Genomic DNA, 57,671 nt, shown 5'->3' on the forward strand with positions numbered 1-57,671 from the left:
AACCGGTAGCGTTTTGGTCAAGGGGGTATGCAGCATCCAGGTGATGTTGAATTCACCGATTGATAAGGTGATTACCATCAGCGCGCCCGCCAGAATGCCGCTCATGCAGTTGGGGATAACGACCCCGAAAAAGCGTTGCCGTAAGCTGGCGCCCAGGCTGGCGGCGGCTTCCTCTAGCTGGGGAAGCTTGGCGGTCTGCATCACGGAGAGCACTGCGCGCACCATAAAGGGCAACGTAAACAGCACATGGCCGACAAGAATAAACAGCCAACTGCCGCGAAATTCCCGATAGCTACCGTAGGCGAGCAGTAGGGCAAGAGCGGTGGCCAGCCCAGGCACGGCAACCGGTAGCAACAGCAGCTCTTCAATGGCATTGGCCCAGCGGCGGCGGCTGCGCAGTAGACCGTAGGCGGCGGGGACGCCGATCAGAACAGTGATCAGTAAGCAGGCGAGCGCCAGTTTAATGGAGAGCCAGATGGTATCGGCGTAGAGCTGCCACACCTCATTGACCCAGCGCAAGGTCAGCCCACTCTCAAGGCCGACAAAGTAGTTCTCGGTCAGACCCGCCATCACCGACATGGCCACGGGCACGATCATAAATAAGCACACCAGCAGGGTGAAAACCAATTGAAGCGTGAAGCGTAGACGCGATTTCATACGGAGGCTCCCAGATTGCCGCCTGCCAACCGACGAGCAAGGCTTAACGCCATCCAGGTGATCACACCCAGTACCACCGAAAGCGCAGCCGCCATGGCGAAGTTGGCGTAGTTGGTGAATTCGCCGTAGATATTGAGCGGCAGGATGCTTAGCCGTGTGCCCAGGGTAAACGCCGTTCCAAAGGCGCCCATACTGGTAGCAAAGCAGATGGCACCGGTTGACAGCAGTGCGGGCGCAATGCCGGGCACGATAACGTCTTTAGTGACTTGCCAGGTATTTGCTCCTAACGAGCGGGCCGCCTCTTCAAGGCTTTGATCTAGGTTGTCGCAGGCAGCCATTACCGTGGTGATAACGCGAGGAATGGAGAAGTAGAGGTAGCCAATAAATAACCCGGCCAGCGAGTAGGCGAACATCCAGCGCTCGCCAAACAGCCATAGGCTGGTTTGCGCCAGTGCACCCTGGCGCCCGCCCAGCATAATGACCAGAAAGCCCACCACTACGCCTGGAAAGGCCAGCGGAAAGGTCAGGATAGCCACTAATATGGACTTGCCAAAAAAATGCTGCCGGGCGAGAAAAAAACCGGCAACACCGGCAATGGCTACCGCTACCAGAGACACTACCAGCGAGAGACCAACGGTGGTCGCTAGGCTAATCAAGTACTGCCGATGGGTGAGAATCGTCATATAAGCACTGATACCACTACTTGGGTCTGCCTCGGCCCCCATCATGATCAGACGTGAAAAAGGCAGTAACCAAAAGGCGCAGAAGATCACCAGTGCAGGCAGTAAGGCGACCATAGCGATAAAGCTTTTCTGTCGCGCGGGGCCCACCATGATTGGACGACTATTGACGTAAGAAGCAGCCCCGGAGGGCTGCTTGGATGCCGCTGTCATGATTAACGCACCTCCGACAGATATCGCTCGGAGAAGCTTCGCTGGGCAGCCGCCATTGCGGTGTAGTCGAGTGCCTCGGCGCGGTCATACTCGCTATCGGGGAGGAATACGTCGCGTGCCTCTGCGGAGATAGCGCTTGCGCGCACGGGGCGCAGGTAGGCGTCTGCCCATACCGCTTGGCCTTGGTCAGAGAGTACAAAATCGAGTACCTGCTGGCCGTTCTCGGGGTTAGGGCCATCTTTCACCAGGCTCATAACATAAGGCACTACCACGGTACCCTCTTCGGGAATCACGAACTCCACGTTGGCACCATCGCTGTGGCGAGCCCGGTAAGCGTTGAAGTCGTAATCAAGTAAAATCGGGATCTCGCCGGAAAGCACCCGCGCATAGCTGGTTTGCTTGGGCACAATCGGATCGTTGTCGGCAAGCTGATTGAAGTAGTCGATTGCCGGGGTAAAGTCGTTAAGATCGCCCCCCATGGCCTGGTTGACCGCCGCGGCACCGACGTAGCCGACAAAGGCACTGGCCGGATCAAGGTAGCCCACCATGCCGCGATACTCGGGCTTGAGCAGGTCTTCCCATGAGGTCGGCACCGGCGCGCCATCCAGGGCATCGATGTTAACCATAAAACCGAGCGTGCCGGAATGAATGGCAAACCAGTTGCCTTCGGGATCTTTCAGTCCTTCGGGGATCTCCTCCCAGTGCGCAGGTTGGTAGGGCGTTACCACATCCTCTTCCATGGCCTGAATGCCGAAGGTCACCCCGTAGTAGACGACATCCGCCACCGGGCTAACTGCTTCAGCCACCAGCTGGGCTAATGACTGGCCGGAGTTTTTGTTGTCTTGAGGCACGCGAATGCCGATTTCCTGCTCAATCAAACGCAGCTGCGTGCCCCAGTCTGCCCATTCTGGCGGGCAGTTGTAGCAGATCGCGTTGTCGCTTGATTGCGCCAAAACGCTTCCCGATGTGCTGATCACTGCCGTGGCCAATAATGCTTGGTAAAGACGATTAAGGTTCATACTGTGCTCCTCTCTAAAGTACCGAACGTGGACTAACGGGGTGTCGGGGTTGCGACACTTTCGCCCTTACGCAGTGCGTGGGGCAGGGGAGCGGGCGCGCAGCGCTCTCCCCGAATCATGGCGAGCAGTGTGTGGACAGCACTGCGCCCGATCTCGGCGCGAGGCTGCTCAATGGTGCACAGCGACGGGTAGAGGTGCTTGCCCAAGGCAATACCATCAAAGCCCATGACGGAAAGGTCATCAGGCACCCTAAATCCGGCGCGCTGAAGTTCGCCCATCAGGCTGATGGCGAGCAGGTCGTTGGTGCAGATCACCCCCGTGAGAGCATCAGCGCCATGTAACGCCGACGTGAGGCAGGTTAGTTCTGCTTGGGTATGGTTGGCCATCTCTACCAGCGGGCGGGCGACAAGGCCTGCTCCGTCCATCGCGTGGCAGTAACCCGCAAAGCGTTGTTGGGCGCGGTCTGACTGCAGCAGCGGGCCAGCGACCATGCCAATTCGCTTATGGCCCAGGGCGATCAAGTGGCGGGTGGCATCAACGCTGGCGGCACGGTTATCGACACCGACCGAGGGGAAGCCGCTGCTGCCAGGCGGGTTGTAGACCAGCAAGCAGGGGGTAGTTTCCAAGCGCAGCTTGTCCAGCACGGCGCTGTTATCCGCTTCCGCTACGGTAAGCACCAAGCCGTCGACGCGCTGGCGCAGCATCTCTTCGACGATGTCACCCTCTCTGCTGGGTGAGTATTCGCTGGTGGTCACGATCAGTGAGTAACCCGCCGCACGGGCAGCTACTTCCATGGCTTGTAGCTGCTCGGCAAACACCGGGTTGTCGAGGCTCGGCACCATCACGCCAATCATCTGCGTGGCCTGCGAACGTAGCTGTTGAGCGACTTTATTGGGCCTGAACGCCAGTTGCCGGGCGGCGGTAAAAACGCGTTCTCGGGTGGCTGGGCGTACCAAATCGGGACTTGAAAAAGCCCGCGCCGCGGTTGCCCGAGAGACGCCTGCGAGTTTGGCCACAGTGAGTAAATCTGCCATGCGAATACCTGTTTTCAATGCAATGAGATCGATCTCATTTATGAGGTATCAGCCTAGAGTGGGTATGTGACGGCCAAATGGCGGGAATATGTATTTTTAGAGTGATTATGATGACAAGGCGATTAATAACCATGCAGTTCGAGGGCAATTGAAAAGGAGGACTGTTTTGCTTGATCACATTGCGCTGATTTCCAGGGGCCGCTAAAGTCTCGCTCTTGTTCACCTGGGCGAGACCTTCCTATGGCCACACTGATGATTCAGGGCACTACCTCGGATGCGGGCAAAAGTACCGTGGTGGCCGCGCTCTGCCGTGCGTTGGCAAGGCGTGGCATATCAGTGGCGCCATTTAAACCCCAGAATATGGCGCTAAATAGCGCCGTCACCGAGGATGGCGGTGAAATTGGCCGCTCTACGGCCTTGCAGGCCCAGGCCTGCTATTTGGGCCCCCACAGCGATATGAATCCGGTATTGCTCAAGCCGGAAACCGACCGCGGCGCCCAGGTGATTTTGCGCGGTAAAGTGCATGGGCATATGGACGCCCTGGATTACCACGCCTTCAAGCGGACGGCCAAAGAGAGCGTAATGGCCGCATGGCAGGCATTAGAGAGCCGTTTTGATGTGATTATTGCCGAAGGTGCAGGTAGCCCCGCGGAAATAAACCTACGTGAGGGCGATATCGCTAATATGGGCTTTGCCGAAGCGGCTGACTGCCCGGTATTACTCGTCGGTGATATTGATCGTGGTGGGGTATTCGCCCAGTTGGTGGGGACGTTGGCGCTATTGAGCGAGAGTGAGCAGGCGCGCACCAAGGGTTTTATTATTAACCGCTTTCGGGGCGATATGGCGCTGCTCAACCCTGGGCTTGAATGGCTGGAGGAGCGCACTGGAAAACCCGTACTGGGCACGCTGCCTTATCTTCAAGGGCTGGTGCTCGATGCCGAAGATAGCGTTGGTTTAACCCACGCCGAAAAAGCTGGTCAGACGCTCAACGTGATTGTGCCAGCGTTGCCGCGTATCAGTAATCACACCGATTTTGACCCGCTGCGTCTGCACCCGCAGGTATCGCTGACCTTTGTGGGGCCTGACCAACCGATACCCGCTGCCGATGTGATCATTCTGCCTGGTAGTAAAAGTACCGCCAGTGACTTGGCGTGGCTAAAACGCCAGGGCTGGGATAATGCCATTCAGCGCCACCTGCGTTATGGCGGCAAGGTATTGGGTATTTGCGGTGGATTTCAAATGTTGGGCGAGTGGGTGGATGATCCTGAAGGCTTGGAGGGCAAGCCTGGCAAAGTAGCCGGATTGGGTTTATTGAATCTCACCACGCGCATGGTCGCTGGCAAGCAGTTGCGCAACGTTCGCGGCGTGACAATAGCGGAAGGGGCAGCCGTTACCGGGTATGAAATTCATAACGGCGTAAGCGAAGGGCAGGCCCTTGAATCCCCGCTGTTTGAAGTCGACGGGCGCAATGAAGGCGCCGTTAGCGACGACGGGCAAATAATGGGGACTTATCTGCATGGCTTATTTGATCATACGCAAGCGTGCAGAGCCCTGCTTAGCCGTCTCGGGCTTCAGAATGCAGTGCATCTCGATTATCAAGCCCACCGTGAGCGTGAGCTTGATCGGCTAGCCGATATGCTAGAAGCGAATATTGATATTGAAGCGGTTATTGCTCTGATTGAAGCTGGCGCTTAGCCATTACGGTAATTTCAATACTGCTTCCCCCGCAGATATGGGGAGATTCGGTGCAGGTGCGGGCAGGGTAGCGGCCAGGCTCAAAATGCTCCGCGTAAACACTATCCATATCTTGGATGGCGTGTAGATCAGTGAGGTGGATGTCCACGCGCAGGATATCCGCGAGGCTGCCACCCTCCATCTCAAGCATGCGCGATAGCGCGCGCATTACAAGGCGCGTCTCTTCTTTAACGTCACCCCGTGCGGCGTGGCCGTTAGAAAGGTCAGAAACGGTCAGCCCCGAAATAAACACATAATGGTCGTCCAATACCATGTGACTGCCGGGGAAGCTCGGTGTGGGCATGGTAGGGTCATTCATAAAAGTGGGCATGTTAGCTCCTTCTAAGTCACTGTTCACGTTTACAGTCACTTTTGACAGGTTGTGAGCCATCGTGTTCAGTATCAGTAAAAATGAATGGACGTAGCACTGGGTATAATCCGCTGTCAAAACGGCGATAATTACTCTAGGCTTGCGGCTTTTTAGTCGGTGAGGATGATTCAAATGAAGGTCGTACACGTTAACGCAGAGGCCCAGCGCAATGCCTGTCTGGCGCGATTATGCGCTGAGGTTTACGGGCAACAGGCTGGTCTTACGCCGCTGGTCGTGTTCACCGGCACCTGTAGTGTGTTTTTTCCGCAAGAAGCCGCGCGTCTGTTTGCCGCTGTTGACGGCCAGGGTAAACCTCAAGCACTGGCGCTGCTAGTGCTGGACGAAGAGGGCGAGGGCATGACGGTGACCCACGCCTGCGCGCTTGACCAAGCAAATGCCCAGCAGCGTTTGATCAGCGAGCTTACCTTGAAGGCGCCGCTGCGCGTTGACGTTGATACCGCCGAACAAGAGGCGTTCTATCAACAAAGTGGCATTAAACGTTGGTTTGGCGGAGTGGGTGGAAAGCGCATCGGCTTAGGCGCACGCCACCCTGCCAAAAGCGTCAGTGAACTGACGCCTACTCTGGGCTTAGACGAAGCGTTGATCCTGCGTCGTTTCAAACACGACCCGAAAGCATTTGAAGAGGCTAAACAGGCCTTTTTGCAAGGCTTAAACGATTTTCCGCAGACGCTTTAAACGGCTGCTTTTGTCATGCCTACTTCTTCGCTAGCTCGCGCATGGCGGTTTCCAGGCCTTCCATGGTCATGGGGTACATGCGGTCTTCAATAATTTCGCGAATCAGCGTTGTCGAGTAGGTGTACTCCCATGCTCGTGGCGGCATGGGATTAAGCCATGCCAAGCGGGGGAACGTTTCGCATAAGCGCTTAAGCCAAAGGCCTCCAGGTTCGTCGTTAAAGTGCTCTACGCTGCCGCCTGGGTGGGTCACTTCATAAGGGGACATAGCTGCATCACCAACAATCACGACTTGGTAATCCGCGCCGTAGGTATGCAAAACATCCATGGTCGGGATACGCTCACTGCCGCGGCGCATGTTGTTACGCCAAACGCCTTCGTACAGGCAGTTGTGAAAGTAGTAGTGCTCCAGGTGCTTAAACTCTGAACGGGCCGCCGAAAACAGCTCTTCGCAGACACGAATATGGTCATCCATCGAGCCGCCTACATCCAAAAATAGCAGCACCTTCACCGCATTATGTCGCTCTGGGCGCATCTGCACGTTGAGTAGTCCGGCGTCCTTGGCGGTTTCACGGATGGTGCTATCCACGTCAAACTCATCTAACGCCCCTTGGCGGGCAAACTTGCGCAGGCGACGCAGCGCCATTTTGATATTGCGCGTGCCTAACTCTAGAGAATCATCGTAATCACGGAAGCGCCGCTCGTCCCAGGCCTTGGTGGCACGGCGGTGGCGCGAGCCCTCCTGGCCAATGCGAATGCCTTCGGGGTTGTAGCCGTAGGCGCCAAAGGGGCTGGTGCCTCCGGTACCGATCCATTTGTTGCCGCCCGCGTGGCGCTCTTTTTGCTCCTCCAGGCGTTTTTTAAACGTCTCGATGAGCTCTTCAAGGCCACCCAGAGATTCGATTTTGGCTTTCTCTTCCTCCGTTAGCTGCTTCTCGAACTCACGGCGTAGCCAGTCGTCAGGGATTAGCGACTCAATGGCGGCGTCCATGTCCTCAAGGCCTTTAAACCATGCGGCGAAGGCACGGTCAAAGCGGTCGAAGTGGCGCTCATCTTTGACCATCACCGTGCGGGCCACTTGATAGAAAGCTTCCATATCGGCGAACACCACGCCGCGCTCCACCACAGCATGAAGATCCAGCAGCTCCCGCAGCGAGACCGGCACGCCCGCGCGTTTTAATGTCTCAAACAGGCCGATAAACATGACTTAGCGGCCTGTGCCTTTCTGGCGGCGGATCATAAACGCCAGGCGTTCCAGCAACTGGGTATCCTGCTCGTTTTTAACCAGTGCACCCGCCATTGGTGGCAATGCTTTGGCCGGGTCGCGGTTGTAGAGCGCTTCTTGAGCAATATCGTCAGCCATCAGTAGCTTGAGCCAATCGACCAGTTCAGACGTTGATGGTTTTTTCTTAAGGCCCGGCGCTTTACGCAGCTCGAAAAATACCTCTAAGGCTTCGCTGACAAGCCGGGGAGCGATATCCGGAAAGTGCACATCGACAATCGCCTGCATGGTCTCCCGGTCGGGGAATTCGATGTAGTGGAAAAAGCAGCGGCGCAAAAATGCATCCGGCAGCTCTTTTTCGTTGTTTGAGGTGATGATGATAATCGGGCGCTGCTCGGCGCGGATGGTTTCGCCAGTCTCATAAACATGAAACTCCATACGATCCAGCTCTTGGAGCAGGTCGTTGGGGAATTCGATATCGGCCTTGTCGATCTCATCAATCAGCAGCACTACCCGCTGATTGGCGGTGAAGGCTTCCCACAGTTTGCCGGGCTTGATGTAGTTGGCGACGTTCTCCACGCCTTCCACACCCAGCTGCGAGTCACGCAGGCGGCTGACAGCATCGTACTCGTAAAGCCCCTGGGCCGCTTTGGTGCTGGATTTGATATGCCAAGTAATTAACTGGGTATCGAGTGATTCAGCCAACTCTTCGGCCAATAGGGTTTTGCCGGTACCCGGCTCGCCTTTGATTAATAGCGGCCGCTCGAGCACCACGGCAGCATTCACCGCCTGCTTAAGCGCATCAGTTGCGATATAGGAAGAAGTGGAATCAAACGCCATGGGAGAGCCTCGGCTTGTCGAAAGCGGGGTTATAAAAGGATTCAAACAAGTGTACGTGAGGGTCGCCTTCAAGGCCAACAGCCTTCTCTATCGTCATCCCTGCCAATTTGGCGGCACGATGCCTTGGCGCTGCATTTGCCGGTAGACTGTGGGCCGCGAAACCCCCAGCGCACGAGCCACGGCGCTTATGTTCCAGTAGTGCTCCTTAAGCATTTCCAGCAGTGTGTGATCGGTGTCGCTACCAGTGCCTGCAGGCAGGGAAGGCGCCTGCTGGGTAATGCGTTGGCTTAGGCACTGTTCGGGTAGATCATGAACGGTGATTTCGTCGCTTTCCGAGGTTGCTAGGGCAAAGGCCAACGCATTTTTTAGCTGCCGGATATTGCCGGGCCAGGCGTAGGCGAGCAGGGCGCTAATGGCATCCGCCCTTAGCCTGGGTGAGGGGCTGCCGCCGCGTTCGCTGACTACGTCGTTAAACACCTGACGAATCACGTAGAGCTTATCGGCCCGTTCGCGCAGCGCGGGCAGGCGGAGTTGGGCTCCGTTAAGGCGGTAGTAGAGATCTTCGCGAAATTCGCCCTGATCGATCATCGCATCGATATTGCGGTGTGTGGCGGTAATCACCCGTATATCGACTTTCACGGGCGTATTGGCACCCAGCGGCATGACTTCCCTCTCTGCCAGCACTCGCAGCAGCCGGGTTTGTAGGGCCAAGGGCATATCGCCGATTTCATCTAAAAACAGTGTGCCGCCGTGGGCTTGGGGGATTAGCCCCCGCATACCTTTGGCTCGACCCCCGGTAAACGCGCCAGACTCGTAACCAAACAGCTCGCTTTCGATCAGCGCTTCAGGGATGGCAGCGCAGTTAACCGCGATAAAGGGGCCTTTTGATCGGTTGCCGCTGTCATGCAGCGCGCGGGCAACGACCTCTTTGCCGGTGCCGGTTTCTCCGCTAATCAGTACATTAACGCTGGCTTCGTTGCGCAGCCGTTCGGCCAGCTTCTGGACTTTGCGCATAGCGGGGTCGTCAGCGCCCAATCGTGCCAGTGCCCCTGGCAGGCTGGAAGGCAGCGATTGTGCTTGCTGAGCAGGCCGGGGGCGACGCGGTTCCAGCAGGCTTATAAAGTAAATGGTGTTGTCGACTCTGGCACGAAAAGCGCGCAGTTGATCGTCAGTGGCGCTGTTGATGCTAAGGACATCGGCGATCTCGCACTCGAATAGCTCCCCTAACATATGGGTGTGATGGGGTGACCAGGGTGGCCAACGACGCTGATGGCTGGCGATCAGCTCACGGCCCACGGCGTTGGCGGCAATCACCTGCCCGTTTTCTTCAATGGCGATTAAACCACGCCCGTTCACATGGACAAACTCACGTGAAGTGTCCAGGCGCACCATCAGGCAGTCGCGGTAGCGCTGCAGAAAGTAGGCATCCTCAATCATGCGGGCGTAGAGCGTTACCAGCGAGAGGCTGAAGTTTTGGCTCTCATGCTGAGTAGGCGATTGCAGCGCAGAGATATCCAGCACGGCCATCACATTGCCCTGTGGGTCGGCGATGGGCGCGGCGGTGCAGGTGAGCGAAATATGCGAGGCGTCGAAGTGCTCCTGGCGGTGACAGATAATCGCCTGGCGGTCATGCAGGCAGGTGCCCACCGCACAGGTGCCCGCAAAACGCTCGTCCCAGTCGGCACCCAGATAGAGGCCCGCTTTTCGCAGCTGCTGGTCTTGGTTGGGGTCGCCGCGAAACTCAACGGTTATACCTCGGTGGTCGGTAAGCAGCAGCACATAGCCTAGCTGGGCGATTTGTTGATAGAGCTGGTCAACCCCAGCGCGTGCCACGTGCAAAAGTTCATCGACAGATTCCCGATGCTCAATCAGGGTCTGCTGGGGTACAACGCGGGCAGGGCGGGGTCGAGTCGGGTCGAGCTGGTACTCGTTTAGACAGCGCAGCCAGGAGCGTCGGATGGTCGCTTGAGCCGGTAGCTGCGGTACGTCCAAGCCTTCGCCGAGCTGGAAAACATGCTCGATATGCTGGCGCTGCACCGATTGCAGCCGTGCAGGCAGGGGCAATTGAGAGGGCATGGCGTGATTCACTCTGGAGATTGTTATTGTCCTTCCAGCCTATGCGCTCTGGCGTGGCTGTCAACGCAGCGCTATTACGCCGTTAGTCGCGGGTTACACCTGTAACGGCTGACTGTAAACCATGTGACAGGTGTACGCGCTGCATAACGCCCAGTTGGTAACGGTTTTTTAGTTTTTATTTTAATTTTTCAATAGCTTGTAGTTTGTTTTGAGTGATTGGCATAGCGGGTGCTTAGGGTTGAGTGTCACAAGACAGTCAACAATAACAAACCTGCATGGAGTACCCGCTATGTCAGAGACACATACTCAAGCACAAACCCAGCAAACCGCCACGGCCACTGTTCAAGGCTGGTTGAGTAATTTTGATCAGGCGCTGCAAGCCCAGGACATTCAGGGTGTGCTCGCGCTGTTTAATGAAGAGTGCTACTGGCGCGACTTCCTTACCTTCACTTGGAATTTAAAGACCTGCGAGGGCAAGGATGCTATTCAAGCCATGCTCAATGCCACTTTGGAGAACGCGCGCCCTTCAAACTGGCAGCTAGAAGGCGAAGCGACTCAAAATGGCGATATTACTGAGTCGTGGTTCACCTTTGAGACTGCGGTTGCCAGCGGCAAAGGCTACCTGCGGCTGAAAGAGGGTAAGTGCTGGACGCTGCTAACCACGATGCAGTCCCTACACGACTTCCCTGAACCGCGTAATCACCACCGCCCCAAAGGCGCTGAGCACGGTGCCAATAAGCAGCGTGAAACCTGGCTTGAAGCGCGAGAGCGTGAAGAGGCAGAGCTTGGCTACACGCAGCAGCCCTACTGCGTAGTGATTGGTGGCGGCCAGGGCGGTATTGGCTTGGGGGCACGGCTGAAGCAGATGGGCGTGCCGACCATTATTATCGAGCGTAACGAGCGTGCGGGGGATTCCTGGCGCAAGCGTTATAAGTCGCTCTGTCTGCACGATCCGGTCTGGTACGACCACCTACCCTATATTCCTTTCCCTGAAAACTGGCCGGTGTTTGCGCCCAAAGACAAGGTAGGTGATTGGCTGGAGATGTACACAAAAGTGATGGAGCTCAATTATTGGAGTTCCACCGAGTGTCAGAATGCACACTTCGACGAAGCCGCAGGCGAGTGGGTGGTGAACGTCAAGCGTAACGGCGAAGCGATCACTTTGCGACCCAAGCAACTGGTGATGGCCACCGGGATGTCGGGAATGGCTAATGTGCCGACATTCCCTGGCGCGGAAAGCTTTGCAGGGGAGCAGCAGCACTCCAGCCAGCACCCCGGGCCGGATGCCTACAAAGGTAAGAAGTGCGTCATTGTGGGCTCCAATAACTCCGCCCACGATATTGCCGCCGCGCTATGGGAGCACGATGCTGATGTGACCATGTTACAGCGTTCATCTACCCATATCGTTAAGTCGGATTCGCTGATGGAGGAAGTGCTCGGGCCGCTATATTCGGAAGAAGCCGTTGCCGGTGGGGTGACCACTGAAAAAGCCGATCTGATTTTTGCTTCGATTCCTTACAAGGTGTTGCCAGACGTTCAACGCCCGGCATTTGAGGCGATCAAACAGCGCGACGCCGAGTTCTATCAAAAGCTCGAAGACGCGGGTTTTCTGCTCGACTTCGGGGACGATGATTCTGGACTGTTTTTGAAGTATCTACGCCGGGGCTCGGGTTACTACATCGATGTGGGCGCCTGTGATCTGGTCGCCAATGGCGATATCAAGCTGCGCAGCGGCGTAGGCATTGAGCGGATCAATCCCCACTCCATCACACTGACCGATGGCAGCGAGCTAGAAGCAGACTTAATCGTTTATGCCACCGGCTATGGCTCCATGAACGGCTGGGCGGCGCGGCTTATCTCCCAAGAGGTGGCGGATAAAGTGGGCAAATGCTGGGGCTTAGGCTCTGACACGACTAAAGACCCCGGCCCATGGGAGGGCGAGCTGCGCAATATGTGGAAACCCACCCAGCAGGAGGCGCTGTGGTTCCACGGCGGTAACCTGCACCAGTCGCGGCACTACTCACACTATTTGGCGCTGCAGTTGAAGGCACGCATGGAGGGGCTGGAAACGCCTGTCTATGGTTTGCAGCCGGTTCACCACACGTCTTAACAGGAAGGGTAACCTATGAGTCAGTCCATCAGTCAGCAAACGATGCAGGCCGCGGTGTGGTACGCGGCAAAAGACCTTCGCGTCGAACAAGTACCGGTTCCCACTATCAACGATCCCCATGCGGTGAAGGTAAAAGTCGCCGCCTGTGGTATCTGCGGTAGTGATCTGCACGAGTACGCCGCCGGGCCAATTTTTATTCCGGTGGGTAAGCCGCACCCGATTAGTGGCGAACAGGCGCCGATTATTATGGGCCACGAATTCGCCGGGGAAGTGGTTGAGGTCGGCGATAAGGTAACGCGAGTGAAAGTGGGCGACCGTGTCGCTATTGAGCCGATTCTCTCGCCTAATAAAGACGGCGCCTACCAAATGGAGCGCTATAACCTGACGCCCATGCTCGGCTTTCACGGCCTCTCGGGCGGTGGTGGCGGCTTCTCTGAGTTCACTGTGATGGGTGAGCACATGGTGCATAAGCTGCCAGATGAGCTTAGCTACGAGCAAGGCGCCCTGGTAGAGCCCGCGGCGGTAGCGCTACATGCGGTGCGTCAAAGCTGCCTGAAAGCCGGGGATAGTGCGGCGGTATTCGGCGCAGGGCCCATTGGCTTGATGACCATTGAAGCGCTAAAAGCGGCCGGGGCAGCGCAAATTTATGCCGTTGAGGTGGCGCCTTCTCGAAAAGCCAAAGCCGAAGCGTTAGGCGCCATTGTGGTTGACCCGCAGCAGGAGGATGCGGTGGCAAAAATTCAATCACTGAGCGGTGGCGGCGTGGACGTGGCGTTTGAGGTAACTGGCATTCCTGCGGTGCTGAATCAGGCGCTGCATAGCACCCACGAAGGCGGTGAAGTGGTGGTGGTCAGTATATGGGAAGGGGAGGCCAGCTTTCAGCCTAACGATCTGGTCATTAAAGAGCGCACCATGAAGGGCATTATCGCCTATCGCCATGTGTATCCAGCGGTAATGGCGCTAATGCAACGGGGCTATTTCCGGGCCGAAGATATGGTCACCCAGCGCATTCCCCTGGCGGACATTGTGGAGGAGGGCTTTGAGGCGCTGTTAAACGATAAGGCTCAAGTGAAGATCATCGTGACACCCTAGTGACTTTGATGATTTCTAGACGCTAGCTAACTCACATGATGCTTTGTGATGCAAAAAGGCTACAAATTGCGCAATGCTGGTGCAGTTTATTTGCTGCAATGCGAGAGAGATCAATAAAGATCAAACTATATTTTATTAATACATTGTTTTATATGTATTTTTTAAAAATTGGCACGCAGATCGCAATATATATGGCAAAGGGTGAGTGAATAGAGAAACAACGGCTTAGATAGTTTGCTTCTCTCCCTTCTTCACCTACATCGCTACCACTTAGTAGCGATAAACCGAGTGAGCTGGCGTGCTCCACCTGGGTCCCCTTCGGGGGACTTTTTTTATGGCCGAATTTTATGTACGCATTTTATAAAATAGAAAAACTATCAGGGCGCACTTTCTTATAACAATATTTCACAAGACATTTGGAAACAGTGTTCGTATACTACATTCTGTACAGGAAAGTAGGATAGCAAGTACCGCAATCCCAAGCGCATGGAACTGCGCACTGCATAGAGGATGACCCTGATGAGTAATATGAAACTGATTTCTGCCGCTGTTATCACCGCTAGCTTTGCTCTGGCAAGCCAGGCAGCATTGGCTTATAACGCTGGTGACGTATTTGTTCGTGGCGGCGTTGCCCAAACGGATACGGGTTCAGGTAATGGTAATCTGAATGGTGATTCACTGAACGTGCAGAGCGCTCGCGGCTTTACCTTCGGTGCTGGTTACCTGTTTACCGATAAGGTCGGCGTTGAGCTCAACAGCTCTGAGAAGTTCGAGCACGATCTGAATACATCTGCTTTAGGCGATGTGGGTAGCGTAGATCGTCTGCCTGTTAACCTATTAGTTAACTACTACCCAATGGGTGGTTTGGATTCCAAAGTTCAGCCTTACGTGGGTGCTGGCCTTAATTACACACGCTTCTCTGGCGAGCCTAGCGGTGTAAACGTTGATGAGAGTTATGGCGCCATCGGCCAAGTGGGTGTTGATCTGGCTGTGACCGATAACATCATGCTCAATGGCTATGCAAGCTATGCTGATGTGAACGCTGATATCAACGTGGGCGGTGAAGTCGACATTGAACCTGTCACCATTGGCGGTGGTGTTACTTACCGCTTCTAAGTTTCGTTTCTAAGTTCCATCTGGCTACACTTGATAGCCAGACACAATTCAACGCCCGGCCATGTGCCGGGCGTTGTTTGTTTTAGTACTTGGAAAGCGCTGTTACAGAGCTTAGGGCGTGAGATTTGCAAAGCCACTTTCTGTCACCACCACATTATCTTCAATACGAATACCGCCACAGGGCGCAAGCTGGTCGACGAGCTGCCAGTTAATAGGCAGATCCGTATTGCGCAGCGGGGCGAGGAGCATATGGATAAAATACAGCCCGGGCTCAATGGTAATGACCATGCCAGGGCGCAGCGTGCGTGTAAGCCGCAGCGCTGGGTGCTGTTCTGGGGCAGGGGCTGGCGTGCCATCCGGGTGGCGTAACCCAGCCACATCGTGTACCTGGAGGCCCAGAGAATGACCCAGTCCATGAGGGCAGAATGCACGCGTAATGCCTTCGGCCACCGCTTGATTGGCGGTGCCTTTAAACAGATCGTTAGCCACCAATATTTCGCCTAGCTGCTGATGCATTTGCTCGTGCAGTGATACAAAACTAACGTCTGGTGCTACGTCTTTGACCAGCGCATCTTTTAACCCCTGCATGGCGGTGACCAGCTCGCCAAACACAGAGGGTGCATCGGGGCCTACATAAGTGCGGGTAATATCGGCGCAGTAACCGCGAAAGCGGCGGCCTGCATCGACCAGCAGGCTGTAGCGCTGTTTCGGCGCGCTAAGGTCGTAGTGTTGGTAGTGCAGAACCCCAGCATGTGCGTTTAAGCCAATAATATTTTGGTAAGGCACGTTTGATTCGCGCTGACGGCTGGCCCCCAGGTATGCCAATTGAATATCCAGCTCAGCGGATGCCCCCATAAAAGCGGCTTGTGCGGCCTGGTGTCCCGCTATCGCTAGGCGGTTGGCTTCACGAAGACAGGCGATCTCATAGGGCGTTTTAAACAGACGTAGCTCATCCAGTGCCGTAATCACTGGCTCGGGTTGAACGTCAGCCTTTGACGCCAGTTGGGCACCGCTGGTGAGTCGCCCGATATCACCAATAACGGCGGTTTTGCCGGTCAATGGTGGGGCGATTTTATCGCTGCATAGGTGGATGTCGAATTCAGTTACCCAGGGCTCTTCGGGTAACTGAGTAGGCAAATGCCAAAAGTCGGCGGGCGCATATAAGTAGAGCTGTGGGCGTTTTTCAGGCTGAATAATCAGCCAGCTATGCTGCACATCCGCTAACCCCACCCAGTGCATAAAATGCCCATAGGTTTGAAAAGGCGGGGCATGGTCATCAGCAAAGTGCGTGCTCGCGTGACCACTATAAATTGCTAGGCTATCCAGTTTTTGGTCAGCCAGAATTTCAGCATAAGCACGCTGTAGATGCGCGATATGGTCGCGTTGCAAGTTAAATAAGCTAGTTGACATTTAAAACGGTGCCTTCTGTTAAGTAAGCTTTCTCAAATACGCCTTTTCAAATACGCCTTCTCAAATACGTGCTTAGGCACGTGGCGGAGTAAGCTCGCTCCAGAACCCATCCAGTTCAGCATGGTGATGGCTTTGGTGGCGATATAGCCGTAGCTCCATGGGGACATCCCAGCGGCTATCGCCCGCTCTTACCAGAGTACCTTGAGCAAGCTCCGCGGCCACGTTGCGCTCAGGCAGCCAGCTCATTCCATAGCCCAGCAGCACCAGCTCTTTAATGCCCGCCGCGTAGAGATTTTCACTCTGCGCAGTTAGAAAGGTGGTTTGCGGAAGCCTGGCTAAGTGGGCTTTTACCGCAGATCCCAGCAACCCGCGCTTAGGGTAGGCAAGCCATGGCAATGGCTGGGAGCGCGATCCTGGCAACAGTGCGCGGGGTTTGCCCTCTGGGGTTAGCCCGGTCACTGGAATCAGTCGCTCATGCCCAATCACGCGATAGTTGCAGGCGCTAGTGTCGATATCCAGGTCGCAGCGTCCGATCGGCCAGTAACAGATCGCCAAGTCGCACTCGGCTCGAGCTAAGGCTTGAAAATAGTCATTGGCTACCCAGCCGGTCGCCCGCAAATAGGGCTGAACGCGATCTTGCCAGCCTGTAGAGGCTAGCCATTCCGGTAAAAAGTGCGGCAATAGGCTCTGCGGCGCGGCGACCATAATACGCCGCTGCTGACCTGCGTTAATCTCGCGCACTCGGTCACGGGTCAAACGCACTCGCTCAGTCACCTGTTCGCACAGGGTCAAAAATTCCTCCCCTGCCGGGGTGAGCGAAAGCGGTAGCGTTTGACGATTAATCAGCGTTACGCCCATCTCCTCCTCAAGCAGTTTAATCCGCCGGGAGAAGGTGGGCTGGGTAACGTGTTGATCATCCGCTGCGCGAGAGAAGTGCCGCGTTCTGGCCAGGGCGATAAAATCTTCTAGCCAGCGAATTTCCATGCGCTACCTCTTAGTGCAGGAATCAGTGCAGGAATTAGTGCAGGAATAAATAGCCGCCTCACAGGCGCCCCTCCTCAACAGCGTGGCACGCTACACGGGTTCCATCACCCTGGGTTTGCAGCACGGGAATCTCTTGCTTGCAGCGGGCGTTGGCATGGGGACAGCGACCATGGAAGACGCAGCCGCTGGGTAGATTAACCGGAGTCGGCACTTCGCCGGTTAGCCGAATATGCTGGGGGCGGTCATCCTTCAAACGTGGAATCGCCGAGAGCAGCGCCTGGGTATAGGGGTGGCGCGGCTTTTCAAACAGCGTGGCCGTAGTGGCAATTTCACACACCGTGCCTAAGTACATCACCGCCACCCGGGTGCCAAAGTGCTCTACGACGGCTAGGTCGTGGGTAATGAATAGATAGGTCAGATTACGTTCTTGCTGGGCTTCCATCAGCAGGTTGAGTACCTGGGCTTGAATGGAGACATCCAGCGCAGAAATGGGCTCATCGGCAACGATAAACTCCGGATCCACGGCCAGCGCACGAGCAATGGCAATACGCTGGCGTTGCCCGCCGGAGAACTCATGACCAAAGCGCTTACCCCAGTCTGGGTCGATACCCACCGAGCGCATCACCTCTTCCACCTTGTCGAGAATCTGCGGCCGTTTCCAATCAGGATGGTGCAAACGCAGCGGCTCTTCCAGAGTTTGTTGAATTGTCATGCGTGGATTGAGCGACGCATAAGGGTTCTGGAAGATCATCTGCATGCGCTTGCGATACGGCAGCAACTGGCGGGAACTCAAGTTGTCGATGCGGTTACCATCGTAGCGTATTTCACCTTCAGACGGGGTTAGCAGCCCCATAACGGTGCGAGCCACGGTGGATTTGCCACAGCCTGACTCGCCCACCACGCACAGCGCTTCACCGCGTTTGATATCCAGATTGACGCCGTTAATAGCGTGAACGTGTTCCTGGTGACGCACCAGTTTACCGCCCTTAAAACGCAGCTGATCCAGAAAATCGCCAGAGAGAGAAAAACGCTTTTTAAGATCGCGAATCTGCAGCAGCGAGTCGGCGCTCTCTTCATTCTGCGTGTGAGGCGCGTTCAGCGTTTCTGCCTGTGCACTCATAAGGTTTCCTCTTTCAAACGGCGATCTTCGAGCATTTCAGCGACCATATGACATGCCACACGGCAGTTGCCGGATTCGACAAATTCTGGCACCTGCTGGGTGCAGGCGGGGCGGGGCTGACCATCGGCACGATTGATAAAATCGCAGCGTGGATGAAACGCGCAGCCGCTAGGCAGGTTAGAGAGTGACGGCATGCTGCCACGAATTTGATTGAGCTTCTCGCCCGGTGTTGCCATTTGTGGCAGGGCGTTGATTAACCCCTGTGTATAGGGGTGCTGCGGGTCATTAATAATTTCCCGGGTTGGCCCTTGTTCAATGACTCGACCGGCGTACATGACCAGCATGCGCTGGGTAACTTGGCTGACCACGCCCAGATCGTGGGTGATCAAAATCAGCCCCACGTTATGCTGCTCGCAAAGATCTAGCAGCAGCGCCATGATTTCGGCCTGGATCGTCACGTCGAGTGCCGTGGTAGGCTCGTCGGCGATAATAATATCTGGATCAAGGAGTAGCGCGATGGCGATAATAATCCGCTGGCGCATACCACCGGAAAGCTCGTGGGGGTACTGATCCAGACGCGTTTCTGGCGAAGGGATTTGCACCTGACGCAGCTTATCCAGAGCAATCCCGCGAGCCTCTTTGGAGGAGATGCGTCGGTGCGCTTTTAAGCACTCGACCATCTGTTCGCCAATAGAGAGCACTGGGTTGAGCGTCATCATCGGGTCTTGGAAAATCATTGAAACGCGATTGCCGCGCACTTTTCGCAGACCGCGCTCAGACATGCGGTTAAGCACCTGACCGTCAAAAGTCACCGTGCCGCCGGCGATAAAGCCCGGTTTGGCAATCAGGTTGAGTAGCGAGAACGCAGCGACGGATTTGCCTGCGCCGGACTCACCGACAATGCCCAAGCGCTCACCACGCTCAAGGCTGAAACAAATATCGCGCAGGGCGTGTACGTCACCTTGGCGCAGCGCAAAACGGACATCGAGGTTGTTGACTTCAAGTAGTGCCATGGTGTCCTCAGCCTTTGTAGAGTCGTGGGTTCATGACATCACGCAGCCAATCGCCGAGTAGATTGATCGACAGCACCAGCACCACCAGTACAGCACCTGGAATCAAGGTGATCCACCAGGAGCCTGACTGAATATAGTCAAAGCCAGACTTGATCAGTGAGCCCAGCGACGGGTGCGTCTCTGGCATACCCAGTCCCAAAAACGACAGTGCCGCTTCAGAGATAATCGCGTTGGCAATCTGCACGGTGGAGATAACAAAGATCGGCGACATGGTGTTAGGCAGCACGTGGCGGAACATAATCCGTTTGCTGCGCAGCCCCATCACACGGGCAGCATCAACGTACTCTTTGTTCTTCTCTGCAAGCACTGAGGCGCGCACGGTACGCGCATACTGAGGCCATTCGGCCAGGCCGATAATCAGGATCAGCATCATCACCGCGTACTGGCTATAGAAGGCGCTGCCCATGGTCGCTTTGACCAAGGCGCCCACCACAATAGCGACCATTAGCGTCGAAAAGGAGAGCTGAATATCCGCCAGGCGCATCAAAATCGTATCAACACGACCGCCTAGATACCCCGCCATCAGGCCGAAAGTGACCCCTAGAAGGGCCTGCAAAATAACTGCGCCGAAGCCGATCAGTAGCGAGACACGGGTGCCATACAGCACTACCGACCACAAATCGCGGCCCTGAGCGTCGGTACCCAGGGCGAAGCGGTCATCAGCTCCATCGATCCAGAAGGGAGGTAGCTCGGATGACATGATGTCGATCTGAGAGAGGTCATAAGGGTTTGTGGGTGCCAGCAGCGGTGAGGCAAAGGCCGCGATCACCATGCAAATAAACACAGCCAGGCAGAGCTGGGCAGTGTAATCCCGTTTAAAGCTGTACCACATATAAGAGTCGCGTAGGCGCGCCCAGCGGCTGGGTGGAGCGCTCGCGGGGGAATTAGGTGTCATACTCATGCGGGCTTCCCAGTCAGTTTAACAGTGGGGTTCACCATGCCGTAGATCAGATCTACAATCGTGTTGGTGACCACAAAAATAACCCCGACAATCATCAGGTAGGTCACAATTAACGGGATATCGGCGCGGTTAATCGCGTCTAGGAACATCAGTCCCATCCCCGGCCATTGGAAAACGGTTTCGGTCAAAATGGTGTACGCCACCATGGTGCCGATCTGCACGCCGCCCACGGTAATCACTGGCAGCATGGTGTTCTTGAGGGCGTGAACGAAATACACCCGACGCATCGAAATGCCTTTAGCGCGGGCGTACTTCACATACTCCGACTGCAGGACTTCCATCATTTCAGCGCGAATCAGGCGAATAAACAGCGGTAGCATGATGGAGGCTAGGGAGACCGCCGGTAGTACCAGATGCTGTAAACCGTTCCAGGTCGCCAGGTTGGTGTCCCAGTGACCCACCACGTTGACGAGATCATAGCCACGGCCGAAGGAGGGCATATTACCTTCGGTGGAGAAGAAAGCATTGAGCCATGCGCCCCAGCCGGTACTTTCTGGGAACAACGTAACGGTGACGCCAATGGCGAAAATCTGAATCAGTACAATCGCGGTCAAAAACACCGGAATCGAAATGCCGATGATCGACACGCCCATAAACAGGCGCGATATCGGCGAGCGCGGTTTGATGGCGCTATACACTCCTATGGGGACTGAAAACAGCACAATAATCAGCGTCGCGGCAAATACCAGCTCCAGGGTGGCGGGTAAATGGCGGGCGATTACTTCTAACGCTGGTTCGCGGTAGAAATACGAGTAGCCAAAATCACCTTGCACGGCATTTTTGGCAAAGCGGACGTATTGCACCAGAAACGAGTCATTGAGGCCTAAGCGCTCGCGAATCTCTGCGCGCTCACTTTCCGGCACCGACTGGCCGACCATCTGCTGTACGGGGTCACCCAGGTTGTCCTGAATGGCGAAGGCCAGCACGCTGATGACAAACATCACCAAAATCGCGTGCATCAGCCGCTTGATTAAAAAGGCAATCATGGCGTACGCCACCTATGTGAAGGGTTCATCAAAGGGAGTAGGGGCATGTAATACAGAGTTTTCCCAGCCTCAAACCGCCATGCAAAAGGCTTCGCCCCCTAAACGCTTAGGGAGCGAAGCATCCTTGCGGTTTATGCTGAAGTGACTCTTTTGATTTAATGCTAGGCACTTAATCAGCGATGTTGATGCTTAGTCGTCGCTGCGATTAATTACTAGATCACCCAGGTAGGGGAAATCGATGGCGTTGACCACGGGTTCAACCTCAATGCCGTCAGCGGCGGCGTAGGCAAGGTTCTGCCAGTGCAGCATGATGTAGCCTACATCTTCGTAAAGCATAGCTTCGGCTTCACGCAGCATTTCTTTGCGTTTTTCGAGATCGGTTTCGCTATCGGCTTCTGTCACCAATGCATCAATCTCTTCGTTGCAGTAGTTGCCGTAGTTGTACTGACCCGCACCGGTCTCTTCATCAATACAGAAAGAGAGGTACTGGAAGAAGTTAGCGGTATCTTCGGTGTCAGCGTGCCAGCCGATCATCGCCATATCGGATTGGCGAGTATCGTATTCAGGCCAGTACTGCGCCAGGGGCATGGTACGCAAATCAACGTTAATATTGATTTGTGCCAGCATGTTAGCGACCGCTTGGGCAATCTGGGCATCGTTTACATAACGGTTGTTGGGGGCAATCATTTCAACGCTGAAGCCCTCTTCGTAGCCCGCTTCAGCCATTAGCTCTTTGGCGCGTTCAATGTCGTAGCGTGGCGTTAGATCTGGGTTATGACCTGAGTAGCCCTCAGGCGAGAATTGACCTGCTGGTGTGGCGAAACCGCGCATCAAACGGTCGGCAATGGCTTCTTGGTTAATGGCCAAATCGACTGCTTGACGAACACGTGCGTCTTGGAAGGCTTCAACGCGCTCTTCGTTCATTTGGAAGCCAATGATACGTGTACCGTCAATCTCAATCAGGTTGACGCCATCGGCCTCGCGTACACGATCCAGATCGTTAGGCGGAACGGCATCAATAAAGTCGACCCCGCCGGAGAGCAAGGCAGCAACCCGTGAGGCGTTCTCAGCGATAGGTGTCAGTACAATGCTAGATACATTGCCTTCACTTTCGGTATCCCAATAATCTGCAAAGCGTTCAAAATCAACCCGGACACCCTGGCGGCGGTCGGTGACAATAAATGGGCCGGTGCCGGAAACGTTGCGCGAAGCAAAGGAGTTGCCTGCTTTGACGATTTCAGTTTTGTCATTGCCGTCGTCGGTTTCGCCGGTGTAGAACTCGCTATCCATCGGGAAGATGTAGGTAGCCAGGTTGAGTAGCAATGGGTAAGGTTCGGTGGTGACGATCTCAACGGTATAGTCGTCAACGGCTTCAGCGCTGGCAACCGGCTCAAAAATAGCACGGTAGTCAGGGCTCTCTTTTAGACGCTCAATGGTCCATACCACGTCTTTGGCAGTAAAATCGTTCCCAGAGTGGAAAGTAACGCCTTCACGCAGCGTCATACGCATGGTGGTTTCGTCGACTTGCTCCCACTCGGTGGCCAAGCGCGGTTCAAACTGGAAATCTTTTGTCCAGCGGACAAGCGGATCAAACGCAAGGTGAGAGAAGCGCAACATGCCGCCAGAGAGCTGCTCGTGGATATCGAGGGTTTCAGGGTCAGCGGAGTAACCAATGCGAAGCGTTTCAGCACTTGCGGTCATTGGCAGCAACGCCGTACCCGCTACCACTGCACCAATAACGGAAGCCAGTAAGGTTTTCTTGAGCGTCATATTCGTTCCCTTAAATCATTGTTTATTGTTCGCTTTGTCGCCGTTTGCCTAGCTTGAGGCACTCTTCCCGCTAGGCAAACGTCAGCAAAACAGACACGGTCAGTCTGTAAGCCCTCTTTACAACATAAGCTTACAACCTAGGCTTACAACATAGAGAGTGCTTATCACGTCATACAATCGAAATAATGACAGGCATCATTCGTCTACTGAATGATGAGGCTAATAGCGGCACGCTGATGGCTTAGCTTAAGACGAAAGTAGTAAGCGAAAAGCGACGCATAACTGGACGGAAACACCTTATGTGGAAAAAACTTGGGATAGCGTTGATCGCTTCTTGGCTACCTATCAATGGTTTTGCCGCTGAGCCTGTGGAGCAACGTAGCCCTAATCACGGGGGGGCAGAGCGCGCAGCGCCTGAAATAGCAGGCACGTTAGACGATGAACTACATGAGTGGTTTATTTTAAGTCACGGCAATGACTCAAATGCGTCTTTTGTTGAACTGGGTAACGATATCAGTATTGATATCACTGGTTCTGTTGACGATGAGGCATGGGAAGGCGAGGAGTCGCTCTCTATTAGCTTAACCGTGAACGAAGAGCAGTTAATCAATGCGGTGGTTATTTATTCCATTGGAAGTTCTATCTCCCCGCCGTTATTCACCTCTGAAGGCGGTGAAGTGGTCATAACGCTGACGCGCTATGAACGCTCCAGCCAAATCGTGCATGTGGCGGGTAAAATAACGGGTATATTGGCGTTGCAAATCGAGCTGGGTGAACCGCCAAGCCTAGACGAGGGCATTGAAATTGACGTGGCGTTCGATGTAGAAGCGCAAAAAATAGAGTTCTAATCCAGCAGGCCGACCTTTGCCAACCTGCTGAAAGCGCCTGGCAGGGCGATGTTAGGAAAATTGCTGGTGTAGCCAGGTATTAATGGCGTCAGATTCGTACATCCACTCTTCACGTCCATCGTCGTGGGTAATTTTCAAGCAGGGCACTTTGACTTTACCGCCCCCTTCCAACAGCGCCTGCTTATGGGCAGGGTCGAGCTGGGCATCACGTCGTTCAATGTTCAGGCCTAAGCGTGCCATTTCTTTGCGCACCTTGATGCAAAAAGGGCAGGTGCGAAATTGGTATAGCGCCAGCTTCTGGCAGGCTTGATCCACGCTAGCTTGCTCTTCAGGCGAGCGCTCTACAGACTTAGGCGTGGAAAGCTTCTCGGAGACCATCATGACCGGCGCAAGCACCAGGCGAAGGCCACGGAAAAAATAGCGAATTAAAACGCGCATCGAAAAGCTCCTTTGCTGATGTGTCGGCTCTCACCAGCGTAACGAGTGGGAAGTAAGTGATAGCCACTATTGATAAACAGTGGCTGCATCCTGCAACAACTGGAGGGATTTGTCACTTGAGGGTCGATTTGCCAGCGTTTATAGCGATGAGGTGATGAGCGAAAAGCGTCAACATGCTAGGCTGCTAGCCATTTTTAGACTATTTGGCTATTTCTAAACCATTTGGTTATTTTTACGTCATTTTTTGGCTTTTAGTAACTCAGTTTATGAGCGATTAACGGGGCGAGAGCCATGCATCTGCATATTATGGGTATCTGTGGCACCTTTATGGGTAGCCTTGCGCTGTTGGCGCGTGAAATGGGGCACCAGGTGAGTGGCTCCGATCAGAATGTTTACCCACCGATGAGCACCCAGTTGGTTGATGCGGGCATTACCCTGATGGAGGGCTATCACGCCGAGCATCTGTCGCCAGCGGCGGATCTTGTGATCGTCGGCAACGCTTTGTCACGGGGCAATGAAGAGGTTGAGGCGCTACTCAATAGCGGCTTGCCGTATACCTCGGGCGCGCAGTGGCTAGCCGAGCATGTGCTGCCTGGACGGCGCGTCATTGCCGTGGCGGGCACCCATGGAAAAACGACCACTGCAAGTGTATTAGCCTGGTTGCTAGACAGCGCGGGCTTAGCACCGGGTTTTCTGATTGGTGGCGTGCCGCGTAATTTTGGCGTGTCGGCGCGTTTGGGCGACCCGCAAGCACCGTTTGTGGTGGAAGCCGATGAGTACGATACGGCGTTCTTCGATAAACGCTCCAAATTTGTTCACTACCGCCCGCATATCGCCATACTCAATAATCTTGAATTTGACCACGCCGATATCTTTCCAGACCTGGCCGCTATTGAGCGCCAGTTTCATCACTTGGTGCGCACCGTGCCCAGCCAGGGCCAGTTGTTAGTTGCCGATCAGCAGCCTGCGCTTGAGCGTGTGTTAGAGCAGGGAGTCTGGACGCCGGTGGTGCACTTTGGCGATCAGGACACGAGCGAATGGCAGCTCAAGCTGGAGCGTGCCGACGCCAGTCGCTTCCAGGTCATTTATAGCGGTGATAAGACGGGTCAGGCGGGCAGCAGCCAAGAGCAGGATGGGGTCGTTGAGTGGCCGCTCACCGGCGAGCATAATGCCCGCAATGCACTGGCAGCGCTGGCGGCGGCCCATTTGTGTGGGGTGGATTTAGTCCGTGGCTGCGCGGCGCTGGCGCGTTTTGAAACGCCCAGACGACGCCAGGAAGTGCGCGGTGAGATCAATGGCATCCAGGTCATTGATGATTTCGCCCACCACCCCACGGCGATAGCCGCCACGCTTAAAGGTCTACGTGCAGCGACGACCAAAGGGCGTCTGCTGGCGGTAATTGAACCACGCTCTAACACCATGCGTTTAGGCGCGCTGCGCGAACGGCTAATGGAGAGCGTGGCAGACGCGGATGGCGTATTTTGGTTTCAGCCTGCTGGACTTGACTGGTCGATGGACGAACTCGTCGCCCGCCAGGGCGAGCACGCCCAGCTCTTTAGCGACATTGACGCGCTGGTGGCGGCCGTGGTCACTCAAGCGTCACCGCTAGACCGTATTGTGGTGATGTCCAACGGTGGCTTTGAGGGTGTTCATGAGCGACTGCTGGCCGCATTAGCGATAGCCAAAGAGGGAAAAGCGTGACAGATAGAGCAGAGGCAGCGTTTAAAAAGCCGATTACCGTGGCGCTCACCGGTGCGTCGGGGGCGCAATACGGTTTACGTCTGATCGATGTGTTAGTCGCAGCGGGTCATGAAGTGTGGGTAATGATTTCCAAAGCCGCCCATATGGTCATCGCCACGGAAACTGATATTGAGCTGCCTGCACAGCCCCAGCGTTTAGCCGAAGCGCTGAGTGAGCGCAGTGGCGCGCAGCCGGGTCAGATTCGCTGTTTCGGCCGCGAAGACTGGATGGCACCGGTGGCATCAGGTTCTGGTGCACCCTCTGCCATGGTGGTGTGCCCGTGCTCTACTGGCACGCTTTCAGCCGTGGCAACAGGGGCCAGCAATAACCTGATTGAGCGGGCGGCGGATGTGGCGATTAAAGAGCGCCGCACGCTGGTGCTAGTGCCGCGGGAAAGTCCATTTTCACCGATTCACCTAGAGCATATGCTGGCCTTGAGCCGTTTGGGAGTGGTCATCTTGCCGGCCGCGCCAGGGTTTTATCACTGCCCACAAAGTATTGATGATCTGATTGATTTTATTGTCGCGCGAATCCTTAATCAGTTGGGCATCGAGCATACGCTGGTACCTCGCTGGGGAGAGGTTGGAGATAAGGATGAGTGATCTATGATGTCTTGGGCCACACTGTCAGTTTTTGTGCCAACGTTTCTGTTCGTCTCGCTGACTCCTGGTATGTGCATGACCCTGGCTATGGTGCTGGGCATGACCCAAGGTGTTAAGCGTACGCTATGGATGATGATGGGTGAGCTGCTGGGCGTAGGCTTAGTGGCTGCCGCCGCAGGCGCGGGTGTGGCGGCGTTAATGCTGCGTCAGCCAGAGCTATTTGTGCTGTTTAAATGGGTGGGCGGCGCTTACCTGGGCTATTTGGGCATTATGATGTGGCGTTCCCGTGGGCGCATGGCGATTCCCAGTGAGCTGGATGCGGGCCCGCCCGCAAGCCCTCTGCAGTTAGCCATGCAAGGGTTTGTTACCGCGGTGGCAAACCCGAAAGGGTGGGCATTTTTTATGGTGCTGCTGCCGCCATTTTTGGATAGCAGCCGCCCGCTGCCAGGCCAGCTGAGTCTGCTGATCGCGGTCATTTTGACCATTGAGTTTGCCAGCATGCTGGTCTATGCCACTGGCGGCAAAACGTTGCGCAATGTGCTGGGTAAGAGTGGCAATGTGCGGTTACTTAACCGCATCGCCGGAACGCTGATGATTGGCGTTGGTTTATGGCTGGCGCTCGGTTAGGAGGGGCTTTTAAACTGGCGGTAAGAGGCCCACGCGTGCGCTAATCAGTACCAGCGAAGCGGCGCTGAGCAGACGCCACGGGCAAGGGCGCATGGAAGGGCGGGGCTGCTGCTGCCAGTGCAGCAGTGTGAGCGCGCAGACGACCAGGCCCAGTAGCGCACCGCCTACCAAGTCACTGAACCAGTGCACACCCACGACCAGCCTTGATAGCGCCATGGGCAGCGCCAGGGTTAGTGCAATCCAGTAAACCCAAAAACGTTTTTGGCGGGGCATCTCGGCAGCAACGAAGGCTGCGGTAAGGCCAAATAGCACCACCGCGGTTGAAGTATGGGCACTGGGGTAGGAAAACGACCCGATCAGGTAGTCCGGTGTCTCCGGGCGAGCGCGCCCAAACAGCGCCTTACCGATAATGTTCAGCAGGGCAACGCCAGTAAAGGCGCTACACCAGTGCAGCAATGCCGCCCATCGCTTACTCACCAGCAACCACATCGCCCAGGGGAGTATTAAGGCGATAATGCCCAGGGTGTCACCGATGCGCGCAAAAATATTCCCCGCTAGATAAGTAACATCACTTTGCAGCTGGGCGAACAATTGCTGAATAAGCAGATCCATTTCCAGCGGACCATGGTGGGTAATGACCAGCAGTGTCCAACCCGACAGGCTGCCTAGCGCGATTACCAGCAGCAATAGTGAGGCTAATGGAACGTCACCGGTTTGGCTCATAGCGAGCCAAGGTCTGCGTAGCAGTGGCACACGGCGAATGCTTCCGGCAATCGCCCGGTAAAGTCGGCCATGCCGTGTCGCCTGGTGTCGACCCCAGGAAAAAATTATCGCGAGCACAACAATGATCGCAGCAAGGATAAGTAAAGCCGCCTCTAGGCCTGGCGGAAGATTTAAGTGGTGCTGCCAGGTACGCCCCAACAAATAGCCGGGTAGTACATAGGCAGGTGCCCACAGCGCTGCAGAGGTTAGATTGGCCCAAACAAACGTCCGTGGTGGCATCCGCATCATGCCTGCTACCAGCGGAATAATTGGCCGCACAGGGCCGACAAATCGGCCGATAAAAACCGACCATATGCCATAACGCTCAAAGAACCGCGCCCCTCGACCTAGCCATTCCGGATGCTGTGACAGTGGCCACCTCTTTGTGACCTGTTCTCGATGCTTGAAGCCTAACGAAAAACTAATCCCATCGCCTAAAACAGCGCCTATTAAGGCAGCGCCGATTAACCACGCTAAGCCGATATCCTGATGCCCCGCCAGGGATGCAGCGGTAGTGATTAACACCACTCCTGGTACCAGTAACCCCACTAGGGCAAGGGATTCTACTAATGAAATCACCAACACCAAAAAGATAATAAGCGGCGGTGATGGTGTTAATGAGTGGAGCATATCTGCTAGTGGCACTGAGTACTCCGGCGGCAAGTAATAGAAAGTGATAAAAGTGAGCCCTAGACGTTGGCAAGCGCCATGCCGCGAGCGCCAAGGCGCTTTAGATACTGCTCAAAATGTTCCGTACGGCTGGGTAAGCAGGCTGCAATGCGAGCTTCTAGCTGGCCAGTCTCTACCAATACACGCTGTGAGAGTGCTCGTTGCAAGCGTTCGCGTACCAGTAGAGCACCGCTTTCACTGGTGTCCGGTAGCACTAGCCAGAAAGTGGCACTGTCCGCGCGCCCAAGTACGTCATGGTCGCGACAGCGGCTATTCACTTCACTGCATAGCGCCCCCAGCAGAGCTGATTGTGCGCGATGACCAAACTGCTCTTCTGCCATATCCAGCTGCGGCAAATAAAGTACCAGTACTGCGAGTTGCTGGTTGAGCATGGCCGCCCGTTGGAACTCGCTGTGTAAGCGCTCTTTTAGCGTGTCAATGTGGTAGGCATTGCAGTCGCTGTCGTTGGGATCCGTAGCACGCAGGAGAGCACGGCGTCGCGCGTGTTCCCAGCGGGGGAGTGCGAGTAGCAGCGTCAAGGCAGCATAGCCAACAATAATGGCCGGTGGCGCAGACGCGACCGAGGGGAGCAGCCACCACAATGGCCCAAAGGCGATATTGATCAGTAACGCCGCCCAAAGCGGTAGTAGTAAAAAAGCGGCGGTAATCGGCAGGCCTAGCCAAATAGGCGATACTTGAGGCTGATAGTAGAAAGCGCCTAGCACTACCGAATAAGTAGCGCAAAGTAAAATAATACGCGGTAGATAGCTTTTCACCCCTTGCCCAATATGCATTAACAGGGCAGATATAAGCAGCAGGGTCATAAAAGTGGGGATCAGCAGGTCGCGGTAATCTCCCATGGCATACAGCCATAGCGCGTAGCCTGCCATCAGCGGGATGCTGGTGGTATAGGCGAGCGTCATCAACCGCTTGGGAATGTGGTGCACAGTCATATTGGCTCCTGCACCCGCTCGGTCGGCAGTTTGCTGATCTCACCCACCGAAAGCGTTGCCGGCTCAATATCAATTAGCTCAAGATGTTCGCTAGTGATATTGTCGGGTAAATCGGCGAGTAGCAGGCTGCGCCGTCGCAAGGCTTCTTTGGGGGAGCGGGCGAGAATTAACGTCACCAGTGTTGTGCTGCTTAAACGGTAAACGTTTTCAAAATCATAGGTTAGCTCGCACAGTTTTTGAGCCGTTGGCCACAGTTGATGGCGTTTTACATGCAAAATAAATAGCTCTGCATGAACACCTTCGCGCTCACAGCGCGTTTGTTCCCGGCTTATATCGCGCAGCAGTTGCTCACCGGCCCATAGGTTAAGGCCTGGGATTAACCGAAGGCGTTGACGAATGGAGCCATTCATATCGATAAGCTGCTGTGCTCTGGATAAGGCAAGCAGGCCAAGTACCAGCAGAGCGCAAATCAGCAGAATAAATGTCGGCCCATTCAGCAGAGGCGCTACCATGACAGAACTAATCAGCCCAGCACTGAGATTGAAAGCAGCTACCCAGTTTTTTTGTGGCAGCATCAGCATCGCGGCCCACGCCCAGATTAAAATGCCGTGCCGCTCTGGGGCAGCGGCTATTAAACTTAGTAGCAGTGCGCCAGGCACCATTTGCCACGGCAATCCTCGTGAATGACGGTGACTAAAATCAAGCATTAACGCGGTGATAAATAACCAGCCGACTGATAGCCACAGCACTAGGGCCGCAGCGGGGGGGGTGGCAGGTGTCCAGAATGCCAAGGCTACGGCAGCGGCTAAAAGATTGGCACGTAGCAGGCGGATTTTGTACTTGCTTTGCATGGTGACTTACTATTTGTCCTGAATAACCAGATGCATCTCATCAAGTAGGGTAATTGTAGAATAATTAATCTACACGACCCACATTAGTGCCTTAAGCCTCCTGAGTATAACGGCGAAATGGCGTAACATAAGCAAAACGTTTAAATCGGCGGCACTCGGTTAATTAAAAACTTAAACACTCTTACTGCACGGAGACACTATGAGCGCTTCAACACCGTTCCAAGATGAGGCCTATCAGCACTTATCTGACGGGAATGTGCCCGCCTATATGCGTGCCTTGGGTCAAGCGGCGCGGCGTGCAGCTAGCGAACTGCGGCGGGCGGATACAGGTTTGAAAAACCGTGCCTTGATGGCGATGGCCCACCGCTTGGCCGAAGCACGTGGCCAAATATTGGCTGCCAACGCTGAAGACTTGCAGCGTGGCCGCCAGAACGGTTTGGAGAGTGCTCTGCTAGACCGTTTAGCCCTAAATGATGCGCGAATTGACGCCATGATTGAAGGGCTGCAGCAGGTTGCGGGCTTGCCCGACCCGGTGGGCGAAATTGGCGATATGCGCTATCGGCCTAGTGGCATCCAAGTGGGCAAAATGCGTGTACCACTGGGTGTTATCGGGATTATTTACGAGTCGCGCCCGAATGTGACCTTGGAAGCAGCAAGCCTGTGTTTGAAATCAGGCAACGCCTGTATCTTGCGCGGCGGATCGGAAGCTAGCCAGTCAAATGCCGCCATTAGCGCCTGTATCCAAGCCGGGTTAGCCGATGTGGGGCTGCCCGCCGGTAGCGTGCAGGTCGTCGCCACCACTGATCGCGCAGCGGTGGGGGAAATGATCAGCATGCCTGAATATGTCGATGTGATTATTCCGCGCGGTGGCAAGTCGCTGATTGAGCGTATTAGCCGTGATGCCCGCGTACCGGTTATCAAACATCTCGACGGCGTTTGTCATGTGTACATCGATACTACCGCCGATCCCGCCAAAGCGTTAGCCATCGCCGTTAATGCGAAAACTCATCGCTACGGCACCTGCAATACCATGGAAACGCTGCTAGTTGATGCCCCGATTGCCGACCTGCTGCTACCGGAATTGGCCCGCGCCTATGCGGAGCATGACGTCGAACTGCGTGGTTGCCAGCGCACACAGGCTCTGTTGCCCCAGGCCGCAGCCGCTGAAGAGTCGGATTGGTATGCCGAGTATTTGGCCCCGGTGCTGGCCATAAAAGTGGTCGATGGTATCGACGAGGCGATTGCTCATATTGAGCAGTACGGCTCTCACCACACTGATGCGATTGTCACCCAGGATTATTCACTCGCCCGGCGTTTTATGGCGGAAGTGGATTCCAGCTCGGTGATTGTTAACGCCTCGACTCGCTTTGCCGATGGTTTTGAGTACGGGCTGGGCGCCGAGATTGGCATTTCTACCGACAAGCTTCACGCCCGAGGGCCTGTGGGGTTAGAGGGCCTAACCACGCAGAAATACGTGGTATTCGGTGACGGCCAGGTGCGTGAGTAGTGAGTTACTGTGGACAAGGGGGTGCTGTAAACAGGGTGTTTGTATGAATAGTACTGGTATGGATGGTACTGGTATGAATAGTACTGGTATGAATGGTATCGGCAGGAATAGGGAGCTGGCATGAGTCAAACGGAGCTACGCATCGGCATGTTGGGCGGCACCTTTGACCCTATTCATTTAGGCCATTTGCGCAGCGCGGTAGAACTGCATGAGGCGCTGTCGCTTGATCGACTACACATGATACCCGCTCAGCAGCCGCCGTTACGCGGGCGGCCCCAGGTTTCTGCTCAGCAGCGTTTGGCACTTTTGGCCGCGGGCATAGCTGACACCCCCGGACTAGTCGCCGATGACCGCGAGCTGCGGCGTGAAGGGCCCTCTTATAGTGCAGATACGCTGGCTGAGCTGCGCGCCGAGGTTGGCAACCAGGCGCGTTTGGCCATGGTTATTGGCTTTGATGCCTTCTTACGACTCACCCAGTGGTACCAGCCAGAGCGCTTGTTCGAGCTTGCTCATTTAGTGGTGATTGCTAGGCCGGGCTATAGTGACCCGCTACCAGCATCGTTAATGGAACTGGTAGAGCATCGCAGAGTCGATAGCGTAGAGACATTGATGCAGCGGCCCTTTGGTGGCTACCTGCCGCTGGAATTGCCGTCGCTAATGGCGATCTCAGCGACCTATATTCGTGAGTGTTTAGAAGCGGGGAAAAGCGTGCGCTATTTGCTGCCAGACGCCGTTGAACAGGCCATTGAACAGGGCGGTCTTTATCGCCAACGCGAATAGCGCTGGCAGTCATCAAAGAAGCCGTTACAATGGCCGGCTTTATTGATCGATTAACCAATAAGGTTATCTTTAGGAGTCATGCACATCGATACATTGAAAAATCTAGCGGTTGACGCGCTAGAAGAACTGAAAGCACGTGACATTACGCAGTTAAATGTTGCCAAATTAACCGAGGTTACCGACCTCATGCTGATTGCCAGCGGCACTTCAACACGCCATGTGGCGGCGCTGGCACAAAACGTAGTGGAAAAAGCCAAGGCCGCAGGGCTAGGGCCGCTGGGCGTTGAAGGTGGCGATAACGCCGATTGGGTACTGGTTGACCTTGGCGATGTTGTTGTCCACGTAATGATGCCTGAGGCACGTGCCCTCTATGACTTAGAGCGCCTGTGGGCCGACCTGCCGAGCGATTCGGGTGCCATTGGTGAGTCCCTTGAGCGCTTTCAAGAGCGAGCCAGCATGTCATGAGGATCCGGCTGTTAGCGGTGGGAAGCAAAATGCCTGGATGGGTAGAAGAGGGCGTTGACACTTACCGCAAGCGGCTCCCGAGAGATTTTAGTCTCGAAATAGAAGAAATTGCCCTCGGTCAGCGTGGCAAAAACGCAGATATCGCGAAAGCGCGTGCTCAAGAGGCGCAGCGTATTCGCGATAAGCTACGTGGCGACGAATACGTGGTAGCCCTGGAAGTCAAAGGTAAGCCTTGGACCACTGAACAGCTGGCGCAAGAAGCTGACGCTTGGCGCATGGCTGGGCGTGATATTGTCTTGCTTGTGGGTGGGCCGGATGGTCTTGAGCCCTCGCTATCGGCGATGGCTGATAAAAGGTGGTCGATCTCTCCGTTGACGCTGCCTCATCCGCTGGTGCGGATTATGCTGGCCGAACAGCTCTATCGCGCCTGGACATTACTGATAGGTCACCCTTATCACCGCTAACGGCTGACAGAAATGGTGAGCGATCACTGTTATAGCCTGCTGTGCCCTTTGTTTGAATTGATTGTTTGATTTGAGAGTCATCGTTGCCATGCTCAAGCGCCCCAACACGCTAAAAAACTCCGAGCAAGAACTGCGTATTTTTCGTGTTAGAGCGCTTCTCGCGGTGTTAGTGGTGCTAACGCTTGCAGGCTTACTATCGGGGCGCTTAGTTTATTTACAGATCGTTCAGCACGATATGTACAGCACACGCTCCGAAAATAACCGAGTGCGTGTCGAGCCACTGCCACCTAACCGCGGCTTGATCTACGACCGTAATGGCGTCTTGCTGGCTGAAAACCGTCCTACCTACAACCTCACACTGGTTCGCGAGCGTGTCGATAACCTTGACGAAACGCTGGCGCTGTTGGTTGATCTGCTTGAATTGCCTGACGAAGAAATTGAGGCGTTCAATGTGCGTTCGCGCCAACGCCAGCGCCCCTTCCAGCCCGCGCTACTTACCAGTGACCTAAGCGAAGAGCAAATTGCCCGTTTGGCGGTTAACCGACACCGCTTGCCTGGTGTTGAGATAGAGGCTCAGCCGCTGCGTTATTATCCCGATGCTGAAATCATGGCGCATGCCTTGGGCTATGTTGGTCGTATTAACGCTGAAGAGATGGAAACGCTGGATGCGGGTCGCTACGCGGGCACCCACTTTATCGGCAAAACCGGTATTGAGCGTTTTTACGAAGAGGAACTGCACGGTCAGGCAGGCTTGCGCAAAGTAGAAACGAACGCCCGAGGACGGGTACTGCGAGAACTTGGCCGGACTGACCCCGTGCCTGGGGCGAATCTGACGTTAACGTTAGACAAGTCCATGCAGATGCTGGCCTATGAGCTGCTGGATGGCCGGCGCGGCTCTATCGTGGCTATCGTGCCAGCTACAGGCGAGATCCTGGCTATGGTATCGACTCCTGGGTTTGACAGTAACCAGTTTGTCACTGGGATTGACGTTGCTTCTTACCGTGGGCTGCAGGAAGACCTTGACCTACCGCTGTTTAATCGCGCTATTCGTGGCCACTATCCGCCAGGCTCTACGATCAAACCGTTTCTAGCCCTGGCGGGGTTGGTGGAAGGGGTGATCACCCCGGATAGCACCATTAATGACCCCGGTTACTACCAATTACCTAACGATTCCCGTCGCTACCGCAACTGGCTGCGTTGGGGGCATGGCCGTGTCGATATGGAACGCTCCATTGCCGTCTCCAATAACACCTATTACTACACCTTGGCACATGACCTGGGCATCGATAATTTGCATGAGCAAATGAGTAATTTTGGCTTTGGCCAGCGCGTAGCCCATGACGTACAAGGCGAAAGCACCGCATTGATGCCCTCGCGGGACTGGAAGCGTGGCCGCTTTAATCAGCCCTGGTACCCCGGTGAAACCCTTTCGGTGGGGATTGGGCAAGGCTATTGGCAAGTGACGCCTCTTCAGCTTGCTAGTGCCACGGCAACGTTGGCCAATCGCGGTCACTGGGTGAAACCGAGGCTGGCTCGTCAGATTGGCGACACCCCCGTTCCTCGTGATCTGCCAGATACCCTGGATGATATTCAGCTAGCCAATGATAGCTGGTGGGATAGGGTATTCAGTGGGATGGAAAAAGTGATGAGTGGCCGTGAGGGTACTGCTCGCAGAACCGGTGTCGGGCTTGAATACCGTATGGGCGGTAAATCAGGCACGGCACAGGTATTTTCGTTAGGTCAGGATCAGCGCTACAACGCTGACGAGCTAGCAGAGCGTTTACGTGACCACGCCCTGTTTATGGCCTTTGCGCCGTTGGATGATCCTCAGATTGCCGTCTCCGTCATTGTCGAGAATGCTGGCGGCGGTAGTACCCATGCGGCCCACTTGGCGCGCGCTATGACGGATGCATGGTTGCTCAAAGATGATGCCCCCGGCGTTGAGGAAGTGCGTGAAGTGCTAGAGGAAGATAATGCCAATGTGGAGGGTAACTAAGCCATGCCTTGGCATTACTTAGCCCGTTCGATGCGTGGCCATCCTGTGCGTCCACCCGAAAGTGGTATCGCCCGGCGCAAAAGTATATGGGAACGAATTCATCTTGATCCTTGGCTGCTAGGCTTGCTGTTAGTGTTAATGGGGAGCGGTCTAATTGTTCTTTATAGCGCTTCCGGTCAATCCCTTGATGCGGTTATCGGCCAGGGCATGCGCTTTTGTATCGCATTGGTGGGGATGGTGATTATTGCCCAATTTTCACCGTCCACCTTTCTACGCTGGGCACCGCTGGCCTACGGCGTTGGTGTTGCCATGCTGGTTGCCGTTGATGTGGTGGGCGATGTGGGCATGGGTGCCAAGCGCTGGCTAGAGATACCGGGGGTAATACGTTTTCAACCATCAGAAATGATGAAGTTGGCGGCTCCGTTAATGGTAGCGGCCTATCTTAATCGCTGCGAACTACCACCCCGCCTGCGCGATATTGTCGTCTGCGGAGTCATTATTGGCGTCCCTGTGGTGCTAACCGCGATTCAGCCTGATTTAGGTACCTCTCTGTTGGTATCCAGTGCGGCTCTAATTGTAGTGCTGCTGGCGGGCTTGTCGTGGCGTTTGATCGGATTTATAGCTGTGCTAGGGGCAGCCGCTGTGCCACTGCTCTGGATGAATATGCATAACTACCAGCGCCAGCGGGTATTGACGTTTCTAAACCCTGAAAGCGATCCACTGGGTGCTGGCTGGAACATTATCCAGTCGACCACGGCTATTGGCAGTGGCGGGCTATGGGGGAAAGGTTGGCTGCAGGGAACCCAGTCTCAGCTAGAGTTTTTGCCTGAGCGGCACACCGATTTCATTATTGCCGTTTTAGGCGAGGAGTTTGGTTTGGTCGGTATGCTGGTGTTGTTGTTCCTGTATCTATTGATTGTGAGTCGTGGCTTGTGGATGGCAAGTTCAGCGCAGGATACCTTTGGCCGCTTGGTGGCAGGTAGCATCATTTTAACGTTTTTCATCTACGTGTTTGTCAATATGGGCATGGTGAGCGGCATTTTACCCGTGGTAGGTGTGCCGCTGCCGTTGGTTAGTTATGGTGGCACCTCAAGCGTGACCTTGTTGGCGGGTTTCGGTATTCTCATGTCGATACATGCTCATCGACGGCTGCTGTCGCGTTAGTCGGGCTTTCGCGTTAGCCGGGCTGTCTAGTTCAGACGGCGATGTTGCTCGATAGCTAGGTTGTTCAATAACTGGGTTGTTCAATAACTAGGTTGTTAAATGACAGGGTTGCTCATTAATTTTGTTGCTCGGCAATAGAAAGCTCAGGCATGGATGGTTCTGGAATGAATAGCTCAAGAGTGGAGAGCCAATGAACAAGGTTCAAGGGAAGACGAGCAGCTATGTGTTGGCCGCGCTAATGTGCTGGGCAACGCCCGCGGCGTTTGCTGATCAACCTTCACAGGGATCTCAATTCGCTGTTCCCCAGCACTTCGCACCCCAGCAGAATGCTGACAGCCAAGTGTTGATGGAAGAACTGATCGAACAAGGATTGCCGCAGGCGTGGCTGGAAAAGGCGCTGTCTCAGGCAAACTACACCCAGAGCGTGTTAGACGCGATGGAAGGGGCCGCAGAACGCCGCCTAAAGTGGCATGAGTATCGCGCTATTTTTCTGACTCAGCAGCGCATTGAAGAGGGCGCAGAATTTATTGACGCGCATGCTGATGCCCTTGCGCGTGCTGAAAGTAGCTACGGTGTACCCGCTGAGGTTATTGCCGCCATTATTGGCGTTGAAACCTACTATGGTCGGCATAAAGGCCAGCACCGCGTGCTGGATTCGCTTGCCACGCTGGCGTTTCACCACCCGACAAGGGGGGCTTTTTTTCGCGGTGAGCTAGCGGCCTTTTTAAGGATCGCCTACGAGCAGGAGGTTGATCCTACCGGGCTACGCGGCTCCTATGCGGGTGCAATGGGCTATCCTCAGTTTATTCCCACCAGTTATCAAGCCTATGCCGTGGATTTTGATGACGACGGGCGGCGTGATCTTTGGGAAAATCCGGTCGATGCAATTGGCAGCGTCGCCAATTACTTTGCGGAACATAACTGGCAGCCGGGAGCCGATATTGTTCATCAGGCCAGCGGGCCAGAGGTACTGCCCGTAGAGTTACTGCAGGAACTCTCGTTTAATCAAACGTCGCCTCCCACGGTGAGTATTGCTCAGTTGGCCTCACATGGGTTTGAGCCCAGCGAGCCACTCGATGATAATTTGTTGGTTGTGCCTTTGGCGCTTGAGTTTGCCGATGGGACAACCCGCTACCGGTTTGGCGAGTATAATTTTTATGTGATTACCCGCTACAACCATAGTCATCTCTATGCCATGGCCGTAGCTGAGTTGGCGGAAGCGATTGCTGAACGGCACGATAAGCTACACGAGGATGGGGCATGAAAAGCAAACTGACGATGACCCAGCGTGCGGGCGGCATGATTGCCTTGCTGGCGTTGGTCAGCGGCTGTGCCAGCAATGGCACTCAGCGGATAGACGCGCCGCCGGAACCCGGCAAACAAACGACGGCTCCGGCCTCAACGGCGGCCAGCACTAGCGGAGGCCGCTATGCAATGAGTGGTGATGCCTACCCGCTTGAGCCGCCGGATGTTACCAAGGTGCCTGATGCAGAGCCGCGTGTTGAGCAACCTTCTCGTGCGGGCAACCGTCCTAGCTATGACGTTTGGGGCAAAACCTACCACGTGCTGCCTGATGCAACGGGCTACGAGAAGCGAGGCACGGCATCCTGGTATGGCGAAAAATTTCATGGCTATGCAACCTCAAACGGTGAAATCTACGACATGTATAAAATGTCGGCGGCGCACCGTTCTTTACCTCTGCCCACCTTTGCGCGGGTGACTAGCCTGGATAACGGCCGATCGGTAATCGTCCGTGTGAATGACCGCGGTCCCTTCCACAGTGACCGGGAGATTGACCTTTCCTACGCGGCGGCTGCACGCCTGGGCTTTCTCGACAATGGTACCGGGGCCGTTAAAGTTGAAGCGATCAATCCGGTACAGTGGTTAGCCGAACGTGGTAGGGGCGGCAGCGCCCCTGCTCAGGCAAGGGAGGCGCCGCGCGTCGCTTCAAACGCTTCACCTGCGGCAGCTTCGCAAGTACCGCCGGCAGCATCCGCGCCTGCTTCCTCGTCACAAGTGCCTCAGTCGCCGCAGAATCAGGGCGGAACAAGTGATGCGGTGTATCTACAGATCGCGGCATTAGGTAATCCTGAAGGCGCTCAGCAGTTACAGCAGCGTTTACAAGGTGAGCAGCCCCATGCGGTGCGTATTATGAACGATGCTGACGTTTATCGTGTTCAAGTAGGGCCCATTGCGCCAAGCCAAGAACCTCAGGCGCGAGAAACACTGCGCCAAGCGGGGTTCCCCCAAGTCTTTGTTGTGCGATAATTCACCCCCTATTTATTCCTTGTGGCGCGTCTGAAGCGCCTCTGTATTTTACAAATAAGCTTTGCAGGTAGCTTTGCAAGCAAGCTTTCAAGTTAAGTGAGACAATCGTATGAACGTGTTTACATCCATTGGTCGCTCTGCACGCCTGTGCCTTTTTGCTGCCATGGCAACAGTTGCTGTGCCTGTCAGTGCCCAGTCAGTTCCTCAACCCGTTATTCCGCAGCCGCAAACCATTATCCCTGCAGCCCCTCAGTTAGCGGCAAGTTCGTGGATACTCATGGATGCTAACAGTGGCCGTATACTGGCGGAACATAACTCCGATGAGCGTCTGCCGCCGGCGAGTCTGACCAAGCTGATGACCGCCTATTTGGTGGAGCGTGAGCTGGATCGCGGCACTATCAAGCTGACCGATATGATCAACATCAGTGAGAATGCTTGGCGTACCGGCGGTTCGAAAATGTTCATCGAGGTGGGTGATCAAGTATCGGTAGATAACCTGCTCCACGGTATTATTATTGTTTCGGGTAACGATGCCAGTGTTGCCATGGCGGAGCATTTAGCCGGTGGTGAAACACCGTTTGCCGACCTGATGAATCAGCATGCTACTCGTTTGGGCATGAATAATACCAACTTCCAGAACGCCACCGGTTTGCCGGGTGATAATCACTACTCAACTGCCCATGACATGGCGCGGTTATCGCAGCACATCATTAACGATTATCCAGATCACTACGCTATCTACTCTCAGCGTACTTTCTCCTACGGTGGTATTGATCAACCCAACCGTAACCGTCTGCTATGGCGTGACCCGTCTGTAGATGGCCTGAAAACGGGCTGGACGACAGAAGCGGGTTTCTGCCTGGTATCATCGGCCAAGCGTGACGATATGCGCTTAATTTCAGTGGTGATGGGTACCAACTCCGATGAGGCGCGCGCCCAAGAAACCCAAAAGTTGCTCAGCTACGGTTTCCGCTTTTTCGAAACTATGAAGCTCTATGAGCGTGGTGCTGTACTGGCAACACCGCGTGTTTGGGGTGGCGATATCAACGAACTACGCGTGGGTGTTGATGAAGAGGTGTTTATGACCCTGCCACGCAACCGCAACGAAGAGCTGCGTGCACGTCTCAACCTCAACCCAGACCTAAAAGCACCGATTGCCATTGGCGACGAGGTTGGTACGCTGGAAGTGCATTTAGGTGACGAAGTGGTCGGTGAGCGCCGCTTAGTAGCGCTGGAAAACATCGAAGAGGGTGGTTTTTTCAAGCGTCTGTTCGATCAAGTGCAGCGCTTCTTCAGTAATTTGATTAGTAGTTTTACCGATTAATCAGCTCAACGAGCTGTACATTGAATGGTTTTATCGTGTATCCGTAATGAACGGTGTCTTTACGAAATAGGCTGGTTATGAAAAAAGATGCTCCCCAGGGGCTGCGTGATTTGCGCCAACCGGCGGCTCAGGAGCCGCCGAAAATCACCTTTCCATGTGATTACTCGTTAAAAGTTGTCGGTGATGCCGCCGAGGATTTTCCTGCCTGTGTGTGCCAGGTAATTGTGCGCCACGACCCCAACTTCGATGCAACAGCGATGCAGGTGGTCGACAGCCGTAATGGCCGTTTTCAATCGGTACGTGTGGTGATTAGAGCGACCGGTGAGCAGCATATTAAAGAGCTGTTTGAGGATCTCAAAGCTACCGGCCGTGTACATATGGTGGTGTGAGCGTGGACAACGCTGTACCGATTGAGTTACATAATTTGGGCCACCAAGCCTATTTGCCGGTTTGGCAGGCGATGCGTACGCTCACTGATACACGGGATGCGCAAACCCTTGATCAGTTTTGGCTGGTTGAGCACGATCCGGTGTTTACCCAGGGACAGGCGGGCAAGCCTGAGCATTTGCTGCTGCCCGGTGATATTCCGGTGGTGCACGTTGATCGCGGAGGGCAAATCACTTACCACGGGCCGGGGCAGGTGGTGCTGTATCCGCTGCTGGATGTGCGGCGGGGTAAAATAGGCGTGCGTGATTTAGTCACTGCATTGGAAAATGCCGTGATTGATGTGTTGAGCCACTATGGAGTAAGCGCTCGGGCTCGGCCCGATGCGCCCGGTGTTTATGTTATGACAGAAGCGGGTGAGGCGAAGATTGCTTCACTTGGCTTACGTATTCGGCGGGGTGCTAGCTTTCACGGCGTGGCGTTAAATGTAGACGGTGACTTGACGCCTTTTTTGCGGATTAACCCCTGCGGTTATGCGGGTATGCCGATGACGAAGTTGGCTGATTTGGTGGCATTGCCAAGCGACCATCGGGTAGGAGAACAACTGGCCGAAGCATTAGCGGTGCGTTTAAAGCGTGGTTTGGTAACAGGTCAGGAATGGCCGTTATAATCAGAAATTAACTCGATTAAGAGGGGGCTACCCTCTTAATCGTGTTTGATAGCTTAATCGTGGTTGATAGCGTCTTAAGCGATTGGGTGTTAACCCACGTTCATTGCCGGAATCAGGTTGGGGTTCGCTTCCTGCTCCTGGCCGGGAATCGCTGCGGGTGAGGCGAGCCCCAGGTTGTTTTTCTCGAACACGCGATCCGCGCGGTAGCTGGAGCGAACCAGCGGACCAGAAGGCACTTCCATAAAGCCTTTTTCCAGGCCAATCTCGCGGTAACGATCAAACTCTTCAGGCGTCACCCAGCGCTCCACCGAAAGGTGGTTTTTGGTCGGGCGAAGGTACTGACCGAGTGTGACGATATCCACGCCGATCTCACGAAGATCATCAAAGGTTTGCAAAATCTCTTCGTCGGTTTCACCCAGGCCCAGCATCAGGCTAGTTTTGGTGATGATATCTGGGCGGTAGCGCTTGGCATGGGCAAGTACATCGAGTGTTTTACGGTAACCTGCCCGCCGGTCACGCACGCGACCTGTTAGCCTTTCGACGGTTTCCACATTCTGGGCAAATACTTGCAGGCCAGAATCGACCACCCGTTCGATAGCAGCAAGTTCACCATCAAAGTCAGGTGTTAAAGCTTCTACTACCACGTCTGGCGTTCGTGCTTTGATCGCGCGAATGCAGTTGGCGTAATGAGTGGCACCGCCGTCGTCGAGATCGTCACGGTCAACTGAGGTGAGGACGATATAGCGCAGCCCCATGAGCTCTACCGACTTGGCAGTGTTCTCAGGCTCTTCGTGGTCTAGCCACCCCTGGGGGTTGCCGGTGTCCACCGCGCAGAATCGACAGGCACGGGTGCATACCGAGCCCATTAGCATAATGGTGGCGGTGCCGTTGCTCCAGCACTCACCCATGTTAGGGCAGTGGGATTCGGCGCATACGGTACTTAGTCGATGGGTGGCGACGTTTTTCTTGACTGCCTCAAAACGCTCGCCCCCTGGGATCTGTGCCCGTAACCACTTGGGTTTGCGTTCAAGCTCAACAGAAGGGGCCTCTGGCTGCGCTTTGCGCTGCTTCATGCCATCCTTGATCACCGACATGCCATGTTCGTTACGGTATTTTTCACCGCTGGACACGCGCTGTGAGGGGTTATTGCTCATAGGGACAGAGCCTCTCTTCTGTGCGGTAGGCCAAAGGCATGAAAGGGCGTTGAACCTCCCAAAACCTGCCAATTGTTACCTAATTAATACGAAGTACGCGCGATATTTAATCGCGCTAGTTACCACTAATGTAACATATCTCGTTGTCTACAAGACACCGTAAACCGTTACTCGCCTTCAGGGAGAAAGTATCGGTAAACAGGCGACACCGTGGCTGGGCAGGGGGCTTGAAGGTGCCTGGAAATGGCGGCGGTAGTCGGGTAAGTGTTCACGAACAAAGCTTAAAAAGAGCTCAGCAACCGGCGTAGGTAAGCGCTCTCGCGTATAGACTGTGCACCACGAGCGGTGGATGGGGAAGTCGGGTAGCCCCAGCTCAAAAAGTAACCCCTGCTCTAGCTCCAGTTGTACCGCCAACCGCGGCAGCACGGCGACACCCAAGTGCGCCATAACACCCCCTTTGATCGCTTCATTGGTACCTAGCTCAATACAGTGGGGAAGGGCGACCTGCTGGTTGGCGGCCATTTGTTCAAAGGCATTGCGCACGCCCGAGCCGGGTTCACGCATCAGCACGTAGTGGCGAGCGAAGTCTGCTAGCGAGGGCTGTGGCGTTGAAAGTAGCGGATGCTCTGGCCAGACGACGGCGATCAGTTCGTTATCTATAATCGGCATGACCACTAAGCGATCATCTTCAGGCACCATCGCCATAATGACGAGATCGTCTTGTTGCTCGGTCAGCCGTTCAAGCGCCTGACGGCGGTTGCAGACCTTTAAGCGCACATGCACCTCGGGGTAGTGAGCACGGAAGCGGGCGAGTAAGTAGGGCACTACATACTGGGCCGAGGAAACCGCGGCGATATTAAGTTCGCCGCTAATTTTGCCGTTAATATCCGATAGGTTCATTTCCAGCCGTGACAGCTGGCCAAAAATTTCTCGCGTCGAGTGGGCGAGGGTATCGGCGGCGGGAAGTGAGTGGAGCGTTTTGCCCGAGTAGTTAAACAGTGTCTGGCCCAGTGTCAGCTCAAGCTGACGTATTTGCGCGCTCACCGCCGGCTGGGTAAGTCCTAGCTGTTCAGCCGCGCGGGAGTATGAGCGCTGCCGATGCACTGCCTGGAAGACCTGTAGCTGACGAAATGTGAGGCGATTGAGCAGGTTAGGGGACGACATAGCAACCTCGTAGTGAGCACCCTTTAATAACGGAAAAATTAATATCAAAATCAGACTTCATCGCCAGGGCAAAGCATGCTAACACTGAATCTTTGGCACTGCCTAAACAGGGCTTCATTAGTCGTGTAAGGCGTAATTGTCAGGGTTAATGATCGACGTCGCGCACGTAGTGGACTAGACTATATTGCATTGCAGCATTATTGCTTTCGGGTCTGGTGCTTGTGCATCAACCCAACGGGAGACCCTATGAACTTTCTTGCCAATCCTCTGACCACCTCTTTGTTTCCAGCTAGCGCTTTTACAAGCGCGTGGTCGAAACAGCACAATGACGCCACCACGGTGCCCGGTAGCGAGGCGATCTCAGCTTTTTTCGACCCGTTCGGGTTTGGCCGTGCTGCCTTTGGGTACTGGCGCGATAGTATGGAGCGTAGCGTCCTGTATTTGGACGTTATGCGCGAGCGTGGTAATCAGTACCTTGAGCATATGGAGCAAACCAAGCCCAATGTGCTCGGGTTTGATACCGAGGTGCTAATGGATGGTCGGACGCTACCCCGGCCAACCAACTACGAGCTACTGCGTGTACTACCCCACGACGGGACGGAAATTGATCTGCAGAAGCGTCCTTTTGTGGTGGTAGACCCACGTGCGGGGCACGGGCCAGGGATTGGTGGTTTTAAGCCGGACAGCGAGTTGGGCGTGGCGCTCAAAGCGGGGCATCCCTGCTATTTTATTGGCTTTTTGCCGTTTCCAGAGCCGGGCCAAACCGTCGAAGATGTGGTTGAAGCGGAAGTTGCCTTCCTTCGTCATGTGATCGAACTTCATCCCGAAACCACCGAAAAACCGATGGTGGTGGGCAATTGCCAGGCGGGCTGGCAAATCATGATGGCGGCGGCCTTAGAGCCGGACGTTTTTGGACCTATCCTTATCGCTGGTGCTCCGCTTTCCTACTGGGCGGGTGAGCACGGCAAAGCCCCAATGCGCTATACCGGCGGTATGGCGGGGGGGAGCTGGATTACGGCGCTGACGAGTGATATTGGTGACGGCCTGTTTGACGGGGCGTGGTTGGTTCAGAACTTCGAGCGTTTGAATCCGGCTAATACCTACTGGAAGAAGCAGTACCACCTCTACGACAATATCGACACCGAAGCGGGCAGATACCTCGATTTTGAACGCTGGTGGGGCGGTCACGTCGTACTGGGCGGTGAAGAAATTCAATATATTGTCGATAACTTGTTTGTCGGCAATCGACTCTCTACCGCACAGTTGGTGACCCGCGATGGGCGTCGCATCGACCTGCGCAATGTGCGCTCTCCGGTGGTTGTGTTCTGCTCGCGTGGCGACGATATTACCCCGCCGCCCCAAGCCCTGGGCTGGATTCGTGACTTGTATGAAAATGCAGACGACATTATTGCCAACGAGCAAACTATCGTTTATTGCCAGCACGATACCACCGGCCACCTAGGTATTTTCGTTTCGGGCAGTGTGTCGCGCAAAGAGCATACCGAATTCACCGCCAATATGGATTACATCGACGTATTGCCGCCCGGGCTATATGAAACGTCCATATCACCGGCCGAAAAGGGTGAAGACGCCGAGTTATTTGAACGCGACTATCTACTCGAGTTTATGCCGCGGAACTTTGAAGAGTTAGACCGTGCGGTAATGCATAAGCCAGAGGATGATCGTCGCTTTGCCACCGTGGCGCGTATCTCAGAGATTAACTTGGGCTTGTATCGGCTCTTTATGCAGCCCTGGCTAAAAGCCATTATGACGCCGGAAGCTGCCCGCTTTATTCGGCGTATGCACCCAATCCGCTTGGGCTATAAGCTGCTTTCTGATCGAAACCCGCTTTCAGTACCGCTACCGGTAATGGCGGAAGCCGTGCGTAAAAATCGCCATCCGGTATCTCAAGACAATCTGTTTAAAGCGCTTGAAACCATGGGCTCTGACCAACTGGTCGCAAGCCTTAACGCGATGCGCGATCTGCGTGATAGCAGCACCGAAAAAATGTTTATGGACATCTACGGCCAGCCGTTGTTGCAGGCCGCCGTTGGCCTGTATGGCGATGCCCATGTGCATCGCCGTCGTCCAGGGGCTGAGCCTGAGCACCGCCGCTTTATTGAGCAGCGTCAGGAAGAGCTGACTGAGAAAATTGCCAAGGGTAGTGCCCATGAAGCAGTGATGCGCTCGCTTATCTACGTGCTCGGCGGCGCTCCAGCCACGGATGAGCGTAACTTTAAGCGCTTGAGGGCTTCGCGCGCGGAGCTTGAACCAGGTATTGAACTGAGTGAATTCAAACGGTTAGTGCGCGAGCAGTTTTTTATCTTGAAGCTGGATCGCGAACTGGCGTTGAACTCATTGCCTGATTTGCTTGCAGGTAACAGTAATGCCGATATTGATGGCCATATTAGTCATCTTGAGCACGTGTTCGCTGCTAGCGGAGATCTTTCAGAGCATGCCGCAGAGCGCTTTGCTCAGATTAAGGCACTGTTCGATAAGGCAAGGCCCGATAAGTCGGTGTCGAGTAAGCCGGTGTCGAGCAAGGCAGTAGCCAGCAAATCGGCTTCGGCGGTTAAACCCGCTGCTGCGCAGAAGCCAGCGCCAAGCGTTGAAGCGGTACCTGCTCAAGCCAAGGCCTCGGAAAAAGTTAGCTCCGCAAAGCCTGGCCCTGCAAAACCTGGCCCTGCAAAACCAGAGCCCACCGCTAAACCAACCGCCTCCACTAAGGCTACAGCGTCTACTAAGTCCAAGGCCGCCTCGGCGAAACCGCCACAGGCTGACGCTGAAGGCTCTAGTAAAGGTGGGGTGAGTAAACCGAAGGCATCCACAGCTGTCAAAGCAGCGCCTGATGCTACTAAACCGACAGTGTCTGAGACGCAAGCAGTCAAGCCTGCGCCAGTGGCTAAAGGGTCGGTTGTCGAAGATTCGGCGCCAAAATCAGCTGCGGCTAACGAGTCGTCCAGTGAGCCAACGACTAAAGTCGATAGCACTGCTGAGCGTAAAAAGACGCCGACTAAACGCTAAAACAGTGCTTTAGCTCATCGCGCCCCTGCCTATTTGGTGGGGGCGCTTTGTTTGTCTCAATCGCTTTTGGGTTGCTGTAATGCTGGCGGCAGTCTAGTGTCTAGCTACTATTTATCTGAAATATAACCTTGGTTGTCCAAAATCGACTGATTCTTAGGAACTGGTTGCCACTGGCGCTTAGCTAAGGGCTGGGGTAGGGTAGGCGCATTTTTTCATCCGTATCTTTTTAACGGGCGGTTTCATCCCGGTGATACGGCACCGAATTCAGAGCACGCGCTAGACGTCCGTGCATTAGGAAAGTGGAGCACTATGGGCAAGTCACTGGTCATCGTCGAGTCGCCGGCTAAAGCGAAGACGATTAACAAATACCTCGGCAACGATTTCATCGTGAAGTCGAGCGTGGGTCACATTCGTGACCTGCCGACCAGCGGCTCAGGTAAGGCAGCCTCCGACCCCAAGGAGCGCGCGCGCCAGGCCGCAGCGACACGCAAGATGTCGGCGGAAGAGAAAGTAGAGTACAAAAAGCGTAAAAGCCAGGATCAGCTGATTCGACGGATGGGGATTGACCCCAATAACGGTTGGGAAGCCCGCTATGAGGTGCTGCCCGGAAAAGAGAAAGTCGTTGCTGAACTAAAAAAGCTGGCTGAGAAAGCTGACGCTGTCTATCTCGCAACGGATTTGGACCGCGAAGGGGAAGCCATTGCTTGGCACCTGCGCGAGACCATCGGTGGAGATGACAGTCGCTACAAGCGCGTGGTGTTTAACGAAATCACTAAAAATGCTATTCAGGACGCCTTCAAGGCACCCGGGGCGCTCAATATACCGCGGGTAGAAGCGCAGCAAGCAAGGCGCTTTCTGGATCGTGTTGTGGGCTTTATGCTTTCGCCTTTACTGTGGGCGAAAGTGGCACGTGGGCTGTCAGCTGGCCGCGTTCAGTCGGTTGCGGTACGTCTCATTGTCGAGCGCGAGCGTGAAATTCGCGCCTTTATTCCTGAAGAGTTTTGGGATGTGCACGCGGATTTGGCCTCACCCGAAGGTGAGCTGGTGCGTTTTGCCCTGGTTCGTCAGGATGGCAAAGCCTTTAAACCCACCTCTGAAAAAGACACCCTGGCGCGTATTGAGCAGCTTAGAAAAGCCAAGCTAGCGATTACCTCTCGGGAAGATAAGCCGACTAGTTCAAAACCCACGGCGCCCTTTATTACCTCTACGCTGCAGCAAGCGGCGAGCGGTCGGTTAGGCTTTTCCGTCAAGAAAACCATGACCATGGCTCAGCGCCTCTATGAGGCGGGTTACATCACCTATATGCGTACCGACTCAACCAACTTGTCGAAAGATGCGGTTGAAAGTGTGCGCAGTTATATTGGTGAAGAGTTTGGCCAGCGCTACTTGCCAGAAGCGCCTAACCGCTACAGCAGCAAAGAGAGTGCTCAAGAGGCCCACGAGGCGATTCGGCCTTCCAGCGTTGAGCGTAAGGCATCCGACCTTGCTGGTATGGAGCGTGATGCCGAGCGCCTTTACGAGCTGATCTGGCGTCAGTTCGTGGCCTGTCAAATGACCCCTGCCGAGTACCTGTCGAGTACGCTCAGCGTGGAAGTTGATGGCTATGAGCTGCGTGCAAAAGGCCGTGTGCTGAAGTTTGATGGTTATACCCGGGTGATGAAGCCCAGTGGTAAAAACGAAGACCAGAGCCTGCCCGACTTGCCTAAAGGCACGCCCATGGCGCTGGAAGCACTTGACCCCCAGCAGCACTTCACCAAGCCTGCCCCACGCTACACCGAAGCAAGCCTGGTGAAGGAGCTTGAAAAGCAGGGAATTGGTCGACCTTCTACCTATGCCTCGATCATCTCGACGATCCAGGATCGCGGCTATGTGAAGTTGGAAAACCGCCGCTTCTACGCCGAAAAACTGGGCGATATCGTTACCGAGCGTTTAAAAGAGTCTTTCCCAGATTTGATGGACTTTTCGTTTACCGCCCGCATGGAGGATGGCCTGGATGAAGTCGCTGAGGGTGAGCGTAACTGGCAGGCCCTGTTAGATACCTTCTATGGGGAGTTTCGTGAAGAGCTGGCCAAAGCGGAGAGCGAAGATGGCATGCGGCCCAATCAGCCGGTGCCAACGGATATCGACTGCCCAAGTTGTGGCCGTCATATGCAGATTCGTACCGCTTCTACCGGGGTTTTCCTGGGCTGTAGTGGTTACAATCTGCCGCCCAAGGAGCGTTGCAAAACCACCATTGACCTGATTCCAGGTGAAGAGGCGGTAGCCGAAGACGCGGGCGAAGAGGCCGAAACGGATGCGCTGCGTGCCAAGCGTCGTTGCTCCAAGTGTGGCACGGCGATGGACAACTACTTGATCGATGAAACACGTAAGCTGCACATCTGCGGTAATAGCCCCGATTGTGATGGCTACGAGGTGGAAAGCGGCAAATTCAAGATCAAGGGCTACGACGGCCCAATTATCGAATGCGACAAATGTGGCTCTGAAATGCAGTTGAAATCTGGCCGCTTTGGCAAGTATTTTGGCTGCACCAATAGTGAGTGTAAGAACACTCGTAAACTATTGAAGAGTGGTGAAGTGGCGCCGCCGAAAATGGATCCGATTCCCATGCCGGAGCTGGCCTGTCAAAAAGTTGACGACCACTACGTGCTACGTGACGGGGCAAGCGGACTGTTTTTAGCCGCTAGCAAGTTTCCTAAAAATCGTGAAACGCGACCACCGCTGGTGAAAGAGCTTAAAGCGCATGCCGATGAGCTGCCTGAGAAATATCACTTTATTCTCAAAGCGCCCAGCGAAGATCCGGATGGCCGCCCGGCCCAGATCCGCTACTCGCGTAAGAGTAAAGAGCAGTACGTGATGACCGACGAAGAGGGTAAGGCCACTGGTTGGAAGGCCATGTTTGATGCCGGTAAATGGCACGTGGAGGACAAGCGCAAGTGAATGCACGGTCACGAACCAACCAACTGCTCTATCAAGCTGAGCTATTAGCCAGCTTGCCTGCCGGGGATGATGAGCATGCCCCGGCGCGGCAGATGGCGCTGGAGGAGAGTGCGTTGGCGCTGTTTGAACTGGCACTGGAGTCTCTGCTGCGAGAGGTTACTGAACACGCCCGTTTGTCTGACCATCGCTGGTCGATATTGCTAGCCCAAGAAGGCCCTGCTTTAGCCGAGCTACAGCGTCTGCGCGACTTAGCAGGTCAGCCGGAAAGTTGGCTGAATTGGTTGTTAGTGCAGCTTGTGCGCCTGCATAGTGATGACGGAGCTGCACGGCGCACGACTCACAATCCGGCCCTGATTGCAGTGGGTAATCAAGCCGGTTTGTGCCAGCAACTGCTGGATAACCTGCAGGCTGCCAAGCGTGAAATAGGTGCGCTGCGCGAAACCAGTTTGGAGTGGTGAGTGGCGAGGCATTGCTCAAGTAGTCAGGAAGGGAGATTATAATGCGCTATAACCAAGTCAAAGACTTAGTCGAATGGGCTGCCGGTTTCCATGCGCGGATGGCAGAACAGTATAGCGAAGCCGCTGATAAAGCGGACAGCGAGCGTCTGCAAATGGCGTTTAATTACCTGGTCAGCCGCGAGCTGAAAATGAAAACGGGCCTAGAAGATCTTTTTCATGATGGCTCTGATCATTCAGAGGTTTTGGAGATATGGTTCGATGATTCGAGCGATTTCCCCCAACCGCCTGAGTTGGATCGCTTAGCGGAGCAAACGGTAACCGGCTCAATAGACGATGCAATGGCAACCGCAACCTCTGCACATCAGCGTCTCCAAACGCTTTACGAACATCGCGCTTCGCGGGCTAAAATCGAACCTGAAGAAGAGTTTTTCAATGCTCTTGCTCAAGGGCATAATGCTGAAATACGCCATATAATGGCCAGTATGGAAGAGTTGCAGGGCGTTTAATGGGTCTCTATCAGTGGTTTATGGATCATTGCTTTTGGGGTGCGTTAGCCGCGTATATGACGAAATTACTAACGGCGGATGTGGGAATGAGGTATAACAGCCACCAGATACGCCTAGTCGGTCAACCACGGGCTTACTTGTTTCGAGAGCTGCCATGTTTTTAGTTAATCGCCGTCGTTTTTTAGCCATGGCACTGAGCTTGCCAGCCGTGGCTAGCGCTGCTGTCTCTACACCCAGCCAGGCCGTTCCCACTGACCTCGTGGAAACGATGCTTAGCCGTGCCCATGTGCCGCGCCATAGCAACGAGCTGTGGGTACTGGTTGATGACCAAGAAGCGACCCTTAGTGTGTTTCGTGGCAATGCGCTATTGGAGCGCTTTTCCCCCATATCGCTCGGGCGCGCAGGGGCTAAAACCCAGCGGATTCGCGGTGATAACGTCACGCCTATGGGTGAGTTTCGTATCAATCGTTTTAATTACGAGAGCCAGTGGCGTACGTTCATTGGCATTGACTACCCAACACCAGTGCACGCTAGAATGGCGCTGGAAAAAGGGATTTATTCCCAAACAGACTATGATGATTACTTCGACTACTATCGACGTTACGGACACCCACCGCAAAACACCGCACTGGGTGGTGCGATCGGTATCCATGGCCTAGGTAGCGCAGACCCTGATATTCATGGGCGCTATCATTGGACCCAGGGGTGCGTCGCCGTGACTAACGAGCAAATTGATCGCTTGGCAGCGCTTGTGGGTGTTGGCACTCGTGTAGTGATCCGTTAAGCTATTGCCGTTGATGGAAGTTCGAGGTTTTAAATAAGTGGCTATAGACAACCGCTGTGGACTATTATAAAACAGCGTTTGACTTGCGAGCATCGCAACAAGTCACTGAAAAGAACCTGCACCGCAGGTAGACAAATTTAAGCTAAGCATGTTATTTAAGTGCGTGACCTTATTTTTGTCATACCCTTAACGTAGTACCCAAGGACGACTCAAGGAGAACATTATGACTCTGAAAACTACTCTGAAGATGACTGCTGCTGCCGCTTCACTGGCTATTCTTGCTGGTTGTGCTTCTACCAGCGCGCTGGAAGAAGTTCGCATGACTGCAGAATCTGCACAAGCTGACGCTGCAGAAGCACGCAGCATGGCTTCACAAGCAATGAACACTGCAAACCAAGCCCAGCGCGATGCGCAGGCTGCTCTGCAGATGTCTGAGCAGAACCGTGAAGAAATGAACCGTATGTTCCAGCGTTCCATGCAGAAGTAATTCTGCTTGGGCTGCTGAGGGAGTCACCAGACTCTCTCAGCAGCTGCTGGATGAAAGTTGTAGTTAGTACAGCGTTGGTAAGTTAAGACGTCAGGCAAGCATTTTTTGCCACTAGCTACGCAAAAACCCCGCCTAGGCGGGGTTTTTTGTTACTACGCTTTTGCTTTTGTTGCTGCGCTTTCGGTTAAGCGTCTTTTTCAGTGCTGGGTGTGACGCTGAGCTCTACCTCTTCAAATAGCTCGACAGGCTCGGGTTCTGGTTCAGGCGCTTGAGGGCCGTAGAGGGCAATAAACTGGCCATCTGGCGCTGCAACCGCTCGCTCGATCTGCTCAGAGTCGATCTCAATATTATCCTCAGTCAGATCGGTGACTCGCTGAAGAGCGTTCAGCAGCGGCTCAAAATCGCCTACATTCTCTTCCAGCTGTGGGAAAGATTGTACAAACAGCGTGCCGTCGGCTGCCCAGCCCGCTTTGAACGGAGCATCCATCAGGTTGACCTGGGTGCCGCTGGGTAAGCGTTCATAAAGCGACTTAATATCTTCGGGGTACATGCGAATACAGCCGCGGCTAACGCGCATGCCCACGCCATCGGGACGGTTGGTGCCGTGAATTAGATAGCTAGGCATGGCCAGCAGAATGGCGTGCTCGCCAAGGGGGTTCTGCGGGCCAGGCGGCACTATCGACGGGGCAGGTTCGCCGCGCTCGGCTGCTTCGCGGCGCATGGACGCCGGTGGCGCCCAGGCCGGGTCTTTGACTTTAACGGTTGTGCGGGTGATGCCGACCGGAGTAGCGAACTCTTCGCGCCCTACGCTGACCGGGTAAGTTTCGACGATGCCGGGCTTATTGGCAGGGTAATAGTAGAGGCGCAGCTCAGAAAGATTGACCACAACGCCTTCCCGCGGCGCAGGCGGTAGAATGTACTGGGCGGGAATCACTACCTCGGTACCTACCCCTGGCACCCATAGGCTGACATCTGGGTTAGCCATGCGGATCTCTTCATAGCCGATGTTGTGGCGCCGGGCGATGTCGATCAGCGTCTGCTTGGGGTCTTCAACAACAACGGTATAGCGCTCCCCAATCACGTCACCTTTTTCAGGTAAGCGGAAGTGGCCGCGGGGCAGTTCGTCCTGGTCAGCCACCTGAACAGCGCTATCCACGGCGTCAATGCTGACTTCCTGCGCTTGTTCTTGTGACGCCTCGGCTGATTGTTCCTGCGTTTGCTGTTCTTGCGCTTGGCTGTCGGCTTGCTCGTCAACCGGTTGCGCATAAGCGGGGCTAAGCAGGCTGGCGGTGAGTAGCACGGCCAGGCTGGTGGGGCCCCAGAGGGTAAAGGTATCGCGAATGTTCATGGTCGTTCCTAGTGTGTTAATTCACTGCTGCTGCACGTTGTTGGGCCGCTGTTGCTGATTAGCAGCTGGCTACTGGCAAGTTTGCCCCAAGCTTCACGCCGCCGCTACTTTTTGATTAAGGGTGCTGAATAGGTTTTCAAGTTGCTGGAAGCGCTTGTCGACACTTTCCATTGGTAATTCAAATCGTAAGGTGTCAGAACCGTCTAAACGGTAATGTGTGGGAGAGGTCTGAATAAGCGTCACCAGGGTTAAGGGATCCACCTGGGTGCTGCCGTCAAACAGCACTCTGCCACGGCTTTCGCCGGCCTCGATTTTGCTGATGCCCAACTGCTCTGCGCGGTGGCGCAGCTTGGTCTGGCGAATCAGGTTTTTAAGCGGGTTGGGGAGTAGCCCATAACGATCAATTAGCTCCACCTGCAGCTCTTTAAGCTCGCTATCACTTTGGGTGTTGGCAATCCGTTTATACATGACCAGCCGCTGCTGGACATCGTGAATGTAATCATTGGGAATCAGTGCGGGCAGGTTAAGATTAATCTCCACGCCGGTATTGAAGGGCGCATCGATATTGGGTGTTTTGCCCGCACGAATAGCCTTCACCGCTCGATCCAACATCTCCATATAAAGCGTGTAGCCGATGGTTTCCATCTGGCCGCTCTGCTCATCCCCCAGCAGTTCACCCGCGCCGCGGATCTCCATGTCGTGGCTGGCCAGGGTAAAGCCAGCACCTAAATCGTCTGAAGCGCTGATCGCTTCCAGGCGTTTGATGGCATCACGGGTCATCGCTTTGGGCGGTGGTGTTAACAGGTAAGCGTAAGCCTGGTGGTGGCTACGCCCAACCCGGCCCCGCAGCTGGTGCAGTTGCGCCAGGCCAAATTTATCGGCGCGTTCGATGATGATGGTATTGGCGCTAGGTACATCAATGCCGGTTTCAATAATGGTTGAGCATACCAGCACGTTAAAACGGCGGTGATAGAAGTCCGACATGATGCGTTCCAGGCTGCGCTCGGGGAGCTGGCCGTGGGCAACCGCCACGCGGGCTTCTGGGATCAGCTCACGGATCTTTTCCGCTGCATTTTCGATCGTCTTAACTTCATTATGCAGTACGTAGACTTGGCCACCGCGGAGTATCTCGCGCAGCAGGGCTTCCTTGATAATGCTGGCGTCATGCTGCTGGACGAATGTTTTGACCGATAGGCGGCGGGCGGGCGGTGTGGCGATAATCGACAGATCGCGGATGCCACTCATGGCCATATTCAGCGTGCGCGGTATAGGGGTGGCAGTCAGCGTCAAAATATCGACTTCAGCGCGCAGCGTTTTGAGCTTCTCTTTTTGCGCTACGCCAAAGCGGTGCTCCTCATCGATGATCAGTAAGCCCATTTTGGGCAGCTCAACGCTTTTGGCGAGCAGCTTGTGGGTGCCAATGACGATATCCGTTTGGCCGCTTTTAATGCTCTCTAGCGTTTGGGTGACCTCTTTGCCGCTGGTAAAGCGGGAAATTAGGCCAATATTGACGGCGGTGTCGGCAAAGCGGTCGCGGAAGTTCTCAAAGTGTTGGCGCGCCAGCAGCGTAGTGGGCACCAGTACCACCACTTGACGACCAGACTGTACGGCCAAAAACGCCGCGCGCATGGCCACTTCGGTTTTGCCGAAACCGACGTCACCACAGACCACGCGATCCATGGGCTGCGGCGAGGTCATATCACTGATTACTGCTTCAATCGCTGCATGCTGGTCGGGGGTTTCCTCAAACGGGAAATTGCCTGCAAAGCGCAGGTAATCCTCGCCTGGCGCTTCATAGACCACCCCTTGCTGGGCTTCCCGGCGGGCGTAGACGTCCAGCAGCTCCGCGGCGGTATCACGAATCTTCTCGGCGGCTTTACGGCGGGCTTTTTCCCATTGATCTGAGCCTAGTTTGTGCAGCGGGGCCAGTTCGTCACCGGCACCGCTGTAGCGGGAGATCATATGCAGGCTGTCAACGGGCACATAAAGCTTGGCGCCATCGGCGTAGGAGAGCGCCAGGAACTCATTCGCCTGGCCACCGGCCTCTAAGGTTTCTAGCCCTAAGTAGCGGCCAACGCCATGGGCCTGGTGAACCACGGGCGCGCCTTCGCGCAGCTCCGACAAATGGCGGACCGCAAGCTCGTTGTCATCTGTGGCTTTTTCGCGCCGACGGCTCTGGCGTACCACGTCGCCAAACAACTCGGTTTCACTAATCACCGCAACGCTTGGATTACTCAGCCAAAGGCCACTATCCACCAAGCCTTCGGTGATGGCGTAGGGTTGGTTGTCAGCGAGAAAGTCATGAAAGCTATCGGTATGCGGTAGCGAGAGCTTAAGCGGTGACAGTATCTCTTCCAGCGCTTCCCGACGTCCCCGCGACTCCGCCACAAACAACACCCGGGTTTGGGCATGGGAGTGTAAGAAGGCTGATATCTCGGCTAATGGCTGTTTGGCGCGGGCATTGATAGACAGTGTGGGGAGCGGCTCAGCTTCAGGCTGCTGCGCATGGCGCTGCTCGCTATCTTCGGTCAGCTCTATGCGCGGGCGGGCTTTGATCGCCGAGAATACGTCGTTGACCGGAAAAAACGCCCGATGCGGAGGCAGTAGCGGTCGGGTTGGGTCAACGCCCAAATTAACGTAGCGTGCATCGATTGACTGCCAGTGCTGCTCGGCCGCCTCAAAAACCCCTGGCAGCAGTGCTACACGGGTATCGTCGGTCAGGTGGTCAAACAGCGATGCGGTCTGCTCGAAAAAAAGCGGTAGGTAGTGCTCAAGCCCCGGCGAAGGAATGCCTTTCAGCGCATCGTTATATAGCGGACATTGGCGTGGGTCGACGTCAAACAGGGTCTCAAACTGCTCACGAAAACAGGCGATAGCGCTGCGGCTTAACGAATATTCGTGGGCGGGGAGGAGTTCCAGGGCGTCTAGTTTGTCGGTGGAGCGTTGGCTACCCGGGTCAAAGTGGCGCAGTGAATCGATCTCATCGTCGAACAGATCAATGCGGATCGGTTCGTCCATGCCCATGGCAAACAGATCAATTAGCGCGCCGCGCATGGCGTATTCGCCGGGCTCATAAACAGTTTCGACGGCGCGATAGCCCGCTCGGGAGAGCGCTTCACGAAACGCTTCGCGATCCAGTCGCTCGCCGGTTTTAAGCGTCATTACCCGTCCGGCGATATATTCAACCGGGGGTAAGCGCTGCATCAGCGTATTGATCGGCACTAGCACAATGCCGCGCACGCCGTCTTGCAGTTGGCGCAGAGTGCGCAGCCGGGCCGAGACAATATCCTGGTGGGGTGAAAAGCTGTCGTAGGGCAGCGTTTCCCAGTCGGGGAAAGGCAGTACCGGTACATCACTATAGAAGTAGAGATCTTGTTCCAGGCGCTGGGCACTGGCCGTATTGGGGGTGATCACCAATAGCGGGGCTTTGGCGGCAACGCGGGAGAGTGCCAGTGCGGTCGCGCTGCCCGGCGGCGATGTCCAGTAGAGCGTATCGCGAGTCCCTTGAGGCTGGGGCGGATCGAGCAGAGAGAATGTCGGCATAAGCAAGATATCGTTTTGCGCTGAAACGGAAAAGAGATCATACACGATCACCCGTTTCAGTTAGAGTGCCGCGACGGATAGTAGCGGCTGAATCTGTTCACGTAAGACAGTTTTGTAGTCAGTTCGTCGTTTCTGTAATACCCCTACACGGTGTGCGACTATCCATTCATTGCGGCCACGAAGCTCGCCCCGGATAATGTACTCACTGTTTCCATTACCTGATGAGGCCGCACGTGAGTCAGCAAGCGCTCGAAAACGTTTTTCAAGAATGGCAAGGCAACGAAGCCTTGGCGGAGCAGATGATCCCGTTAGTAGGGCAGCTCTATCGTCAGAATAATGTCGTTGCCACCATGTTCGGACGTTCGCTGATCAAACGCTCGGTCATCCGTATCCTTAAAGACCACCGTTTTGTGCGCAAGTTAGAGGGCACTGAGCTCTTGGTTGAGGATACCTACCCCCTGGTGAAGGGCATGGTCGCTTTGAACCTTGGCCCTGCGCATGTGGATGTGGGCAAGCTGGCGGTGATGTTCAAGCACCAGGGCGGTGGTGATGTCGACGCCTTTCTGCGTAAAGAGCTGCGTGAAATTATTGATG

The 57,671-nt window shown here is 54.9% G+C and carries 50 protein-coding genes (2 of these 50 running past the window's edge); 27 read left to right on the forward strand and 23 right to left on the reverse strand.

Annotated features, from left to right (window positions below):
- The 4 genes in view from A6R74_RS05255 to A6R74_RS05270 are tightly spaced (at most 32 nt apart) and all read right to left on the reverse strand, a layout consistent with a single transcriptional unit that may run on beyond the window.
- Positions 1-657, reverse strand: the 5' portion of a protein-coding gene (locus tag A6R74_RS05255) for an ABC transporter permease (protein WP_064233403.1). The gene continues 132 nt to the left of window position 1, outside the view; 657 of the gene's 789 nt are visible here — the first part of the coding sequence; it begins with the start codon at positions 655-657; its stop codon lies beyond the left edge, outside the window.
- The gene (locus A6R74_RS05260) at positions 654-1,550 is read right to left on the reverse strand and encodes an ABC transporter permease (RefSeq protein WP_064233404.1); all 897 of its coding nucleotides are present in this window, start codon (positions 1,548-1,550) and stop codon (positions 654-656) included. Before A6R74_RS05260 ends, A6R74_RS05255 begins: the two co-directional genes overlap by 4 nt.
- Before the next feature lie 2 nt (positions 1,551-1,552).
- A complete protein-coding gene (locus A6R74_RS05265) occupies positions 1,553-2,569 on the reverse strand; it encodes an ABC transporter substrate-binding protein (RefSeq protein ID WP_064233405.1) in 1,017 nt (338 codons plus the stop codon).
- A gap of 32 nt (positions 2,570-2,601) precedes the next feature.
- On the reverse strand, positions 2,602-3,603 hold the full coding sequence (locus tag A6R74_RS05270) for a LacI family DNA-binding transcriptional regulator (protein WP_064233406.1): 1,002 nt from the start codon (positions 3,601-3,603) through the stop codon (positions 2,602-2,604).
- A 240-nt stretch (positions 3,604-3,843) separates the two neighbouring features.
- Between A6R74_RS05270 and A6R74_RS05275 the strand changes: the two genes are divergently transcribed.
- Entirely contained in the window at positions 3,844-5,298 is a 1,455-nt protein-coding gene (locus tag A6R74_RS05275) for a cobyric acid synthase (protein WP_064233407.1), read from the forward strand.
- Here the strand turns inward: A6R74_RS05275 and A6R74_RS05280 are convergent.
- Positions 5,270-5,668, reverse strand: coding sequence for a RidA family protein (locus A6R74_RS05280; RefSeq protein WP_064233408.1), 399 nt, complete (start codon positions 5,666-5,668; stop codon positions 5,270-5,272). The genes A6R74_RS05275 and A6R74_RS05280 overlap by 29 nt on opposite strands.
- Positions 5,669-5,839: 171 nt before the next feature.
- Between A6R74_RS05280 and A6R74_RS05285 the strand changes: the two genes are divergently transcribed.
- Positions 5,840-6,403, forward strand: coding sequence for a hypothetical protein (locus A6R74_RS05285; RefSeq protein WP_064233409.1), 564 nt, complete (start codon positions 5,840-5,842; stop codon positions 6,401-6,403).
- Between the two features lie 19 nt (positions 6,404-6,422).
- On the opposite strand, the gene A6R74_RS05290 is transcribed toward A6R74_RS05285, so the two are convergent.
- The 3 genes from A6R74_RS05290 to A6R74_RS05300 all read right to left on the reverse strand — a co-directional run bounded on the left by A6R74_RS05290 (position 6,423) and on the right by A6R74_RS05300 (position 10,538).
- Complete coding sequence (locus A6R74_RS05290; RefSeq protein WP_064233410.1) at positions 6,423-7,604, reverse strand: vWA domain-containing protein; 1,182 nt, start codon at positions 7,602-7,604, stop codon at positions 6,423-6,425.
- A 3-nt stretch (positions 7,605-7,607) separates the two neighbouring features.
- On the reverse strand, positions 7,608-8,462 hold the full coding sequence (locus A6R74_RS05295; RefSeq protein ID WP_064233411.1) for an AAA family ATPase: 855 nt from the start codon (positions 8,460-8,462) through the stop codon (positions 7,608-7,610).
- A 93-nt stretch (positions 8,463-8,555) separates the two neighbouring features.
- Complete coding sequence (locus A6R74_RS05300; protein WP_064233412.1) at positions 8,556-10,538, reverse strand: sigma-54-dependent Fis family transcriptional regulator; 1,983 nt, start codon at positions 10,536-10,538, stop codon at positions 8,556-8,558.
- A gap of 289 nt (positions 10,539-10,827) precedes the next feature.
- Here A6R74_RS05300 and A6R74_RS05305 point away from each other — a divergent pair, with 289 nt between their 5' ends.
- The 3 genes from A6R74_RS05305 to A6R74_RS05315 all read left to right on the forward strand — a co-directional run bounded on the left by A6R74_RS05305 (position 10,828) and on the right by A6R74_RS05315 (position 14,856).
- Positions 10,828-12,648, forward strand: coding sequence for an NAD(P)/FAD-dependent oxidoreductase (locus A6R74_RS05305; protein ID WP_064233413.1), 1,821 nt, complete (start codon positions 10,828-10,830; stop codon positions 12,646-12,648).
- A 15-nt stretch (positions 12,649-12,663) separates the two neighbouring features.
- Positions 12,664-13,740 (forward strand): 2,3-butanediol dehydrogenase, encoded by a 1,077-nt coding sequence (locus tag A6R74_RS05310; protein WP_276204774.1) that lies wholly within the window; start codon positions 12,664-12,666, stop codon positions 13,738-13,740.
- Between the two features lie 519 nt (positions 13,741-14,259).
- Positions 14,260-14,856, forward strand: a complete 597-nt coding sequence (locus tag A6R74_RS05315) for an OmpW/AlkL family protein (RefSeq protein ID WP_172821670.1) — start codon at positions 14,260-14,262, stop codon at positions 14,854-14,856.
- A 111-nt stretch (positions 14,857-14,967) separates the two neighbouring features.
- Here A6R74_RS05315 and pepQ read toward each other — a convergent pair whose 3' ends face one another.
- The 7 genes from pepQ to A6R74_RS05350 form a co-directional block, all read right to left on the reverse strand.
- On the reverse strand, positions 14,968-16,266 hold the full coding sequence (gene pepQ, locus A6R74_RS05320) for a Xaa-Pro dipeptidase (protein WP_064233414.1): 1,299 nt from the start codon (positions 16,264-16,266) through the stop codon (positions 14,968-14,970).
- A 72-nt stretch (positions 16,267-16,338) separates the two neighbouring features.
- A complete protein-coding gene (locus A6R74_RS05325) occupies positions 16,339-17,250 on the reverse strand; it encodes a LysR family transcriptional regulator (protein ID WP_064233415.1) in 912 nt (303 codons plus the stop codon).
- 58 nt (positions 17,251-17,308) lie between these two features.
- The gene (locus A6R74_RS05330; RefSeq protein WP_064233416.1) at positions 17,309-18,370 is read right to left on the reverse strand and encodes an ABC transporter ATP-binding protein; all 1,062 of its coding nucleotides are present in this window, start codon (positions 18,368-18,370) and stop codon (positions 17,309-17,311) included.
- Positions 18,367-19,383: an ABC transporter ATP-binding protein gene (locus A6R74_RS05335; RefSeq protein ID WP_064233417.1), complete on the reverse strand. Its 1,017-nt coding sequence runs from the start codon at positions 19,381-19,383 to the stop codon at positions 18,367-18,369. Before A6R74_RS05335 ends, A6R74_RS05330 begins: the two co-directional genes overlap by 4 nt.
- A 7-nt stretch (positions 19,384-19,390) precedes the next feature.
- Positions 19,391-20,344: an ABC transporter permease gene (locus A6R74_RS05340; RefSeq protein WP_205634142.1), complete on the reverse strand. Its 954-nt coding sequence runs from the start codon at positions 20,342-20,344 to the stop codon at positions 19,391-19,393.
- The gene (locus tag A6R74_RS05345) at positions 20,341-21,390 is read right to left on the reverse strand and encodes an ABC transporter permease (RefSeq protein WP_064233418.1); all 1,050 of its coding nucleotides are present in this window, start codon (positions 21,388-21,390) and stop codon (positions 20,341-20,343) included. Before A6R74_RS05345 ends, A6R74_RS05340 begins: the two co-directional genes overlap by 4 nt.
- Before the next feature lie 189 nt (positions 21,391-21,579).
- Positions 21,580-23,160, reverse strand: coding sequence for an ABC transporter substrate-binding protein (locus A6R74_RS05350; RefSeq protein ID WP_064233419.1), 1,581 nt, complete (start codon positions 23,158-23,160; stop codon positions 21,580-21,582).
- Positions 23,161-23,459: 299 nt separating this feature from the next.
- On the opposite strand from A6R74_RS05350, the gene A6R74_RS05355 reads away from it, so the two are divergent.
- Positions 23,460-24,008, forward strand: coding sequence for a hypothetical protein (locus A6R74_RS05355; protein WP_064233420.1), 549 nt, complete (start codon positions 23,460-23,462; stop codon positions 24,006-24,008).
- A 51-nt stretch (positions 24,009-24,059) separates the two neighbouring features.
- On the opposite strand, the gene A6R74_RS05360 is transcribed toward A6R74_RS05355, so the two are convergent.
- Entirely contained in the window at positions 24,060-24,446 is a 387-nt protein-coding gene (locus A6R74_RS05360) for a glutaredoxin family protein (protein WP_064233421.1), read from the reverse strand.
- Between the two features lie 291 nt (positions 24,447-24,737).
- On the opposite strand from A6R74_RS05360, the gene mpl reads away from it, so the two are divergent.
- Genes mpl through A6R74_RS05375 form a run of 3 tightly spaced genes read left to right on the forward strand, consistent with a single transcriptional unit; the run spans position 24,738 to position 27,415 of the window.
- Complete coding sequence (gene mpl, locus A6R74_RS05365) at positions 24,738-26,147, forward strand: UDP-N-acetylmuramate:L-alanyl-gamma-D-glutamyl-meso-diaminopimelate ligase (protein ID WP_064233422.1); 1,410 nt, start codon at positions 24,738-24,740, stop codon at positions 26,145-26,147.
- On the forward strand, positions 26,144-26,788 hold the full coding sequence (locus A6R74_RS05370) for a flavin prenyltransferase UbiX (protein ID WP_064233423.1): 645 nt from the start codon (positions 26,144-26,146) through the stop codon (positions 26,786-26,788). The genes mpl and A6R74_RS05370 overlap by 4 nt, the downstream gene beginning before the upstream one ends.
- A gap of 3 nt (positions 26,789-26,791) precedes the next feature.
- Positions 26,792-27,415, forward strand: coding sequence for a LysE family translocator (locus A6R74_RS05375; protein ID WP_205634143.1), 624 nt, complete (start codon positions 26,792-26,794; stop codon positions 27,413-27,415).
- A 9-nt stretch (positions 27,416-27,424) separates the two neighbouring features.
- Here the strand turns inward: A6R74_RS05375 and A6R74_RS05380 are convergent, their stop codons facing one another.
- From A6R74_RS05380 to A6R74_RS05390, 3 genes are read right to left on the reverse strand one after another with little or no spacing between them, the layout of a single operon-like run.
- Positions 27,425-28,822, reverse strand: a complete 1,398-nt coding sequence (locus A6R74_RS05380; protein WP_064233424.1) for a bifunctional DedA family/phosphatase PAP2 family protein — start codon at positions 28,820-28,822, stop codon at positions 27,425-27,427.
- Between the two features lie 44 nt (positions 28,823-28,866).
- On the reverse strand, positions 28,867-29,799 hold the full coding sequence (locus tag A6R74_RS05385; protein ID WP_064233425.1) for a diguanylate cyclase domain-containing protein: 933 nt from the start codon (positions 29,797-29,799) through the stop codon (positions 28,867-28,869).
- On the reverse strand, positions 29,796-30,650 hold the full coding sequence (locus A6R74_RS05390) for a hypothetical protein (protein WP_064233426.1): 855 nt from the start codon (positions 30,648-30,650) through the stop codon (positions 29,796-29,798). Before A6R74_RS05390 ends, A6R74_RS05385 begins: the two co-directional genes overlap by 4 nt.
- A 199-nt stretch (positions 30,651-30,849) precedes the next feature.
- On the opposite strand from A6R74_RS05390, the gene A6R74_RS05395 reads away from it, so the two are divergent.
- The 11 genes from A6R74_RS05395 (at position 30,850) to lipB (ending at position 41,672) form a co-directional block, all read left to right on the forward strand.
- A complete protein-coding gene (locus tag A6R74_RS05395) occupies positions 30,850-32,157 on the forward strand; it encodes a glutamate-5-semialdehyde dehydrogenase (RefSeq protein WP_064233427.1) in 1,308 nt (435 codons plus the stop codon).
- Between the two features lie 120 nt (positions 32,158-32,277).
- Positions 32,278-32,937, forward strand: coding sequence for a nicotinate-nucleotide adenylyltransferase (nadD, locus tag A6R74_RS05400; protein ID WP_064233428.1), 660 nt, complete (start codon positions 32,278-32,280; stop codon positions 32,935-32,937).
- Positions 32,938-33,015: 78 nt separating this feature from the next.
- The gene (gene rsfS / locus A6R74_RS05405) at positions 33,016-33,402 is read left to right on the forward strand and encodes a ribosome silencing factor (RefSeq protein ID WP_064233429.1); all 387 of its coding nucleotides are present in this window, start codon (positions 33,016-33,018) and stop codon (positions 33,400-33,402) included.
- Positions 33,399-33,866 carry a 23S rRNA (pseudouridine(1915)-N(3))-methyltransferase RlmH gene (gene rlmH / locus A6R74_RS05410; protein WP_064233430.1) on the forward strand — a complete coding sequence of 156 codons (468 nt, stop codon included), beginning with the start codon at positions 33,399-33,401 and terminating at the stop codon, positions 33,864-33,866. The genes rsfS and rlmH overlap by 4 nt, the downstream gene beginning before the upstream one ends.
- An 88-nt stretch (positions 33,867-33,954) precedes the next feature.
- On the forward strand, positions 33,955-35,862 hold the full coding sequence (gene mrdA, locus A6R74_RS05415) for a penicillin-binding protein 2 (RefSeq protein ID WP_064233431.1): 1,908 nt from the start codon (positions 33,955-33,957) through the stop codon (positions 35,860-35,862).
- A 3-nt stretch (positions 35,863-35,865) separates the two neighbouring features.
- Positions 35,866-37,026, forward strand: coding sequence for a rod shape-determining protein RodA (gene rodA / locus A6R74_RS05420; RefSeq protein WP_064233432.1), 1,161 nt, complete (start codon positions 35,866-35,868; stop codon positions 37,024-37,026).
- 190 nt (positions 37,027-37,216) lie between these two features.
- Positions 37,217-38,290: a lytic murein transglycosylase B gene (mltB, locus tag A6R74_RS05425; protein WP_064233433.1), complete on the forward strand. Its 1,074-nt coding sequence runs from the start codon at positions 37,217-37,219 to the stop codon at positions 38,288-38,290.
- Entirely contained in the window at positions 38,287-39,294 is a 1,008-nt protein-coding gene (locus A6R74_RS05430) for a septal ring lytic transglycosylase RlpA family protein (RefSeq protein ID WP_064233434.1), read from the forward strand. The genes mltB and A6R74_RS05430 overlap by 4 nt, the downstream gene beginning before the upstream one ends.
- A gap of 109 nt (positions 39,295-39,403) precedes the next feature.
- Complete coding sequence (locus A6R74_RS05435; RefSeq protein WP_064233435.1) at positions 39,404-40,618, forward strand: D-alanyl-D-alanine carboxypeptidase family protein; 1,215 nt, start codon at positions 39,404-39,406, stop codon at positions 40,616-40,618.
- Positions 40,619-40,695: 77 nt separating this feature from the next.
- Positions 40,696-41,007: an HP0495 family protein gene (locus tag A6R74_RS05440; protein ID WP_064233436.1), complete on the forward strand. Its 312-nt coding sequence runs from the start codon at positions 40,696-40,698 to the stop codon at positions 41,005-41,007.
- A 2-nt stretch (positions 41,008-41,009) separates the two neighbouring features.
- Positions 41,010-41,672 carry a lipoyl(octanoyl) transferase LipB gene (gene lipB, locus A6R74_RS05445; RefSeq protein WP_373557062.1) on the forward strand — a complete coding sequence of 221 codons (663 nt, stop codon included), beginning with the start codon at positions 41,010-41,012 and terminating at the stop codon, positions 41,670-41,672.
- 89 nt (positions 41,673-41,761) lie between these two features.
- Here the strand turns inward: lipB and lipA are convergent, their stop codons facing one another.
- On the reverse strand, positions 41,762-42,826 hold the full coding sequence (gene lipA / locus A6R74_RS05450; RefSeq protein WP_064233438.1) for a lipoyl synthase: 1,065 nt from the start codon (positions 42,824-42,826) through the stop codon (positions 41,762-41,764).
- A gap of 177 nt (positions 42,827-43,003) precedes the next feature.
- Positions 43,004-43,990, reverse strand: a complete 987-nt coding sequence (locus A6R74_RS05455) for a LysR family transcriptional regulator (RefSeq protein ID WP_064233439.1) — start codon at positions 43,988-43,990, stop codon at positions 43,004-43,006.
- A gap of 246 nt (positions 43,991-44,236) precedes the next feature.
- On the opposite strand from A6R74_RS05455, the gene A6R74_RS05460 reads away from it, so the two are divergent.
- The 6 genes from A6R74_RS05460 (at position 44,237) to A6R74_RS05485 (ending at position 52,186) form a co-directional block, all read left to right on the forward strand.
- A complete protein-coding gene (locus A6R74_RS05460) occupies positions 44,237-47,014 on the forward strand; it encodes a DUF3141 domain-containing protein (RefSeq protein WP_082906605.1) in 2,778 nt (925 codons plus the stop codon).
- A 309-nt stretch (positions 47,015-47,323) separates the two neighbouring features.
- On the forward strand, positions 47,324-49,951 hold the full coding sequence (gene topA / locus A6R74_RS05465; RefSeq protein WP_064233440.1) for a type I DNA topoisomerase: 2,628 nt from the start codon (positions 47,324-47,326) through the stop codon (positions 49,949-49,951).
- Positions 49,948-50,409 carry a DUF6586 family protein gene (locus tag A6R74_RS05470; RefSeq protein ID WP_064233441.1) on the forward strand — a complete coding sequence of 154 codons (462 nt, stop codon included), beginning with the start codon at positions 49,948-49,950 and terminating at the stop codon, positions 50,407-50,409. The genes topA and A6R74_RS05470 overlap by 4 nt, the downstream gene beginning before the upstream one ends.
- Before the next feature lie 41 nt (positions 50,410-50,450).
- Positions 50,451-50,915, forward strand: coding sequence for a hypothetical protein (locus tag A6R74_RS05475; RefSeq protein WP_064233442.1), 465 nt, complete (start codon positions 50,451-50,453; stop codon positions 50,913-50,915).
- A gap of 154 nt (positions 50,916-51,069) precedes the next feature.
- A complete protein-coding gene (locus A6R74_RS05480; RefSeq protein ID WP_064233443.1) occupies positions 51,070-51,699 on the forward strand; it encodes a L,D-transpeptidase family protein in 630 nt (209 codons plus the stop codon).
- A 223-nt stretch (positions 51,700-51,922) separates the two neighbouring features.
- Complete coding sequence (locus A6R74_RS05485; protein WP_022523170.1) at positions 51,923-52,186, forward strand: Lpp/OprI family alanine-zipper lipoprotein; 264 nt, start codon at positions 51,923-51,925, stop codon at positions 52,184-52,186.
- 184 nt (positions 52,187-52,370) lie between these two features.
- Here A6R74_RS05485 and A6R74_RS05490 read toward each other — a convergent pair whose 3' ends face one another.
- Both A6R74_RS05490 and mfd read right to left on the reverse strand, forming a co-directional pair.
- A complete protein-coding gene (locus A6R74_RS05490) occupies positions 52,371-53,534 on the reverse strand; it encodes a L,D-transpeptidase family protein (protein WP_064233444.1) in 1,164 nt (387 codons plus the stop codon).
- A gap of 93 nt (positions 53,535-53,627) precedes the next feature.
- Positions 53,628-57,077 (reverse strand): transcription-repair coupling factor, encoded by a 3,450-nt coding sequence (mfd, locus tag A6R74_RS05495; RefSeq protein ID WP_205634144.1) that lies wholly within the window; start codon positions 57,075-57,077, stop codon positions 53,628-53,630.
- A gap of 233 nt (positions 57,078-57,310) precedes the next feature.
- Between mfd and A6R74_RS05500 the strand changes: the two genes are divergently transcribed.
- Positions 57,311-57,671 carry the 5' portion of a glyceraldehyde-3-phosphate dehydrogenase gene (locus A6R74_RS05500; RefSeq protein ID WP_064233446.1) on the forward strand. It continues 1,094 nt past the right edge of the window, so only the first 361 of its 1,455 coding nucleotides appear in the window; it begins with the start codon at positions 57,311-57,313; the stop codon falls past the right edge of the window.

The sequence above is a fragment of the Halomonas sp. ALS9 genome (assembly GCF_001651035.1).
Lineage (GTDB): Bacteria > Pseudomonadota > Gammaproteobacteria > Pseudomonadales > Halomonadaceae > Vreelandella.

Excerpts from the sequence above, each read along its gene's own strand:
- A6R74_RS05260 (WP_064233404.1), bottom strand. The coding sequence starts at position 1,550 with ATGACAGCGGCATCCAAGCAGCCCTCCGGGGCTGCTTCTTACGTCAAT.
- A6R74_RS05265 (WP_064233405.1), bottom strand. The coding sequence starts at position 2,569 with ATGAACCTTAATCGTCTTTACCAAGCATTATTGGCCACGGCAGTGATC.
- A6R74_RS05270 (WP_064233406.1), bottom strand. The coding sequence starts at position 3,603 with ATGGCAGATTTACTCACTGTGGCCAAACTCGCAGGCGTCTCTCGGGCA.
- A6R74_RS05275 (WP_064233407.1), top strand. The coding sequence starts at position 3,844 with ATGGCCACACTGATGATTCAGGGCACTACCTCGGATGCGGGCAAAAGT.
- A6R74_RS05280 (WP_064233408.1), bottom strand. The coding sequence starts at position 5,668 with ATGCCCACTTTTATGAATGACCCTACCATGCCCACACCGAGCTTCCCC.
- A6R74_RS05285 (WP_064233409.1), top strand. The coding sequence starts at position 5,840 with ATGAAGGTCGTACACGTTAACGCAGAGGCCCAGCGCAATGCCTGTCTG.
- A6R74_RS05290 (WP_064233410.1), bottom strand. The coding sequence starts at position 7,604 with ATGTTTATCGGCCTGTTTGAGACATTAAAACGCGCGGGCGTGCCGGTC.
- A6R74_RS05295 (WP_064233411.1), bottom strand. The coding sequence starts at position 8,462 with ATGGCGTTTGATTCCACTTCTTCCTATATCGCAACTGATGCGCTTAAG.
- A6R74_RS05300 (WP_064233412.1), bottom strand. The coding sequence starts at position 10,538 with ATGCCCTCTCAATTGCCCCTGCCTGCACGGCTGCAATCGGTGCAGCGC.
- A6R74_RS05305 (WP_064233413.1), top strand. The coding sequence starts at position 10,828 with ATGTCAGAGACACATACTCAAGCACAAACCCAGCAAACCGCCACGGCC.
- A6R74_RS05310 (WP_276204774.1), top strand. The coding sequence starts at position 12,664 with ATGAGTCAGTCCATCAGTCAGCAAACGATGCAGGCCGCGGTGTGGTAC.
- A6R74_RS05315 (WP_172821670.1), top strand. The coding sequence starts at position 14,260 with ATGAGTAATATGAAACTGATTTCTGCCGCTGTTATCACCGCTAGCTTT.
- pepQ (WP_064233414.1), bottom strand. The coding sequence starts at position 16,266 with ATGTCAACTAGCTTATTTAACTTGCAACGCGACCATATCGCGCATCTA.
- A6R74_RS05325 (WP_064233415.1), bottom strand. The coding sequence starts at position 17,250 with ATGGAAATTCGCTGGCTAGAAGATTTTATCGCCCTGGCCAGAACGCGG.
- A6R74_RS05330 (WP_064233416.1), bottom strand. The coding sequence starts at position 18,370 with ATGAGTGCACAGGCAGAAACGCTGAACGCGCCTCACACGCAGAATGAA.
- A6R74_RS05335 (WP_064233417.1), bottom strand. The coding sequence starts at position 19,383 with ATGGCACTACTTGAAGTCAACAACCTCGATGTCCGTTTTGCGCTGCGC.
- A6R74_RS05340 (WP_205634142.1), bottom strand. The coding sequence starts at position 20,344 with ATGAGTATGACACCTAATTCCCCCGCGAGCGCTCCACCCAGCCGCTGG.
- A6R74_RS05345 (WP_064233418.1), bottom strand. The coding sequence starts at position 21,390 with ATGATTGCCTTTTTAATCAAGCGGCTGATGCACGCGATTTTGGTGATG.
- A6R74_RS05350 (WP_064233419.1), bottom strand. The coding sequence starts at position 23,160 with ATGACGCTCAAGAAAACCTTACTGGCTTCCGTTATTGGTGCAGTGGTA.
- A6R74_RS05355 (WP_064233420.1), top strand. The coding sequence starts at position 23,460 with ATGTGGAAAAAACTTGGGATAGCGTTGATCGCTTCTTGGCTACCTATC.
- A6R74_RS05360 (WP_064233421.1), bottom strand. The coding sequence starts at position 24,446 with ATGCGCGTTTTAATTCGCTATTTTTTCCGTGGCCTTCGCCTGGTGCTT.
- mpl (WP_064233422.1), top strand. The coding sequence starts at position 24,738 with ATGCATCTGCATATTATGGGTATCTGTGGCACCTTTATGGGTAGCCTT.
- A6R74_RS05375 (WP_205634143.1), top strand. The coding sequence starts at position 26,792 with ATGATGTCTTGGGCCACACTGTCAGTTTTTGTGCCAACGTTTCTGTTC.
- A6R74_RS05385 (WP_064233425.1), bottom strand. The coding sequence starts at position 29,799 with ATGACTGTGCACCACATTCCCAAGCGGTTGATGACGCTCGCCTATACC.
- A6R74_RS05390 (WP_064233426.1), bottom strand. The coding sequence starts at position 30,650 with ATGCAAAGCAAGTACAAAATCCGCCTGCTACGTGCCAATCTTTTAGCC.
- A6R74_RS05395 (WP_064233427.1), top strand. The coding sequence starts at position 30,850 with ATGAGCGCTTCAACACCGTTCCAAGATGAGGCCTATCAGCACTTATCT.
- nadD (WP_064233428.1), top strand. The coding sequence starts at position 32,278 with ATGAGTCAAACGGAGCTACGCATCGGCATGTTGGGCGGCACCTTTGAC.
- rsfS (WP_064233429.1), top strand. The coding sequence starts at position 33,016 with ATGCACATCGATACATTGAAAAATCTAGCGGTTGACGCGCTAGAAGAA.
- rlmH (WP_064233430.1), top strand. The coding sequence starts at position 33,399 with ATGAGGATCCGGCTGTTAGCGGTGGGAAGCAAAATGCCTGGATGGGTA.
- mrdA (WP_064233431.1), top strand. The coding sequence starts at position 33,955 with ATGCTCAAGCGCCCCAACACGCTAAAAAACTCCGAGCAAGAACTGCGT.
- rodA (WP_064233432.1), top strand. The coding sequence starts at position 35,866 with ATGCCTTGGCATTACTTAGCCCGTTCGATGCGTGGCCATCCTGTGCGT.
- mltB (WP_064233433.1), top strand. The coding sequence starts at position 37,217 with ATGAACAAGGTTCAAGGGAAGACGAGCAGCTATGTGTTGGCCGCGCTA.
- A6R74_RS05430 (WP_064233434.1), top strand. The coding sequence starts at position 38,287 with ATGAAAAGCAAACTGACGATGACCCAGCGTGCGGGCGGCATGATTGCC.
- A6R74_RS05435 (WP_064233435.1), top strand. The coding sequence starts at position 39,404 with ATGAACGTGTTTACATCCATTGGTCGCTCTGCACGCCTGTGCCTTTTT.
- A6R74_RS05440 (WP_064233436.1), top strand. The coding sequence starts at position 40,696 with ATGAAAAAAGATGCTCCCCAGGGGCTGCGTGATTTGCGCCAACCGGCG.
- lipA (WP_064233438.1), bottom strand. The coding sequence starts at position 42,826 with ATGAGCAATAACCCCTCACAGCGCGTGTCCAGCGGTGAAAAATACCGT.
- A6R74_RS05455 (WP_064233439.1), bottom strand. The coding sequence starts at position 43,990 with ATGTCGTCCCCTAACCTGCTCAATCGCCTCACATTTCGTCAGCTACAG.
- A6R74_RS05460 (WP_082906605.1), top strand. The coding sequence starts at position 44,237 with ATGAACTTTCTTGCCAATCCTCTGACCACCTCTTTGTTTCCAGCTAGC.
- topA (WP_064233440.1), top strand. The coding sequence starts at position 47,324 with ATGGGCAAGTCACTGGTCATCGTCGAGTCGCCGGCTAAAGCGAAGACG.
- A6R74_RS05475 (WP_064233442.1), top strand. The coding sequence starts at position 50,451 with ATGCGCTATAACCAAGTCAAAGACTTAGTCGAATGGGCTGCCGGTTTC.
- A6R74_RS05480 (WP_064233443.1), top strand. The coding sequence starts at position 51,070 with ATGTTTTTAGTTAATCGCCGTCGTTTTTTAGCCATGGCACTGAGCTTG.
- A6R74_RS05485 (WP_022523170.1), top strand. The coding sequence starts at position 51,923 with ATGACTCTGAAAACTACTCTGAAGATGACTGCTGCTGCCGCTTCACTG.
- A6R74_RS05490 (WP_064233444.1), bottom strand. The coding sequence starts at position 53,534 with ATGAACATTCGCGATACCTTTACCCTCTGGGGCCCCACCAGCCTGGCC.
- mfd (WP_205634144.1), bottom strand. The coding sequence starts at position 57,077 with ATGCCGACATTCTCTCTGCTCGATCCGCCCCAGCCTCAAGGGACTCGC.